The sequence below is a fragment of the Leptolyngbya sp. GB1-A1 genome (assembly GCF_039962475.1).
In the GTDB taxonomy this organism is placed as follows: domain Bacteria; phylum Cyanobacteriota; class Cyanobacteriia; order Elainellales; family Elainellaceae; genus Leptolyngbya_A.
The window spans coordinates 1-50570 of record NZ_JAMPLI010000036.1; the positions used below are offsets into that span (position 1 = coordinate 1).

Consider the following 50570-nt stretch of genomic DNA (forward strand, 5'->3'; position numbering starts at 1 on the left):
CGTTTGACTGCCTCGATTGCTTTAGTGCGGAGGTCGTAGCTGTAGGGGGCGGACATGAGCATTTCCCAACTCTCTTCTAGCCTCTATGTTACTGTCCTATCTCTGTTGCGTAGGGCTATACTTGCGAAGTTCAACCCACTGTGCTGCTCCCAAAATTGCCCCAAAAGCTGTTCTTGAAGGGATCTCTTTCAGTAGATAGTGCGTCTGCGTCTCTACAAGTCCGTCATAAGTATTTCTGTGGTCATATACTCTTTTAAGCAGCAGTTGAAATAGAGGCTTTATCGGCAGGAAGCTTCGCAGAAAACGTTCTACGGAGTCGTTGAATACGACTGAATCGATTACTCGACCAACAATTTCACTGGCTGCCCAGCCTGCTGCAAACCCTACTGCGGTCAAGCAGGTAAAGCCAATTACAAATCTGCGTCGTTCAGAGCGAGGAATTAAAAGTGGTCTACGCTCAGAATCAGAGTATGAGTCCATGCTCTACAGCAGTAGCAGTACGCCCTAGATTGCCCATTTGATGTTGCTGGCGAGCAGCCGTACAAGGATGTATTAGCATAGCGCAAGGCATGGATTCTAGAGTCTAGGAAATAATGCGTTACGGCTTTCGCCTAACGGTATCCTACGAGATCTGAGCATTCATACAGAATTGGCAACGTCTTTCCCGACAAATACAGCGGGTGCTTCGGCTGACCCGATCGATTTACCCCCAAACAATACACACCATAATTTCCAATCAGCTCCAGCACCCTTCGATCGCGTCCTGCCAATGTCCCCCAGTTGCCCCAGGCAATCATTACTCGATCGCTTTCTTGAACTGCGGTCAGGAGATGGCGATCGTTTTCTGCGCCGATCGGATCAGATGCCTGCTGCAAAACCGTAGGATGGGTGGCTTTGAAGCCGAAGAGATTGACGACCTTCAGTGAACCGTAGCCCCAGGTTTGAGCAAACTGAAGGCAGCGGCGAATGGTGGGATCGTTGCGATCGGCATCCGCAGTGCTGGGGTTGAGCATGACAAAGGTGAGGCGGGGGGCATCAATTTGCCAGGTGCGCCAGAGTAAATAGCGATAGTCACCTGTGGAGTCAAAGACTGCGCCGCTGGGCAAGATCGTCTTTTCTAAAGTGGAATGAAGGGAAGTGCAAGGATTTTTCACGGGCTGGGTTTCCCTGCGTACAATACAAATAGGGCTTCTCTCTGCTGAGTGTGGCGATAGGGTTGCTCAGGGGCAAAACCTGGATCACGGTTAGGATAACCCGCAGGAGTTGCTTTTTTAAAACCGAATTTTCGTATCCGAAGAGGAAAGAGAGTCATGGGACTATTTGACCGTGTGAGCCGCGTTGTTCGGGCAAACTTAAACGCTGCCGTCAGTTCGGCTGAAGATCCAGAGAAGATTCTCGATCAGGCAATTATTGATATGCAGGAGGACCTGGTGCAGTTGCGTCAGGCAGTGGCTACGGCAATCGCCAGCCAGAAGCGCACCCAGCAGCAAATGAACCAGGCAAACTCTGAAGCAGACAACTGGCAGCGACGGGCAAAACTTGCCTTGGAAAAAGGCGACGAAAACCTAGCACGGGAAGCACTAAGTCGCAGAAAAACCAACGTTGAAACCGGGACTGCCCTCAAGAACCAGCTCGATCAGCAGGCGGGCACGGTGGACACGCTGAAGCGTAACCTGATCGCCCTGGAAGGCAAAATTTCTGAGGCAAAAACCAAGAAAGATATGCTCAAAGCCAGAGCCAGTGCAGCCAAGGCAAACGAGCAGCTTCAGAAAACCGTGGGTGCTTTGGGAACCGGCAGCGCAATGTCTGCCTTTGAGCGGATGGAAGACAAAGTGCTGCAAATGGAAGCGCGATCGCAGGCAGCGGCAGAACTGGCAGGAGCCGATTTGGAAAGCCAGTTTGCCCAGCTTGAATCGGGCAGCGACGTGGACGATGAGCTAGCCGCGCTCAAGTCTCAGCTTCTCACAGGTTCCACCCCCAGCCAAGCACAGTTACCGGGTACGCAAACGACGGCGCCTGCCTCAGCTCCGGCTGCTCCCCAGGACCCGGCGGTTGACGCAGAGCTAGAAGACCTGAAGCGACAGCTTGATCAGCTCTAAGATTGATTAGCTCTAAGAGCACTGCATTTAGAAAAACAGAACTTTGGGGGTAAGGTATCCTTGCCCCTATTTGTTTATAGTCTGATTAGTGCTCGATCGGCTCTTCCAGCTGCGAGATTTAACCAGCGTTTGGAGTTTATTCGCAGCTCAAATTGAGTAGCTTTAACGATTCAACCCGCCGTTAATTCTGGTAATCCTTATAGGGTTGTTGTGTGAACGTCTTGCCCAGAGCGCGGGCAATCTATTCGTACTACCCCGCAAAATTAGTTGGGGACAAACTCTTCTCTCCATCCCGACTTCTCTCCCCATCCCGACTTCTCTCCCCATCCCGACTTCATCCGAATTATGCCGCGATCGAAAAAAGCTGCATCCCGACTTTCTTCTGCGACTGCTCCGGTGCAAACCAGTCCCTCCCCAGAGGCTGTTGCCCCAGAGGTAAGTGCTGCCGTTTCCGCTAACGAAGGAATTGCAATTGAACCGCAGCACTATCTCAGCCAGGAATTGAGCTGGCTAGAGTTTCACAATCGCGTGCTGCACGAGGCGATCGATCCGCGTACGCCCTTGCTAGAGCGAGTTAAGTTTATGGCAGTCTGCTGCTCAAACCTCGACGAATTTTTTATGGTGCGGATGGCGGCACTCAAACAGCAGATCGAAGCCGGGGTGATGAGGCGATCGCCCGATGGCTGCACCCCGCAAGAACAGATGCAATTAATCGCTCAGCGGCTCCGTCCGATGGTGGTCCAGCAGCAGCAGCATTTTCAGCAGGTCTTACGTCCCCAGCTTTTCGCGCAAGGAATTTATTTGCTGGACTATCAGGATCTGACCCTGGCACAGCAAAGCTATCTAGAGCAATATTTCGACAATCGCATTTTTCCCGTGCTCACGCCGCTGGCCGTCGATCCAGGCCATCCCTTTCCCTACATCTCAAATCTCACCCTTAATCTGGGCGTGATTGTGCAGGATAGCGAAACTAAAACAGAGCGTTTTGCGCGAGTTAAAGTGCCCGATGGGCTGCCGCGTTTTATCCTCTTGCCGTCTGAACTGTGGGATGCGAATCCGCCAACTTGGGCAGGGGTTCCGGTCGAGCAGGTGATCGCTCACAATCTCAGGGCACTGTTTCCGGGAATGGAAATCGTGGCAGCTCATTTGTTTTGTGTGACGCGGGATTCGGATCTAGAACTCGAAGAAGATCAAGCCGATGATTTGCTGGAGGCGATCGAAGAAGAGCTTCGCAAGCGGCGGATTGGCGGTCGGGTGGTTCGCCTGGAAATCGAAGCCAGTGCGCCCAATTACTCCCCCGATCGTTCTGTCGCGGGAGCTGCCTTGCAACGCCTGAAGCAAATGCTGATGGAAGAACTGGAGCTGACCGACCTGGATGTTTACGAACTGGAGGGCTTGCTTTGTTTGCGGGATGTAATGAGCCTGACCACGCTGGCTCTGCCTGAGCTAAAAGAACCTGCCTGGAGTCCGACGATTCCGCCTGTGCTGCGGCATGGGACTGAGCGATCAAAAGCAAGCAAAGAAGGGCAAGACATTTTCTCGATTTTGCGACAGCGAGATATTTTGCTGCATCATCCCTATCACTCGTTTAGCGCATCAGTGCAGCAGTTCATCACCCAGGCGGCAAACGATCCTGAAGTGCTGGCAATCAAGATGACGCTGTATCGCACCACAGACGATTCGCCGATCGTCAACGCCCTGATCATGGCGGCAGAAAAGGGCAAGCAGGTTGCGGTGCTGATTGAGCTAAAAGCCCGGTTTGATGAAGAAAAAAACATTACCTGGGCACGTAAGCTGGAAAAAGCAGGCGTTCATGTGGTGTATGGCTTGCTTGGCTTAAAAACTCACACGAAAATTATCCTGGTCGTGCGGCAAGAAGCGGAGCACATTCGTCGCTATGTTCACATTGGCACAGGCGATTATAATCACCAGACCGCTCGCTTTTATGCCGATCTGGGACTGCTGAGCAGCCGAGAAGACCTGGGCGCAGATTTGACCGACTTGTTTAACTACCTGACCGGCTATTCGCGTCAGCAAACCTATCGCAGGCTGTTGATGGCTCCGGTGAATTTGCGCGATCGGCTAATTGCCCTAATTCGGCGAGAAATGCAGCACTGTCAGCAGGGCGGGTCGGGACGCATCGTTGCCAAGATGAATGCCCTGGTCGACCCGCAAATTATCGCTGCCCTGTACGAAGCTTCGCAAGCCGGAGTTCAAATCGACCTGATTGTACGCGGCATGTGTTGCCTTTGTCCGGGTTTGCCCGGCATGAGCGATCGAATTCGGGTAATCAGCATTATCGGTCGCTATTTGGAACACTCGCGCATTGTCTATTTCCACAATGGCGGACAGGAAGAAGTTTACATCGGCAGTGCGGACTGGATGCCCCGCAACCTCGATCACCGTATCGAAGCAATGACCCCGATCGATGATCCGCTCCTCGTCAAAGATCTTCAGGAGATTTTGGGCATTCTGCTCTCGGACAATCGCCACGCTTGGGAGCTACAACCGAACGGGCAATATGTGCAGCGTCAGTCGCGATCAAAGCAAGACGAACGAGACGCGCAAACCATTTTTATGCAGATGGCAGCCTCGCCTCTTTAGTAGACCTTATCCACCAGTAGACCTTTACAGTAGAGAAATTGCTCATTCTCTTCTGTAGTTTGCCTGCCCCATGTCCGATCAAGCTCAAACCCCGTTACTCGATGCCCTCAACGCTGCCGCCCTGCGCGATCGAGCCGTGTTTCATACCCCCGGACACAAACAGGGACAGGGCTCACCGCACAAATTTTCCCAGCGAGTCGGCTTCGCAATGTTGCAGGCAGACTTGCCCGAACTGCCCGAACTCGATAATTTGTTTGCGCCCGAAGGCGTGATCGAAGCAGCGCAACGCCTGGCAGCAGAGGCATTTAGAGCGGAGGCAACCTATTTCTTGGCAAACGGCTCGACCTGCGGCATCGAAGCGGCAGTGCTGGCAACTTGTCAACCCGGCGATCGTCTTATCTTGCCCCGTAATGCCCATCAGTCAGCGATCGCAGCCCTGATTCTGTCGGGAGCCACACCGGGATGGATTGAGCCTGTTGCTGACCCAGCCTGGGGCATTGCTCATGCGGTGACTCCGGCAGCCGTTCAAGCCGCCATCGATCGCAACCCGGATGCGAAAGCCGTGCTGATCGTTTCGCCCACCTACTACGGGGTTTGTGCTGATCTGGAATCGATCGCCCGCATCGCTCACGCCCACAATTTGCCTTTGCTGGTGGATGAAGCGCACGGAGCGCATTTTAGCTTTCACCCGGATTTGCCGATGTCTGCCCTGCAAGCAGGAGCCGATCTGGCGGTTCAGTCTACCCACAAAACCCTTTCTGCTCTGACCCAGGCGGCAATGCTGCACGTTCAGGGAAACCGGATCGATCGCGATCGGCTTCGGCGTGCCCTCCAGCTTGTACAGTCCACCAGTCCAAACTATCTGCTGCTGGCTTCGCTCGATGCCGCCCGTCAGCAAATGGCAACCCAGGGAAAAGCGTTGCTGAGTGAAACGATCGCCCTTGCCGAGAGAGTGCGTTCCCAGATTTCCTCGATTCCCGATATTCGCCTCCTGGCTCCTGAATCCGTTGCACGGCTGGGTTTTCCTGCCCTTGACCCGACTCGTTTAACGATCGAGGTTTCAGGCTTAGGCTTCAGCGGATTTGCCGCCGACGAAATTTTGCATCAAGCGTTTGGCGTGACTGCCGAGCTGCCGGGAATGACCACCCTCACTTTTATCCTCACCTTTGGCAATCTGATCGAGGATGCTGATCGCCTTGTCCATGCCTTTCAGCGTCTCAGCCACGATTACAGCATGCCGCCTGCATCTCCCTTGCTTTTGCCCGATGCTCCTCTGCCGATGCTGGATGCTTCGCAGTTTCCCGAAGAGATAATCGCTCCAATGTCGCCCCGAGCTGCTTTTTTTGCGCCCAGCCAAACCCTGCCTGTGGCAAAGGCGATCGATCGTGTGAGCGCAGAGCTGGTCTGCCCCTATCCCCCCGGAATTCCGCTACTATTGCCAGGAGAAGTCGTGACCCTCGAAGCGATCGATCGGCTTCAGCAAATCCTGAAAGCAGGTGGGATGATCACAGGCTGCGCCGACTTAACCCTGAAAACGATTCGAGTCGTGATGCATTAACAGCAGTAATGCAACAAGTCATACAACAAAGGGAGTTGTGCCAAACAGCCATCAACGCTGATTAAAAACCCGATCCCAAAAGGTCACGGGATTCGATCGCCAGATCAAATGGCAAACTACCCCCTCCTTTACTCCTCTACTCCCCCACCCCCTGATCCCTCTATCTCCCCCTTCCTTTGCCCATGCCTTCTCCGCTCTGGTCTTATGTGACTCCCGGTATTCCCGATGCCCTCTTCGAGCAACTGCCCGGTATTCCGCTCACCAAACGGGAAGTGCGGGTGCTGCTAATTTCTTCGCTGCGGCTCAAGGCAAATTCAATCCTGTGGGATATTGGTGCGGGTACGGGAACGATTCCGGTTGAGGCAGGGCTGCTCTGCCCACAGGGGCGCATTGTGGCGATCGAGCGAGATGAGGAAGTGGCAAGCCTGATTCGGCGAAACTGCGATCGCTTTGGCGTTAGCAATGTGGAAGTGATCGAAGGCAGTGCGCCCGACTGCTTGCAGAACTTAAGTGACGCGCCTGACTGCGTGTGTCTAGAGGGGGGGCGTCCGATTAAAACCATTTTGCAGGCAGTGTGGCAGCGGCTTTTGCCTCAGGGTCGCATCGTGGCAACGGCAAACAATTTTGAAAGCCTGTATGCCATTTCTGAAGGATTAGCAGAACTGCGTGCCCGCAATATTGAAGTGGTGCAATCGGCGGTCAATCGGCTCGAAACACGCGGAAACCATCAGCTCTTTGCCGCCGTCGATCCCATTTTTGTGCTGAGCGGTGAAAAGGTAGACTAAGAGGAATTGCGGCTGGACCTCGCCCGATCAGGCTCAAATTCCCTTTGCTCAAATCTCTTCTCAGCCTGAATCGATCGCGTTTAGCTGCGTTTTTGTGGATAGCAGGTGTGGGAAGGATGCTACGGTGTTCAATTTTGTTCTCGGTTCGGTCAATTCTCCTGTAGAACTGAAATCTGTGGCAGAGTAGTGCTGAAACTGAACTTTATGCCGTCATTCGTCAAGCTATCTCTTCACTGTTCAGGCCACATTCAGGCAATATTCAGCCAACATTCAGGCCACCATTCAGGCAACTAAGTCTTGAGTCAAACTATGCCCATACCGCTACCGCGTATTCTCAGTGCAATTGTGGCGATCGTCCTGGCGTTGGGGATGACGCTGCTGGGAGGCTGGTACTTTACCCTTGGCTTCGGCATTATCGTCTATTTGGGGCAGCTAGAGTATTTTGAGCTAACCCGCGCCAAAGGCATTGCGCCTGCCGCAAAAACTACGCTCGTCGTCAGTCAAATTCTGCTGGTAACTGCCACCCTTTCCTCGCCGCTTGCTGATGCCGTGATGCCTGTTGCTGGAACGTTTATCTGCTTCTATTTACTGTTTCAGCCCAAATTTGCCACGATCGCTGATATTTCCGCTTCGATTCTAGGCTTGTTCTATGGCGGCTACCTGCCTAGCTATTGGGTGCGATTGCGGGCACTGGGCAGTGCAGAAGTCAGCAACTTACCCTTGAGCGGCTACTGGCCTCCCTTTCCTCTGCCCCACCTGCAAGACCTCCCCGTTGGGCTCACCGCCACGCTGCTCACCTTTCTCTGCATCTGGGCAGCCGATATTGGCGCGTACGTGTTTGGCAAAACCTTCGGTAAAACCCGCCTCACCGACATCAGCCCCAAAAAGACGGTTGAAGGGGCAGTGTTCGGAGTGCTGGCAAGTGTGGCCGTTGCGACGATCGGCGCATGGTATCTCGGCTGGGCAGGTTCACCCCTCAGCGGCATGGCATTAGGATTAATGATCGGCATCGCCAGCTTGCTTGGTGACTTAACCGAATCAATGATGAAACGCGACGCGGGCGTCAAAGATTCAGGGCAGCTTATTCCCGGACATGGCGGAATTCTCGATCGTGCCGATAGCTATGTTTTTACCGCACCGCTGGTCTATTACTTTGTAACGCTGCTGCTGCCGCTGTTGCCGGGCTAGAGGAGTAAGAAGGTAAGGGGATAAGGAGAGGGGTTGGCGATGATCTGGATTGGCGATGAGCTATTTCCGATTTCCTCAGGCGCGATCGGACTTCAACCGATATCCCTCACTCATCCGATCGTTTCGCCCGCAGCTCCGTTTAAGAGACATTGGAGACTCTTTAAACAATCCCTAACAGCAAATAATTCCTTACAGCAACCCCACAAAGTGCAGTGGACCGTGACCGCTAATTAGCTCGATCAGCAGTGCCAAAAAGCCCAGCATGGCAATTCGTCCGTTCCAGACTTCTGCGGTGGTGGTCATGCCCCATTCCCAGCGTTCCTGCGGGTACATCTTCACCCTTTTCTTCATCTGGGTGACTTCTGCCAGCTTTAGACTGGGTGAATTCATCGCAGAAATCACCAGATCTGCCAAGTCGTCAATAAAGACGGGATGGGTATTGAGGGCAGGCACGCGATGGAAGTGCTCGATTCCAGCTTCCTCAGCGACTTCGCGATATTCAATGTCGATTTCTTGCAGAGTTTCAATGTGTTCTGAGACAAAGCTGATGGGTACAACCAGCAAATCCTCAACGCCCTGCTTTGCCAGATCTCCGATCGCCTCTTCGGTATAGGGCTTCAGCCATTCCACCGGACCCACCCGGCTCTGATACGCCAGCGTATGGGGATTCGGGTGATTCAGCGTTCGCATAATTAGCTCAACGCATTCTTCGATTTCCTGCTGGTAGGGATCGCCTGCCTCTTCCACATAGCTCACCGGAACCCCGTGGGCACTGAAGAAAATATGGGCCTGATCCGGGTTTTCAAGCTGGTCTAGCTCTTTAGCGATCAGGTCTGCCATTGCTTTCAGGTAGCCCGATCGCTTATACCAGGACGCAATCACTGTGTAATCGATCCCGTGCAGCGCAGGGTCTTCTTGCCAGAGCTGCTCTAGCAGGCGGAAGCTTGATCCGCTCGTGCTGATCGAAAACTGCGGATACAGAGGCAGAATCACGAGGCGATCGATACCATCGCGCTTAATTCGAGCCACGGCTTCTTCGGTGAAGGGATGCCAGTAGCGCATTCCGATGTAAATCTGAGCGTCTTCCCCTTTCTCTTTCAGGGCATTGCGCAGTGCGTCTGCCTGTTCTTCGGTAATGCGGCGCAGCGGAGAGCCACCCCCGATTTGCTTGTAGTTTTCTTGCGATTTATTCGCACGACTCGAGGAAATCAGCCACGCCAGCGGCTTTTGCAGCCAGGGAAAGGGTAGACGGATGATTTCTGGGTCAGAAAACAAGTTAAACAGAAAGGGCCGGACATCCTCTAGCTGATCCGGTCCGCCCAGATTGAGTAGTAGAACGCCAACACGACCCATAACTGCCACTCGTCCTTCCCTTAATATTTGTTACTGATTTTAACAATAATCTTTTCTAATTTGTGCCGCTCTGCTCAATTCCGATCGAGATTTTGCTTGAATAGAATCGCCAGCGTTGCCTCACTACTCGCCCAATCGGCTCTGCAAGCCATCACCTTGCTATGCCCTTATTCTACTTAACCAGTGTATTGTAAGCTTTCCTTTTATTAAAAATGAGTCACGGTCTATCTGCAACCTAACAAAAGATGTCAGATTCGTCATCGAAGGACACCGATAGTTCGATCGATCCCCGCATCGAGCAGGCAAATCAACGCCTGAAGGCTGCTCGTATGGGACTTCAGATTGAGCGGCGCGGCAGTAAGCTTTGTCTGCGAGGAACCCTGCCCCCCCGTCCGGGAAGCGATCGCCTGCGGGCGCATCAGCAGAGAGTTCCGCTCGATCTCCCGGCAACGCCCAGTGGATTGAAGCAGGCAGAACAGCAGGTGAAAGTCATTGCAGCACAGCTTATCCAGAATACCTTTGACTGGCGGCAACATTTACCGGTCGTCGGAGGAAAGCGGCTGCATCAAATGGATCTGGCAGAAAAGCTGAAGGCATTCGAGCGGCACTTTCTAGAGCATCTGGCAAAAGATAGCAATCCAGGCGCAACCCGCACCACCTGGGAAAAAACCTACGCGCCCTATCTGCGAAAGCTGGAAGCCACCACTCGATCGCATCCCAATTTCACCCTGACCGAAGCAATTTACAGCACGATTCAAGCTATTCCCGCCAATGCCCGGAGTCGGCAAGTTTGCTGTACTGCTCTGAACGCGCTGGCGCAATTTCTGCATTTGGAACTGCCGATCGACCTCAAAACTCTGTGGGGAACCTATAGCCCCAGCAAAACCCAGATGCGCCGCTTGCCGTCAGACGAAGAGATTGTTGCGATTTTCGATACGATTCCCAGCCCGACCTGGCAATTTGTCTATGGCATTATGGCGACCTATGGGCTGCGAAATCACGAGGTTTTCTTTTGCAACTACAGTGCACTGATCCAGGGCAAAGCCGAAGCCGCGATCGAAGTTTTGCCCACCACCAAAACCGGAAGCCATGAAGTGTGGCCCTTTTACCCAGAATGGGTCGATCGCTTTAATCTCCGCGAAGTCCGGCTGCCGCCCCTCAATCTAGATCTGCATCAAACCACGCTTCAACGCATCGGACAGCAGGTTGCCACGCAGTTTCGCCGCTATCAAATTCCCTTTTCGCCCTACGATTTGCGCCACGCTTGGGCAGTTCGCACGATTCATTTCGGGATTCCTGATACAGTGGCTGCCCGCATGATGGGGCACTCTGTCGCGATCCATAACCGCACGTATCATCGCTGGATCACCCGACGAGATCAGCAGCAAGCGGTTCAGGCTGCCCTAGAGCGGCGAATTATTCGTAATCTGTAATTCGGGTTCAGAATTTGGAATGGGAAGGGAGCGGTGAATGATCTGTGGTTCGGAATTGGGGATTGGAAATGAATTGGGAGTCTATACGGGACAATCGGTTTGTTGTACTGACGCTTGCTCCTGGTGTCAAGATTGAGAGGAGGAGTATAAACGCTAATCTCTCAATGACTTAATCAAGCAGTGACTGAGCCAAGCAGTGACTTAATCTCTCAAAGACTGAGTCAAGACTACAGATAGAACCTCCAAACCAACGCGCTGTTCCAGGTTCTGCAATTCCAAATTCCCTACGGATGACTCTATGGCTACGATTCTTCGAGATTTGAGCTATCGCTATCAGTGGCTATACGATGGCATCAGTCGTCTGGCGGCTTTAACGGTGGGCGGAGAGGCACGGTTTCGGCAGTTGGCATTGGAAGGACTGTCGATCGATCCAGAAATGCAGATTCTCGATTTGTGTTGTGGCAGCGGGCAGGCAACTCGGTACCTCGTGCAGCGATTAGCCCAATCGGGCAAGGGCTTCGCATCGAACCCTGTGGTCGGGCTGGATGCTTCACCTCTGTCGATTCAGCGATCGCAGAAAAATGTACCCGAAGCAGCGTTTGTCGAAGGCTGGGCAGAAGCGATGCCGTTTGAGGCGGAACAGTTTGACCTGGTGCATACCAGCGCAGCCCTGCACGAAATGAAGCTTGATCAGCTCCGCCAGATTTTGCGAGAAGTACATCGCGTTCTCAAGCCGGGCGGCGTGTTTACCCTGATTGATTTTCATCAGCCGACCAATCCGATTTTTACGCCGGGGCTTTATGGCTTTTTCTGGCTGTTTGAAACTGAAACGGCGTGGGAGCTTCTAAAAACAAACCTGGTTAGCGAACTTGAAGCGGCAGGATTTGTAAATCCTCAGCAAACTCTACTGGCGGGCGGCAGCTTGCAGCGGATTCAGGCACTTAAAAAGCAAGATGATCAGGAGAAAAACGAATGCAAAACACCGCAGAATATGTCTGTGCCTATTGTGGAGAACCAAGCCTGACGTTTATCGATTTCAGTGCGGGGTCTACTCAGTCCTACGTGGAGGATTGTCAGGTATGCTGTCGTCCGAACATCTTGTATATCACGATCGACGAAGACACGCTGGAGATTGCGATCGATACTGAATACGAGGGGTAGCCGTAATGCCAATTGTTCTGTTAGGAATGGTGCTGATTCTCACTGTTTTCTTTACTGAAAAAGCAGTCTATTTCCCAGTGGAATTTCTGTTTTCGCTGCGTTTACCGTTCTGGTTTAGTGTGGCGATCGGGTTGCTGTTGGCTGCCTGGTTCCTGGAAGATTAGTTAGATTATTCAAACAGAGCAAAACGAGGAAAAGCAAAGCGAACCCTCAACGCTTCCATCTCAGAAATTAATCTCACAAATTCTCCAATCCCGGAGTTCATTAGAAGTGTCATCCCAATTGATTTTGCTGGTAGAAGACAATCTTACAAATCAAAAAATTATCAGCCAACAGCTAAGATCATTGGGCTATATAGTCGAAATTGCGGCAGACGGTCGCTCTGCGGTTCAGAAAACTGCCCAGAAGCAATACGACATGATTTTGATGGACTGTCAACTGCCCGGTATGGATGGATTTGAAGCGACGATCGCCATCCGGCAGCACGAGCAGATTGCTTTATCCAGTCCCCCATTATCGGGTGGTACAGCGTTAACCCATTCTCAGCCAGCAATCATCATCGCCATGACTGCCAGCAATTTGCCGCGTGACCAGGAACGGGCGATCGCCGCAGGCATGAATGACTATCTTCAGAAGCCAATTCAACGTGTGATGCTGGAAGCTGTTCTGAAACAATGGATGCAACAACTTAAATTGCCAGAGCAACCAAGCTCTAACCCATCCACAGAAGTTCCTCAAACGGATCAAAAGGCAGTTTCCCTGTCGCTGGAGGCATATCTTGACCTACACTACCTGCATCAGCTCTCTGATAACTCTCCAGAGTTTGAGCTTGAGTTGCTGCACGTTTTTCTGAAGGACAGTCACGACCATTTAACAATTTTGCGGCAGGCGATCGATCGGCAAAACTATCGTCTGGCAGAGCAAGCCGCTCATCATTTGAACGGGTCGAGTGCTAATATTGGAGCAAAATCAATCCAATCGGCTGCGGCAGAACTAGAGCAACAGGCTGGCCAACAGCAGTTTAAATCGATCGAGTCTTTGTTAGCCGAAATTGAATCTTCGCTGAATCATATTCAGGAGTATCTAGCTCAGTTTAAAAATGCACTAAGTTAAACAGATTTATACTCTCTTTCGTTTCCGAATTCATGTTTAAGATTCTGGTAATTGATGACGATCCGTTAATCTGTTTGACCGTCAAAAAACTGCTACAGCATGATGGGCATGAGGTGATGACTGCCGCCAATGGCCAGGAAGGCATCGAACAGGCAAAACAGTTTCAGCCTGCCCTGATTATTTGCGACTGGAATATGCCAGCGATGGACGGTCTAGAAGTTTGCCGTCAAATCAAGGCAGAACCTCGTTTAACAACAACTTTTTTTATTCTTTTTACCTCAAGAATGGCGATCGAAGATCGAATTCAGGGATTGAATAATGGAGCGGACGATTTTCTGTCAAAGCCAGTTGATTTTGGTGAGCTAAAAGCAAGGGTTGGGGCTGGGCTGCGGCTGTATCAGCTCAATCAGGATTTACAAACCCAAAAACAGCGCCTTGAAGATGAGCTGAGCGAAGCGGCTGCCTATGTTCGATCGCTCCTACCTGCTCCGGTGCAGGGCAAAGTCTCTATTGACGCTCGATTTATTCCTTCCAGTCAGCTTGGTGGCGATTGCTTTGATTACTTCTGGCTGGATGACAACCATCTGGTGCTGTATTTGCTCGATGTGTCGGGACACGGGCTGGGGGCGGCTTTGCCATCGGTGATTCTGCTCAACTTGCTGCGATCGCAGTCTCTACCCGAAGTCGATTTTCGTCATCCCGAAGCCGTTTTGACTGCTCTAAATCAGGCGTTTCAAATGCATAGCCAGAACCAGAAATTTTTCACGATCTGGTACGGCGTTTATCAGCCCAGTTCTCGACAGCTCACTTATGCCAGTGCTGGACATCCACCTGCCGTATTGCTCACGAGTGATGCCCTGTCTACCATGACTCAACTGTTGCGAACACCTAATTTTCCGATCGGTATGATTGAGCAATTTCAAGTCAACTGCAAGGTCACAACAATTCCTGCGAATAGCGTCCTTTATCTCTACAGCGATGGAGCCTATGAGGTGCAGCACGCCAGTAATCAGTGGGGGCTGGAAAGCTTTATTCAGCTATTAATTGATGCTGGACAGCAAACCAATTTGGAGCAGGTTCTCAATCGCCTATTTAAGCAGTTTCAGGGGCGTTCTTTAAGCGATGATCTCGCGCTTGTCCGAGCTGATTTTAGCTAGTAATTTCAGACAGTGATTTTAGCTAATATTTTTAGCTGGAAGGCTCATCTTTAGCCTGAGTCAAAAACTCTTCCTGATCTGCAAAGATGCGAAAAATTCGATCCATGCTTGTGAGTTCGAGCAGCATCTTGACCTGCTGATTGACCGAGCAAAGATAAAGTTTTTTGCCCTGATCGTGAATTAAGCGAACTGCTGTAATCAAAGCTGCTAAACCAGAACTATCCATAAATGTCACATCTTGAAAATCGATCAAAACGCACCTTGCTCCTGTAGTCAGGCATTGGCTTACTTCGTTCCGGAGCTGATCTGCTTGCGTTCCATCCAGAATTCCAGTGAGCTGGATGATCTTAATATTTTGATTAATCATTGAATGGGTTAAATTCCTAATTGCTAAGCTTCTAATGGTTAGGCACGATCGCCAAACCCAAAACACTCCCTTCCAATCATCAATCTACCGCAGAATTCTTTCAGCACAAATCTCAGCCAGACGATCGTCGCTGATAAAAAATTAGACAGCGATCCAAGAAGCTGGAAGGCTGTCTTAATCGATCATGCAGCTTGAACTCTCTCTCGAATCCTGCACCTGAGTTTTTAGCCTAAATTTTGCAATTTTTTTGATTTTTCCGACGGGGCGAACAGCTTCGCGGCATTCTACCACCAGCGTAATTCCAGATGGCTTCGCGTCGGGCGGCTTAATTCTTGTTCGTCCAGCCAATTAACAGCTTTGTACGTGCCGAAAACGTGGTCCCACCAGTCTACTGCCAGTCCAAAGTTGTGATGCCACATGCCGTACTTGTGATGCACATAGTGAACAGGCATTTTCATCCAGAAGCACTTGGTTGGGTCTTCGTGCTGAAGCTGATGCGCGTATGCAGAAAAGACCGCAAACGCAACGCCACCCAGCGTCCAGCCCAACCCCATCTGCCAGGACACCAGGAACATCGGCAGCATCAGAAAAAAGCTGCCCTTCAGATAGTCCAGAAATTCCCAGAACACGCCCTGTCCGTCATTCTTCTTATGGTGATCCAGATGTCGCGCCCCCAGCGTAGATTCCGGGGCAACGTGCATTTTGCGATGAACCCAGTATTCAACCAGGCTTGCCAGCACAAAGGCAACAAAAAAGCAGACGATCGCAGCAATCCACATACCCGTTCAACTCCTGACACTGTTTCTTATCGTAGCCGTGAAGCTAAAAGGAGACAATTGAACCTGAATGAGCCTTGGTTTTATCGTGACAACCCTGGCTGAAGGTTGAGACGTTTTAGCCCCTCCGAAACTCCTCCAAAGTCCTCTTATCCCTATTCTTGTCGCCGATCGTTGAGCTTCAGTTCCCCGTCCTACTCCAATCGCCCAGCTTCTTTAGGCTTCTGGCGATCAAGCTTCAGCACCAGCACTCCCAGCGGAGGGAGGCAGAGGTCGATCGAGTAAGGGCGATTGTGAAATGACCATTCCTCTGCCCACTTACCGCCCAGGTTGCCCATGTTGCTGCCGCCGTACTCGCGAGAATCGCTGTTGAATAGCTCCGTGTAGAAGCCCAGCTCCGGCACGCCGACTCGATAGTGCGAATGGGGCTGCGGCGTGAAGTTACAGACGGTGATGACAAACTCGTCTGGGTCTTTTGCCTGGCGAATAAAGGACACGACGCTATGGCGGTTATCGCTGCAATCGATCCACTCAAAGCCTTCCTGGGTAAAATCAACCTGATACAGAGCGGGTTCGCTGGTGTAAAGCTGATTCAGCCGACTCATGAAGTATTTCAGCTTCTGGTGTGCCTCAAACTGAAGCAGATTCCATTCCAGATCACCCCAGACATTCCACTCGCTCCACTGCCCGAACTCATTGCTCATGAACAGGGTCTTCTTACCTGGATGCGTGAACATATAGGTATAGAGGCAGCGCAGGTTAGCGAATTTTTGCCATTCATCACCCGGCATTTTGCCGATCATTGGGCTTTTACCGTGGACGACCTCGTCGTGAGACAACGCCAGCATAAAGTTTTCGCTAAAAGCGTACCAGATGCTGAAGGTGACGTTGTTCTGGTGGAACTGGCGGAACCAGGGGTCCATGTGGAAATAATCGAGCATGTCGTGCATCCAGCCCATATTCCACTTGAGGTTGAACCCTAACCCGCCGACATAAGTGGGCCAGGACACCATTGGCCATGCCGTAGACTCCTCGGCGATCGTCAATGTCCCCGGAAAGTAGCTAAAGACGAGGTGATTCATCTGCCGCAGAAAGTCCGCCGCTTCGATGTTTTCCCGTCCACCATACTCGTTTGTGACCCATTCGCCTGTCGGACGCTGATAGTCGAGATACAGCATCGATGCCACTGCATCCACCCGCACCCCATCAATGTGGAACTTGTCGAACCAGAATAGGGCATTGGCAACCAGGAAGTTTCTCACTTCGTTGCGGGCATAGTTAAACACCAGCGTGCCCCATTCTTTGTGTTCGCCCTTGCGGGGGTCGGCGTATTCGTACAGGTGCGTGCCGTCGAAGAATGCCAGCCCGTGCCCGTCTTTGGGGAAGTGACCAGGAACCCAGTCCACAATCACGCCAATTCCATTCAGGTGGCACTGATCGACAAAATACATGAAATCTTGAGGTGTGCCATGACGGGAGGTTACCGCATAGTAGCCTGTCACCTGATAGCCCCAGGAACCGTCAAAAGGGTGTTCGGCGATCGGCAATAGCTCGACGTGCGTATAGCCCAGCTCTTTCACATAAGGAATCAGACGATCGGCGAGTTCCCGATAGGTGAGGAACCGTGCGCCTGGCTTCAGGTCTGCCACAATGACGGGCGGAATCACATTGCCGTTTTGATCATGGGCAGGTTCGGCCGCTGAGCCGTGTAACCAGGAGCCCAAATGCACCTCATACACTGAAACAGGGTGCGTCAGGGGATCGGTGTGGCGACGCTGCTCCATCCAGTCGCTATCTTTCCATTCGTAGGAAGAAAGGTCAGTGACGATCGAGGCGGTTTTGGGGCGAACTTCCTGCTGATAGCCGTAGGGGTCGGATTTTTCGTAGATGTGACCCGCGTGATTTTTAATCTCGTATTTATAGCTCGTGCCCGCGCCAATATCGGGAATAAACAGCTCCCAAACGCCATTTCCGCGCACCCGCATCTGGTGTAGCCGCCCATCCCACTGGTTAAAGTCGCCGAGCACTGAGACATTTCTGGCATTCGGTGCCCAGACCGCAAAGTAAACGCCCTTGACGCCGTCAACTTCAGTCGGATGTGCGCCGAGCTTTTCGTAAATGCGGTGATGATTCCCTTCGGAAAACAGGTGAAGATCAAAATCAGTGAGGCTAGGCGATCGAAACGCATAAGGGTCGTAAACTACCCGCTCGTGTTCGCCTTCCTGAATCCGCAACTGATAGTTTTTCAGTTCATCGACATCGAGCACACACTCAAAAAAGTGCGGATCGTGAACCGCGTGCATCGGGTATTCTTTGCGCTCATCCGGGTAAACGACCCAGGCAGCATTGGCACGGGGCAGGTAGGCTCTCACTGCCCAAACGGATTTTCCGTTTTGATGAAGCTGGTGCGGTCCCAAAACTTCAAACGGGTCATGGTGCTGATTCCAAACAATCCGTTCGATTTGCTCTGGTGCAACGGTCATGGACATGAATGTACCTACCTAGACGCAATATAACGAAGATTACAGTGGCAGATTGAACAATTTTGCTGAACTGGGCTGGATAGTCAGGATTAAAGAAATTATGCGATCGCGTTCAGCAGTTCAACTCAACAAAGGAATAAAACAAGGAATAAAACGGTGCAATCGTACCGGTTAGCTTAGAACTGTCCCAAAAATTGAGACAACCGCTCTAAGGTATAGACTGCTGCAAGCCAGGACTTCGATGTGAAGCTGTTTGCAGGGTGTCAACGCCGCCGATTGCCCGATCGATCGCAAGCAGTAAAACGGTCTTTTTTCAAAAGGCTGATCACAAACCTTAACAAAGAGTACCAAATTGCTGATAATCTCTCAAATTTTGTTGTCGAATTGCCCTTGTCGCGTTGACAAAGTGCCCGGTAGGGACAAGGGCGTGGGGCAATGCCGCTTTATACGGAGGGAACCTCTGCGTTCTTTTCAAAGTCTGTGGCTCAAAGTCTATTGCTCAAAGTCTATCGCTCAAAGTCTATTGCTCAAAGTTTATTGCTCAAAGCCTGCTCTCACTGTCCAAGCTGCTTCTCAGGAATTGCTCTGCTAAAGGCGCAAGCTAGGTGCTCCATTCCTTTCCTGCTACTTTAGGATCATCTAAAGTTTTTTCCTGTTTCTGCTCATTTGTTTCTGGCTGTTTATACATCAGCGTTTTGGTGCGATCGACAGGCGACCATCGGGCATTCTATCTACGGTAGCTCCACGCAATACCACCCTTCGCGCAAGGTTTATGAGGCAGTTTCGGAAACAGTTCAATTGGTTGCGTGTGCTTCTCAAAAGAGAGCATCGTCCGCTGTGGAAAGTGAGCCTTGTGATCTCGGCGAGTATTTTGCTGCTGCGCTATTTTGGCTTGCTACAGGCTCCTGAGCTGGCAATGCTCGACCAGATGTTTCGTCTGCGCCCGATCGAGGCAGCCGATCCGCGCATTGTGCTGGTGACGATTAGCGATGCCGATATCCGCCAGATTCAAGCTTGGCCTATTCCTGATCAAGTGCTGGCAAACCTGATCGAACGAGTTCGCACGGCTGAGCCGCGAGCGATCGGGCTAACGCTGTATCGCGATCTGTCAGTCGGTGAGGGTCAAGCTGAGCTAGAAAGAATTTTCGCCACCACACCCAACCTAATTGGCACGGAAAAGCTGCCCGATAACGAGAGTGCCGCAGTCGCCCCACCCACAACCCTCGAGCGTCAGCAGCAGGTGGGCTTTAACAACGTGGTGATTGATGCGGATAACGTGGTGCGTCGATCGCTGCTGTTTCTTCAGCTTCAGCAAGAGCTGCACCGCAGTTTTGCCCTTAAACTTGCTCTGAAATACCTGGAGCCAGAATCAATCGGCTTACGTGCCCGAGGCACTCAGGTCGAAATTGGGTCACTCAAGCTGCTGCCGATCGCCTCCCAGGTTGGGGGTTATATGCGAGCGGATGTGGGCGGCTATCAAATTCTGGCAAATCCGCGCAGTCCCGCCGCCGCATTTGAATCCTTGTCGCTCTCGCAGGTCTTATCAGGCGAATTCGATCCAGAAATCATGCGCGATCGCGTTGTGCTGATTGGCTCCACGTCGGATAGCGTCCGCGACGTTTTTTACACCTCCTACAGCGGAGGATTGGGTGGCAACTCGCTGCCGATTAGCGGAGTCGAGCTACAGGCGCAGTTTGTCAGCCAGCTTTTAAGCGCAGTGCTGGATCAGCGTCCGCTGCTGCACGTTCCGCCAGAAGGGTTTAAGATTCTCTGGCTCTGGCTCTGGTGCTGGGTGGGGGCTGCGCTCTGCTGGTGGGTTCGTCCGCTGGAGCGATCGGCGGTTCGGGTGGGGGTGGCTAGCCTGGGACTCATGCTCATTTGCTATGTCGCTTTTTTGCTGGGATACTGGCTGCCGCTCGTGCCACCGCTAAGTGCTCTGCTGGGTGCAACGATCGCGATGACCGGACGCATTGCTCGCCAGGAAGGAGAACTCAAGAAATCCAAGGAATTTCTCAATTCCATCATTAATACGATTCCTGATCCAGTCTTTGTCAAAAATCAGTCCCATCGCTGGATTGTGCTGAATCGGGCATTTGCCCACTTTATTGGCTACCCGATCGACGTGCTGCTGGAAAAGACAGACTTCGACTTTTTCCCGGCTCAGGAAGCCAACCGCTTTTGGGAACAGGATCAACTCACGTTTCAGCGCGGTACTCAGCAGGAAACCGAAGAAGAATTCACCGATGCTAAAGGCGTGACTTATCTGATTGCCACAAAGCGATCGCTGCACCGAGACGCGGCGGGCAATGTGTTTCTGGTGGGAGTGATTCGCGATATTACCCGACGCAAGCAGGTGGAAGAAGAACTGCGGCGTACGGCGGCTGAGCTGGTGCAGTCCAACGCTGAGCTACAGCAAGCTAAAGAAGACTTAACCCGGCTTGCCTTCTATGATCTGTTGACCGGACTCGCTAACCGCAAACTGCTGCAAGAACGCCTCAGCAGCGCACTCACCTGGGCAAACCCAAATCAAATGGTGGCAGTGCTGTTCCTTGATCTGGATGGGTTTAAGCAAATCAACGACACCTACGGACACCACATCGGCGATCTGCTGCTGCGAACTGTGGCGCAACGGCTGCTCGGCTGTTTGCGAAGTAGTGATACGGTGGCTCGCCTGGGCGGCGATGAATTTGTCGTTGTGCTGCCCGGAATTCCCAGCATCTCGGATGTGATTTGCGTTGCCGATAAGATCTTGCTGACCCTTTCTCAGAAGATCGTCCTGCAAGGAGAACTGCTCTCGATTTCGACCAGTGTGGGCATTAGCCTTTATCCAATTGATAGCATCACGCCCTCAGATTTGCTGAAACAAGCCGATGCTGCTATGTATCGCGCCAAACAGCGCGGCAAAAATTGCTATGAATTTCATCAGACCGGGCTGATGCCTGCGGACTGCGAGGAGCCGTCGCTCGTGCCGTCGTCTGAGCCTGCCGCTGCTTCGGAAACCATTCGGTAGGGGCTTGAGACAAATTCGGGCTGCCAGCGATACTGCCGCAGACTCACTTTTCCCTGTTTGCTGAACACGATGCCTTCTTGCTCCAGGAGCGATCGTTGCAGGTAATCGGTTCCGTGCCGAAAAGGAGACTCGGACACTTTCCCCTTCGCATTAATCACGCGATGCCAGGGAATGTCGTCCAACTGCATATCTACCCGATACAGGGCATAGCCCACCAGCCGCGCCTGCCCCGGAAGGCTTGCCAACTCTGCGACTTGACCATAAGTTGCGACCTTGCCGGAAGGAATCTGCCGGACGATCGCATAAATGGCATCGTAAGTAGACACAGGAGACACCCAAATTTCCTATAGTTTCAAGACGATAGACTGGAGATTAGCCGCTGGAAGCGCTAGACTCTGGACGGTATGCCTCAGACCCTTTCAGGGATTCTTCCCGGTCTGCTGGCTTCAGTCTATTTTCTCTTGTTCATCCCCTTCGTGTGATTTTTCGTTAGTCCTGTGGCACAAGCATCTTCATCCCGTTCCCGATATCCGCTTCGTCAAACCTTTCGGCGTTATGCGCTGCAATGGCTGGAGCGACCCAGCGTTCAGCAAATCGTTCGCTATAGCTCTGCCTCGAAGGGCTGGCTGTTGAGCGGGGCTGCGCTGCTCGTGCTGCTGCTGTGGAACTGGCGACTGGTCATTTCGCTGGGGCTGGGGCTACTGACGCTATCAGCGGGGTATTTGCTGCAACAGGGACAGGGAAGACGGCTGTGGGCAATCTGCCAGCACTGGTGGCAAACCGTCGATCGCCCCTTTATATTGACCCTTGGCAGTAGCATTTTCGTCGTAGGGATGAGCTATCTAACGCTCTCGATCTGGCAGGAAATGCAATCGTCTTGGGTAGCGGTCGGGTTTGTGCTTCAGGGCGCAGCCGTTCTGACTGTTTTAGGTCTGTTGACATGGCAAGTTTGGCGGCAGGCCCAGATCAGCCACGCTCCCCTGAATTCCGCGCTTGATCGAGACTGGTTCATCGATTTGGCAGACTCCGACCCGCTCAAGCGACTGCTGGCAGTGCGGCAACTCACCCACGCCCTCACCCAACCTCACCCGTCTTTATTGCTCACCCCAAAAGAACTAGCAGAAACCTTTCGCCTGATGCTGAACCGCGAAACCGAGCCGATCGTTTGCTGCGCCCTGCTGGAAAGCCTGCAAATCCTCGATGCCCATGTACCTTCGCTGCAAGCCAGTTCTCAACCTGCCGTCCCGGTGACAGCACGAATCAGGGAGCCTGTTGAACGCGACGCAAAATAGCAAAATAATTTTGGCGTTGCTGGATTGAAGGGTGAAGGATTGAGTTTGACTGCGTCAGGTAGCCCCAAAGGGCTCAATTCTGAGGGACTTTGAGTGTTTGAGCGTTCTCCAGCAATGGGGAGCGAACTGATCTCGTGATTTAGCCACGCTAATCATTCGATCGCTTCCCCGATCGCGAATTGTTCCCCCTCAAAAATGCCCTAAGGGCAGGTCTTGCAGTTGATCTGATATATCTCCCACATCTCAAGCAAAACCTGCCCCGCATCTCCTCACTCACTCATCTACCCACTCTCCGCCCCTCTGTCTGCGCGATCGTCAATCTCGTCTTCAGCACCGTATCCGGGTTGAGGCTGATCGAATCAATTCCCTGCTCTACCAGGAAGGCGGCAAATTCAGGGTAATCGCTGGGAGCCTGGCCGCAGATGCCGACCTTGCGCCCTTTTGCCTTAGCACGCTGAATCACCATGCGGATTAGCTCTTTCACGGCTTCGTTGCGCTCGTCGAATAAGTGAGACACCAGGGCGGAGTCGCGATCGAGTCCCAGGGTGAGCTGAGTCAGGTCGTTTGAGCCGATCGAGAAGCCGTCGAAGATTTCGCTGAACTGGTCTGCCAGGATGACATTGCTCGGCAGTTCGCACATCACATAGACCTGCAAGCCGTTTTCGCCCCGAACTAAGCCGTGTTTCGCGAGTTCTGCTAGCACTTTGCGACCTTCTTCGGGAGTGCGACAGAAAGGGATCATCGGAATCACGTTGGTTAAGCCCATTTCGTCTCGCACTCGCTTAAACGCCAGACATTCCAGTGCAAAGGCATCGCGATATTTCGGGTCATAATAGCGAGATGCACCGCGCCAGCCCAACATCGGGTTTTCTTCTTCTGGCTCAAAGGCTCTGCCGCCCAGCAAGTTCGCATACTCATTGCTCTTGAAGTCCGACATTCGCACAATCACTGGGTTCGGGTGAAAGGCGGCTGCCAACATGCCAATTCCCGAAGCTAAGCGGCTGACAAAGTAGTCGGGTTTGTGGGGATAAAGAGCCGTGATCCGAGCAATTTCCTGCTTTACGAATTTGTCTTCGAGGCGATCGAAGTTCATCAGGGCGAGGGGATGCACGCGAATGTGGTTGGCAATAATAAATTCAGTGCGGGCCAGTCCAACGCCGTCGCAGGGCAGGGCAGCCAGTCCAAATGCTTCGTGCGGATTGCCCACATTCATCAGGACTTTGGTGCGGGTGGGAGGCAAATTGTCGAGCGGCAGTTCTTCGACTTCAAAGGGTAGCAGTCCGGCATAAACCTGTCCTTCTTCGCCTGCGGCACAGGAAACCGTCACTTCCTGACCGTGATGCAGCAAACCCGTAGCATCGCCGCTGCCGACGATTGCCGGAATGCCTAACTCTCTGGCAATAATCGCCGCGTGACAGGTCCGCCCACCCTGATTGGTGATTACAGCTCCTGCTTTTTTCATAATCGGTTCCCAGTCGGGGTCAGTGCGCGTCGTCACCAGCACTTCGCCTTCCTGGAACGCTTCAAGCTGATCGAGTTCGGTGATAATTCGCACCTTGCCTTGTCCAATCATGTCGCCCACAGCGCGTCCGGTGAGCAGCACGTTAGCCGGAGCCGGGTCTTTCAGCCGATAAGAGCGCAGCACATTGCCCACCTTCTGGGAGTGAACCGTTTCTGGGCGAGCCTGGACGATAAACAGCTCTCCGGTTGTGCCGTCCTTTGCCCACTCGATATCCATCGGCGTTTTGCTGCCGTGAACCGAGGAATAGTGGTCTTCAATAATGCAAGCCCATTCTGCAAGCTGAAGGATTTCGGCGTCATGGATCGCAAACTGCTGCTGCTCCGACTTGGCAACCGGGACGTTCACTGTGGCTTTGCCGCCGCCAATGTCATAGATCATCTTGATTTCTTTGCTGCCCAACCGCTTTTCCAGAATTGGACGAAAGCCCTTCTTCAGCGTCGGCTTGAACACGATGTATTCATCGGGATTCACCACACCCTGCACCACGTTCTCGCCTAGCCCGTAAGCCGCCGTCACCAGTGCAGCATTCTCAAAGCCAGATTCTGTGTCGATCGAAAACATCACGCCCGAGGCTGCCAGATCCGATCGCACCATTTTCTGCACACCCACTGAGAGCGCGACTTCAAAGTGATCAAAGTTTTTGATTGTCCGATAGGAAATTGCTCGATCGGTAAACAGCGAGGCAAAGCACAGATGGCAGGCTTCCAGCACTCGACTGATGCCGTGAATATTCAAGTAGGTTTCCTGCTGTCCAGCAAAGCTGGCATCAGGCAAATCTTCTGCCGTTGCACTCGATCGCACTGCCACATCCACACCGCTATGCTTGCTCAAGCAGTCTTCCCGCTCTAAGCCGCGCATGCCCTCACAGATATCTAGCGATGCTCCATACCGATCGCAAAGCTGAATGTAGGCATCCACGATCGACCGATCCAGTTCCGGCGGAAAGGGCGTGTCCAGAATCAGCGTCCGTGCCTGTCTACCACACTCCCGAAGCTGCGCCATATCGTTTACGTCCAGATTGGCGAATAGCTGCCTCAGCCTTGGTTCCAACCCTGCCTGCCGCATGAAATAGCGAAATGCATAGGCAGTCGTTGCAAACCCGGTTGGCACATTCACGCCTCTGGGTGTAAGCTGCTGAATCATTTCTCCCAGCGAGGCATTTTTACCGCCCACGACCGGTACATCGTGAATGCCGACCTGCTCAAACCACAGCACAAATGCCTGCTCTTTTTGCGCCTGATCGAGGACGGGAAGATTTTGAAACCGATTTGCAAGAGTCATGAAGTGCGGCTCCTAATCACGAAAGCTTTTTAACGAAAACGAGGAAAGATGGCAGCGATCGAATGGGGGCAATCGACGATCACAAAACTGCCAGGCAGAAAAACTGGAGAGAAACAGAAGAAAATTGGGGCAGTTGACCTGACCTTTTTGAGGGGATGTTTGACAGGTCGTGTCAGTTCTGCGCTGCTTCCTGAATCCCCATTAATGGAGACTTTGAACGTTAGAGAAGGCTCAGTTCCCTTCAGGATTAGAGGGCTGGGGGAACAATTCGGAGAACAGTCAGGACTGTTCAAACATTTTTCTAAGAAACAAAACTCGACCTGTGAGCCAGTGCAGAAGGGAAGCAGTTTCTCTGAAGATCGATCGTCTTGAGCAACGCAAAAACGCAAAGGGCACGATCGCCGAATCTACCGGACGATCGAAGGAATTGTAGAGATATCAGTTAAATTACGGTAAAGAAAGCGAGTCTGGCTTCCTCCCTCTGGGTTAACTGGTCAGGGGAACGGAAGTCACTCGTAGCTTCATTTTATGAATAAGACTCTGAAGACGGCGATATTCTGCAAAAAATAGTATCAATTGATACTGTTTTATCGATTGCGCTTGGGACATCGTTCAAAAAAGTAGGAGGAATCGTAACGAGTGAACGCAGCAGAACAGGCGATCGGGCTAGAGCTAGCGACCAAAATTGCCGCCGTCGTGAATTTGTTTAAGGCACAGTTTCCCGATGCGCGGGCAGATCTGAAGCCCTGGGCAAACGACCCGGATACCCGTGATCTGGTTGACCCTGACTCGATCGACATCGGGTTTCACTTTCCGGGCTGGAGTCGCCGCCTGCAAAGCCGCAGTGTCCTGGTGCAAATTCGCTTTTACCAAGACCTGGGGACGAAGAAGAATCGGGCGATCGGCATCGAAGCCGCAGGGTTTACCCATCTCGGCGAACAGTGGCGGATGTCTACGATCGAGAACTGGCAATTTGTCGGAAAGACTGAGCCGATCGAGGAGATGAAAGGGCAAATTCGGGAGTTTTGTCGGCAGAGTTTTGAGTTATTTAATGGGGAAGTCGGGAGTGGGGAGTGGGGAGTCGGTGAGGAGATGGGAGATGGCGGGTAAGTGAGTTCATCGATTACATCAGATTTGCAAATACGGCTTTTCCGTCAAATGCAGTGAGAGCAAGCCAGGTGTAGGTCGATACCCATTTAAAGAGTGTTGCTGTTTCTTGGGGAACCCAGGTTTTAGTAAACATGATGATCACAAAAAGATTGCCAGAAGGAAGTAAACCGCCAAAGCCTAAAACAGACTTCACCTGATAAGGAACCACAAAATCTTTTTGAGCAGGAATATATTGGCTACCTAACGCGGTCGGAACATGAAAGATAAAGGTGCTATGAATTTTCCGCTCTGAGTGAATTAAAAGGTCGGGCATGGGTTCTAAAACCGTGTCAATTTCTAACCCAAATTGCTGAATTAGTCGCGAGATCATCGGAATCTTGCTAACAAAATCGACGCTTAATAAGGGAATCGCTTTGTGCCCCGATGAGCCGTCTCTTGTGTTCCAGTGCGGTTCGTCTCCTGCCGTTGCCATCAAGGTTAAGCACTTCGTTTCGTCGGCGATCGAATCAACTTTCAAAAGATCAAGAGCAGCAATCTGAAGCTCGATCGGCAAGTTTTTGTAAGGATGAGTTTTGAACAGGCGGACTAACGCACAGGCAGATTCTCCGGTTTGTGGATCTACACAATTGTTGTAAAGATAGCGAACGATTCGTTCTGCGACTTCTTCCATATTGTCTGCGTCTGCATAAGTGCTGCGAAGGTCGATCGCACACCGATACATATCTTCCTGCGTGAAATTAATCAGATTGTACATAGTCTGAAGCTTCTCGAAGTCTCTGTAATGGACTAAATCCTCGAAGTAGCCGAGCGAGCTAATTGCAGTTTCTTGTCTATTCGATGGATTTATCAAGCTTCAGGACGATCAAGTTTAAGCTCCTGTGTGGATGTCGTTTGCTTCGTTAAAACCCTTCGTTAAAACCCTTCATTAGAATAAAAAAGGGATGCCAGAAACCTCTCCCGATTCAGGGACAGAATTCTGCATCCCAGTGTGCGCTGCGTGGCGACAGCGACTAAAAGGAAGCCTGATTCAATTGATGGTTTGCGCTAGGCAGGATTCACGCGACGGGCGATCGAGTGCCTTCAGATTTACGGCTAAATACGGATAAAGCACTCTGGGGTAAATGTGCCGTGCAGTCCGTAGGGAACATGATGCTTGAGGTGTAGGCGGGCAAGGGGCTGAGCGAGGTTCTGAGCATCCAGGATCACGATTTGCGATCGCTCTCGCTTGGCATCAAAGACCAGGGTGAGCAGCCAGCCATCATCCTCACTGAGCGAATTAGGACGCGGCACAAAGACGGGTTCTCCCACAAATCCGGTCGGGGCAGCACTCCAGAGCTGACGTTCTCCCGTCGTGAGGTCGATTTTGAGAATTGCCTGCAACGGAGCGTTTCCGGTCGGGTTATGGGCGGCTCCTATGTAGGCATAGCGGTATGGACGAGCTGTGCGATCGGGGTGGAGCGAGGGAAACTCACAGCAGCGGCTTTCGATAAGCTGGCGTGTGACGCTGTTGCTTTGCAAATTGAACTGGAACCGCCAGAGCTGACCCGGTGCGAGTTCAGCAAACTTGACCTGGCGATAGTCTTCATCCGGTTCGATGCTGGGCAGCGCGTCGTAGCAGATTGAATCGACAAACAAATCGCCGTCCTGTTCAAAGGCGTTGGCATGGTGGAACACAAAGCCTGCCTGAATCGGAATGGTTCGAATCGGGGCAGACCCTTGACGGGGAATAATGAGAGCCTGCGTCGGACGATCGCCCTTAAACTCCAGACACTGACCTGCGCCGCGCAATCCCATCACAAACGGAATCGGGTTAAAGTCCACCGGGTTCTGGAAGAAAATGCAGTAGTTTGGTGTGAGGGCAAAATCGTGAATAAAGGCAAAGCCGGGAACCGATCGCATTTGCTTTCGCAGCAGTTTGCCGGTTGGATCAAGTTCGTAAAGGGTGATCGTGGTCGAGAGTCCCTTAGGCTTGATCGAGAAATTCACCAGGCAGGGCGCGCCCTGGTCAAACTGGCAGGCCGGATCAACGATCGGGTGTGCCCCAAACGCTTCTCCCGGTTCCAGGATGCCGTCGAGATAGTCTAAGCCGATCGTTTCTAGCGTGGCAGGGTCGAGCCGATAGGGTTCTGCCGCTTCCCAAAGTGCCAGCAGTTTGCCGCCCCAGTAAATTACCTGCGTATTGGCAATATTCTTCAGCCGCAAATCCATAAAATTCGCCAGCCAGCCACCCGGCTTTTGGGTGCCAAACACGCCACGATAAAGGATTTTGCCTACCTGCTGCTCTTCTAAAAATGCCTGCGTGCGGACAAACCGATTGCGATAGTGGGCCTGTCCATTCTGAAACGTAATCGCGCTAATCATGCCGTCGCCGTCGAACGGATGATGAATTTGCTGTCCGTTGATGTCGAGCAGTCCGGGTCCGTTGCGAAACAGGGTTCCCTCTAGCTCAGACGGAATTTGTCCTTCGATTTCGTTGATCACATAGTCGTATTCTTGTTTGAGCGATCGATAGCCTTTCTGCCACTGATCCAAGTCGTAGGACAGAGACGCATTTTTTGAAGACGGGTTGGTTTCGAGTTGCATAGCAAGCGGTAGGCGGTGAAGGGTAGGGAGCGGAGCTGCAAAATCCTGAAGGCAATTCGGCGGTTTTAAGGAAATTTACTGGCGCAGTTCGGTGACCAGTTCGGGATTCGTTGCGCCCAAATTTTCGATCGGTTCCGCCGAGGCTTCTGGCAGAATCACAGTCTGAGGCATCTGGCTTTCTTCCGCATTGGGCAACCAGCCCAGAAACGGCAGCGGCAGCAGTGTACTCAGGTTTGTAAGCAGCACCAGCAGCCAGAGGCGATCGAAGTTGCTTTCGGTAACGCCAAGCCAGTGCATCATGAGTGCCCCAAATTCATAGGACAGCAAGCCTGCCAGGTTCACTACCGACATCAGCAGCGCAAACAGGGTTGCCTCCACCCCTGCCGGACAAAGCCGCGCCGCCAGCACTAAAATCGGCATATAGGCAATTTGGCTCATCACCGTCAAAATCAGGCTATCACCCAGGCTAAACCAATGGTCGTCAATGCCGATCGCCCGATTTGCATGGGTAACGAGCAGCAGCATTGTCATACCAAGCAGGGTCGAGATGACGGTCGTCCAGCCAAAGATTACCCGGAACGGCACTGCCTTAAAAAATCGTTGGAACATCCAGACCCCCAGTAGCGAAGCCAGACTGGTGATCAGCCGAACTCGCCCCAGAAATTCTGGCTGGAAGCCCAGCTCGTTGGTAGTAAAGAAAAAGAAAGCAGCATCGGCAGTGGGCGTTGCCTGAAGCACAAACAGAAACGCCGTCGGCAGCCAGATCGCTCGCTGGCTCACTGCTTTTCGCAACTGGCTGATTTGTTCTCGAATCGCTGCCCAGTCTGTGGCGTGGTCGATCGGCTCTTCGGTAATCAGCCATGCCACCAGCGACACGATCAGCGGAAACGTTGCCGTAATGCCAAACACCGTCTGGTTGCTAAAACGCTCCAGCAAAATGCCGCTCAGGTAAGCCGTGAGGAACCCGCCCAGTGCAGCCGTTCCCCAAGTGAGGGACTGCAGCGATCCGGCATCCTGCACTGACTCGGTCCTCGCCCGCTCGACCACTAGCGAATCGACGATCACATCGCTAAACGCCACCGAAAGCGAACCCAGCGCGATCGCTGCTGTTGCCGACCAGACATCGTGAACGATCGTCGCAAGAGCCACCCATGCCGTCGTGCCCAGTAGACCAGACAAAATCAGGTAAGGACGACGACGATAGCCAAAGAGTGGCAGCCCATCGGAAACAAAGCCAAACAGCGGCTTGATCATCCAGGGCAGCGCAGCCACCCCTAGCAGAGCCGACACCTGCGCCGGACTCATGCCCAGGTCATCTTTCAGAAAGAAACTGACCGCCAGCCGCGCCAGCCCCAAAATGCCCTGCACAAAGTACACCAGCAAAATTGCCGCCAGCTCTGGACTGGGTTCGTTTCCGAACAGAACCTTTTCCTTCAGCAGCGTTGTAACCTTGACCCTTAAGCCAGGGGAGGAAGCTATCATTCAGTTTCGATTTGTTAAGAAACATCAACACTGCCTATTATGATAACTCCCTCGCTGAGACTGTCCAGGAATCGCAGGGGGGATTGGCGATCGGCATTTGATCCGCATTCGGACGGCATTGAATCACCCGCAGGTTAGATGCTGAAGCTTTCTGTCGTAAGGTTGACTCCCTGTAGAAAGGCAATTGGGTGACCGTTTACCTCGATCGCAGTGTTTCTGCCCTGCGGGAGAAAAACGAGGTCATCTAGCTGCAGATTGCCCTTGAGGATCAATTGGTCTTTCCCTGGCTGAAAGTCAAGAATGGTCTTGATGCCTAGACCTTTACCAATCACAAATCGATCGCCTCCCGCTTTGCCAAGCCATTGCGCTTTGCCGAACCCTTGATCGTTGCCTTTGCTGCTGTTGAGCAGATCATCCTCTACGGTTCCCACAATTAAATCTGCCTTAGGAGCCGATCGCGCTGCCCGCAGTTGCCGGGGTCGGCTAGGAGTCGTTGGCGGGGAGCCATCGTTACCGCCATTATTGTTGCCGCCATTATTACCGCCGTTGCCGCCGCTATTTTGAGGAACGGTGAAGCGTCTTGCCAGAATGTCTGTGCCGCGATCGTCGCCCTCATCACTCTGCCACGCGACAACAAAATTGCCATTGGGACGAACTGCAATCTGGGGCAGGGTCTGGTCATTATCGGTCGTTTTGTTGACTTGGAATTCACCGGCGATGCGGCTGCCATTCGAGCCAAACTGCTGTCCCAGCACATTGAAATTATCATCGCTATCGCTGGCCCAAACGATCGTAAAGTTGCCTTGCCTATCTGAGCCGATCGACGGAGTTTGCTGATCGCCGTTTGTGGTGGAATTGACGCGGAGATTCTCTGCACCGACCGCATTTCCTCTGGCGTTGTAGCGACGGGCATAAATACCTGAACCGTCCCCGTCCTGCTCTTGGTCCTGCCAGACCACGACAAAATTACCAGCCGGACCAACCGTGACATCAGGATTAATCTGATCGCCTCTGACCCGTGGATTCACCTGAAACTGATTGTTGATCGGATTACCGAAGCGATCAAATCGTTGGGCAAAAATGTCATACCCGTTGTTCCGGGTGCGGCTCTGCCAGACCACGACAAAATTGCCCGCCGAGTCCGCTGCAACCGCCGGATTGATCTGAGCGCGATCGGTCGTTGTGTTCACCAAAAAAGCTCTGCCCTGACGCGCTCCAGAACTGTTGTAGCGTTGAGCAAAGATGCCGAATCCACTCTCATCGCGCCCGATCACTTCGTTCGTTGTGCGTCCTTCGTTTTGCCAGACCACGACAAAGTTACGCGCTTCCCGGTTTTCTTCATCGGTTCCGAGCGGTTCAAACGCAACGTCCGGATTTTGCTGCCGTCCCTCAGTGGTCGTGTTAATGCGAAACTCAGAGCCATTCTCCCGGAAATCATCTCCGCTGAACTCATATTGCTGGGCAAAGATGCCGCTGCCTGCATCGCCTTGATTTTCAGCCTGCCAAACCGCGATCGTATTGCCAGTTCCATCGATTCCGAGAGCGGGGCGTTCCTGGTCTCCCTCTCGTAGCGAGTTCACCAAAAACTCTGGGGCAAAAGCCGTGCCGCCGGGGAGAAAGAAGCGGGCGAGAACTTCTTCTTCGTCTTCCTCACTGTCGCTCTGCCACGCGATTACAAAATTGCCGCGCTCGTCGATCGCGATCGAGGGATTTTGCTGATCGTCTGCCGTCGAGGAATTGACACGGAGAACGTTTCCTTTGGGGGTTGCTTGCATAAGCTTGTCCGGGGGCTTGTTCAAAGGAACCTGCTGAGCCTGGGGAGCAGCACTCACTAGGGTACGGCATAAAAGGCTAGATAGAGCAATTTTATTGATTTTCAGGGAAAACTGGCTCTATCTATAGCGTTGACTCTGCACCTGTAGGAGCCACGATCGCTGCCCCCTACCTTATATTTAACCTTGATTCAACGTTCTGATTCAGGCGCAGCGGCTTTAGCCTGCCCACGTAATTTTCTGTAACATGGAAACCGTGTGAGCTGAATTGCACTCCTTCGCAAAACCGTCAGACTTCGATTTGAGGAGATAGCCTGTGGCAGTCGAAACGATTCAAGAGCGTTCTACATCAACCGTCCGTAAACCTGCTCCCCGCTATAAGGTGCTGCTGCACAACGACGACTTTAATTCAATGGAGCATGTGGTTAAGTCACTGATGGAAACTGTCAGTGGCCTGACGATGCCGCAAGCCGTCAGCATTATGATGGAAGCGCACGTCAATGGCATTGCCCTGGTGATTACTTGCGCCCAGGAACACGCCGAATTTTACTGCGAAGGTTTAAAGAGCCGGGGGTTAACCAGCACGATCGAGCCTGATGAATAAACGGTTCTGTCCTGACGATTTCCTGAACGAACGGGGCAATGGAGACCCTCGGCGCCTCTTCAAATCTCCTGATAAACCCCTTCCCGATCGTTTTGCCTCCCTAAAACCTGCTTGAAACCCATCCTGACTCGCCTCGCTCTTTATCCTGCCCCAGTCCGAATCATCGCGTTTCTTCTGCTGGTGGTGGGAGTCTGGCTGCCCTTTGCTGCGCCGATCGCCCTCCTCGTGCGCGATGCCAATCAAGTCACGATCTTCACCATGTCTCTGCTGTTTGTCGCGTTTCTGCTGCTGATTCGCGTCTGGGGTAAAAGGGTACAGGGCGATCGGCGAATTTTTCAGACCTATGGGCTGGTGTTCAGCAAACAAAATGGGCGGGAGCTATTGTTGGGGCTGGCGATCGGTTTGCTTAGCCTGTTTTTTCTGTTTGGTGTGCAGAGCAGTCTGGGCTGGGTTGAGTGGCAAGCGTTCGCCCCATCTCTGCGAATTGGGCTGGAAGGTGGCGTGATGGCGTTGGGCATCGGCTTTGCCGAGGAGCTTGTCTTTCGCGGCTGGATTTATGACGAACTGCGGCGCGACTATTCCCCCAAAACGGTGCTTTGGGCAGATAGCCTGATTTTTGCCTGCCTCCACTTTATTAAATCCCCCGCAGAAATTATTCGCACTTTTCCTCAGTTTCCAGGACTGGTGCTGCTGGGGCTGGCATTGGTTTGGGCAAAGCGATCGACTGCCGTTCCCCGTCCTGTGGCTGATCCGCGCTGTCCTCAAGGCAGGCTCGGGCTTGCGATCGGGCTGCATGCCGGACTGGTCTGGGGCTATTACATGGTGAATGTGGGCAATTTGATTCGCTACTCTAGTCGCGTTCCCATGCTGCTGACGGGAATTGATCGCAATCCGCTATCTGGGGCGATCGGGCTGCTGTTTTTGGGCGGTTTGGCAAGCTTGATGGCATGGCAATCGAGACGGGGCAGTTTTTTCTTCGATCGCTAACTCAAGTTGGGAATCGCTCGATCTACACTGAGAGAATCTTCCTTGAGTGCGGGATATGGCAAATCGATCGAGTTCTGTGTCTGTCTCTCCAGCGATCCGGCGCGTTGCTTTATCGCTGCGAATTCTGGGCTGGGTGAGTTTCTGGTCACAGGTGATTTTGGGAGTCGTTGCAGGAATCGTGCTGATTTTTGCCGGGGGAAATCTCCGTGCCCCTGCGCCGAATCCGGGGAATCCTACCACTCCGGTCGCTGCTAATCCGGGAACTGGGGCAGGGCTTTTCTTTGCTTTTATTGGGCTAGTTGCGCTGGCTGCCAGCATTTATTGGGCGTTTCGCTATACTCGCCTGGCCCGCAAGCTCACCGCTGCTAACAGTGCCGAGCGTCCCAAGCGTGGCGATACAGTTCGGATTCTGGAAATCGGGCTGCTGATCAATCTGGCAGGGTTGCTGGTGACAGTTTTAGGAGCGCAGGCGATCGCGGGGGCACTGCTGCTGAAGTCTTTTGAACAGGGCTTTGTTATCTTTTCGGGCAATCCGCTCCGGTTTATCACGCCGCTCGATCTGCTGGTCGTGCAGTCCAACACCAATGCCATTCTGGCGCACTTTATCGGGCTGGCATCAACGCTGTGGCTACTGCGATCGATTAACCGTCCGTAGTCCCCGTTATGGCTGTTCTGTCGCGATCGCCAACCGTACCCCATCGATCGCCCTCAGCCGATCCATGACCTGTACAACATTACCGTGGCTGACTACTGTATCTGCGTTGATTACCACGAGCGGCTGCTGACCTGTGGCAGCTTCGGCTTTGATTTGTGCCTCGATCTTGTCTAGCGGCATCGCGGCTCGGTTGAGAGCAAGGTTTCCGGCAGGGTCGATCGTGATGACAAACTGTTCCTGGGACTGATTCTCGGTGGTTCCAGCTTTGGGCAGGTTGACGGGTAAGCCCTGCGATCGAGTCAGAAACAGGGTGGACATAATGAAAAAAGTGAGAATCGCAAAGATCACATCGATCATCGGCACGATGTTGATTTGAAACTGAGATTCCGGCTCATCAGGCAGACGCATTGGGCAGTCCTCCACGTTCGTAGCGACGACGATGAATCAGTTCAAGCTGTCCGCCATATTCCTGAATCAGCGCAATTTGACGCAGATACAGTCCGCGAAACATATTGGCAAACAGCAGGGTAAAAATAGCAACGACTAAGCCAGCCGCAGTCGAAATCAGGGCTTCGCTGATGCCCGCGGTGACGTTTGCAGTTGCCTGTCCGCCCAACTCGCCGATCCGCAGCGAGGCAAATGATGTAATCAGTCCCAGAATTGTCCCCAGCAGTCCCAGCAGGGGGGAAACGCTGATCACGGTTTCAAACACGGTGTTAAATCGCTTCAGGAGGGGAATTTCTGCCTGCGCTGCACTCTCCAACGCTAAGCGAAACTCGTCGGGGGTTGATTGCTCTAGCTCCAGGGCGGCTAAAAAAATGCGGGCGATCGGCAAGTTCACGTTTTGTTCGAGCTTCTGGAAGGCAGCTTTGGGACTGCGACGATAAAGTGCCAGGACATCGCGCACAATGGCATCCTGTTTTCGCCCGACCTGAAACCAGAAAATGAGCCGCTCTAGAATCAGAGCCATCGCCAGAATCGACAGCCCCAACAGGGGATACATGACGACTCCGCCCAGGGCGAATATTCGAGCGATCGACATGAGAAGTCCTCTTTAGTCTGCAAGGTTCGACTGCGTTAATAGCATACTCCCATGTGGGGAGTTCAAGCTTGATGCTTTAAGTAGTCGCTTAGCCGATTACAGCAGGCGAAAAATAAACGGATAGCGGTAGGGCAGATCGGGGCGATCAAGGACTTTGACGATCGCAATAATCGGCAGCACGAGTGTAGCAACCCCTAGCAAAACCAGGAGTGGGATTCCAATCAACACCACCGTCAGCACACCGAAAATAATGCCATAGAGAAAAACGTTGATGTGAAAGTTGAGGGATTCGATCGCATTGGCTTTCACAACCGGGTCTTCGTTTACCAACAGGATAATAATTGGAATGGCAACAGAAACGATCGTGGAACTGAGCAAAATTGCGCCGTGGCAGAGGGCAGAGAGGAGTTTGCGTTGACTGGTTTCGGTTTGCATAAGAATCAAGGTTAAAGGAGCCGGAAGATCAGGGGATAGCGATACGGAACCTCAGGGCGTTTGGCAACTCGGACGATCGCAGCGAGCGGCAAAATCAAGCTGGCAAGCCAGAGCAGGACAAATAGCAGCACAGCCCCCACCATAATCATTAGCGAAATCTCGAAGAGAAACGAATAAAGAACGGACGGCAGGTTTAGCGTAATCAAGGAGTCGTCCATAACAAAGGGAATGAAAAGACTTAAGCCAAAAAATCCGACAATGAACGCGGCGATCGCATAGATATACAGACTGATGTGAAAATTGATTGATTCTCTTGCATTTGCTTTTACGATTGGATTTTCGTTGGTGGCAAGAATGACGATCGGAATGACAATGGAAATGATCGCGGAACTGAGAAACACCGAAGCATGACACACAATCGAGAGTGCTTTTTGTTGATCTAAATCACGCATTGCTGATCTCGCTGAACTTTTCAGACCTTTTGGTCAGACCTTTTGGTAGGAATTCCCTGGCTGAATTTGGGATAAACCCTAAAAAAGCAGTTGCGCGGCGAAGTGAAACCAAACGTAAAACCAAACGTAAAACCAATTGCCCAAATTCTAGCTACCGCAGTTCAACCGATCGTTCCTGAAATCTTGTCGATTTATTAAGAAGAATTTAGGGTAGAAGAGAGATGTCTCAGGAGAGGTTGCTGGGTATGGTGCAATTTATCGCAGGTTCCGAAACAAACCAGATGCAAGCTGAGATTGAAAGTGTCGTGCGGCGACAGCGTGCCTATTTTCGGACAGGCGACACGCGATCGATCGAGTTTCGGACTACTCAGCTCAAGCGGCTGCGGCAGGCAATCCTCGATCGGGAAGCAGCCATTATGCAGGCAGTGCAGGCAGATCTGCGAAAGCCTGACTTTGAAGCCTTTGCGACTGAAGTTGGCGTGATTCAGGAAATTGACTACGCAATCAAGCATCTACGCAGCTGGATGAAGCCCAAAAGCATTGGTGCGCCGCCCGAACAGTTTCCGGCGAAAGCCCAAATTATTCCTGAACCGCTGGGCGTGGTGCTGATTATTGGACCCTGGAACTATCCGTTTCAGCTCATGATTTCGCCCCTGGTGGGGTCGATCGCCGCCGGAAACTGCGCTTTGCTCAAACCCTCGGAAATTGCGCCCCACACCTCTCGCGTCGTGGCCGATTTGATCGAGGCAACCTTTGACCCCCAATATATTGCGATCGTCGAAGGCGGGGTCGAAGTCAGTCAGGCAGTGCTTAACGAAAAGTTTGACCATATTTTCTTCACGGGTGGAACGGCGATCGGCAAAATTATCATGGCAGCCGCCGCCAAACATCTCACCTCGGTCACGCTGGAACTGGGTGGCAAAAGTCCCTGCATTGTCGATGCTGATATTGACCTGAAAACCGCCGCCAAACGCATTGTCTGGGGCAAATTTATCAACGCCGGACAAACCTGCATCGCGCCCGATTATCTGCTGGTCGATCGCCGCATCAAACCCCAACTCATCGAAGCCATCACCGCAGCCCTGCGCGAATTTTATGGCGACGACCCGGCAACCAGCCCTGACTACGGACGCATTGTGAGCGATCGACACTTCGAGCGACTGGCTCATCTGATGCAGAACGGTCAGCCGATTGTCGGCGGTCAACTAAATGAAAGCGATCGCTACATCGCCCCCACCCTTCTCGATTCCGTGGATCTGGATGCACCCCTTATGCAGGAAGAAATCTTTGGTCCGCTCCTGCCTGTGATTGAATACAGCGATATTGAAGAGGCGATCGACCTGATCCTGTCCAAGCCCAAACCGCTTGCCCTCTACCTCTTCACCCGCAACAAACCACTCCAGCAGCGCATCCTCCAAGAAACGTCATCCGGCGGAGTCTGCCTCAATGAAACGATCATGCACGTCGGCGTAGCGCAACTTCCCTTTGGCGGCGTGGGCGAAAGCGGCATCGGCAAATACCACGGCAAAGCCAGCTTCGACACCTTCTCGCACTACAAAAGCATCCTCGCTAAGCCCTTCTGGCTTGATATGCCCTGGCGGTACGCGCCGTATCAGGGAAAGCTGGAGCAGATTAAAAAATTGCTTTTGAAGTGAAGTAGGTTAAAAAGTTGCTTTTGAAGTGAAGCGGTGGAGTTTATCCAGGCATCCAAGGCGATCGCAAAACTTCTCCAGTCGATCCTCGCCCCTTCACTCCTTCATCACCCCCTTACCCTTCTACTTAATCCACCCCTTCACCCCTCAACCCATGCCAAACCTCCTCAACTTCCTCCTAAAACGCCCTTCTGAGAAAATCAGGGCAAACGTCGAAGTCTACACCTGGCAAACCTGCCCCTACTGCATTCGGGCAAAAGTGCTGCTGCGCTGGAAAGGCGTTCCTTTCACGGAATACAGAATTGACGGAGACGGAGCGGCACGAGTCAAAATGGCAGAACGCGCCAACGGTCGGCGCACTGTTCCGCAAATTTTTATCAACAATCAACATATTGGCGGCTGTGATGATCTCTATACGATCGATCGGGAAGGCAAGCTCGATGCACTTCTAATGCAGCCTGAATAATCAGACCTTCCAGCCATCACTGCATCACAACTGCATTACAACAGTCCCAGGGGCAATCCTTAAAAAACTTCCCCTCACTCCCTTCTCCCTTCCACCCTAATGCCCCTTCCTCCACCCCCGATCGATCATCCCGATTACCTCATCCACTATCACTGGATGACCCAGGCGATCAAGCTGGCACAGGCGGCAGGAGAAGCAGGAGAAATTCCAGTGGGAGCGGTGATTGTTCAGGGAAATCGGGAGATTGCCACGGGGGAAAATCGGCGAGAGCGAGATCGCGATCCAACGGCTCACGCAGAAATTCTGGCACTGCGGCAGGCGGGTCACCAATTGGGTTCCTGGCATTTGGAGTCCTGTACGCTGTATGTGACGCTGGAGCCTTGCCCGATGTGTGCTGGGGCGATCGTGCAGGCGCGGCTGGGGCTGTTGGTGTATGGGGCAGATGACCCGAAGACAGGGGCGGTACGGACGGTCGCCAATTTGCCCGATAGTGCCTGCTCCTTTCATCGGCTTCCCGTAGTAGGCGGCATCCTGGAACTTGCCTGCCGTCAGCAGTTGCAAGACTGGTTTAGGCAGCGTCGGCAAACTCATGAACAGCACCGCCCCGCAAATCAGCCAATAGACGGCGAGGGAACTGTCCCCTGAAAGAGGGAGAGATGAACACGAGCAACTAATGTGGGTATAAGGTATGCCCCAATGGTGATGGGCTTTATTGAACTGCTTAGCTATGGTTTTGCTTCACTCTTCTCACGATCGCTCCGCTGAACCTGAAGTGATTCAACCCGCTTCCACCCCGCAAATGCCTGAGCCACCGGAACCCTCATCCAAAGCTCCAGTGACGACCATTCGATCGCGAATTTCTCCCTGGCTCACACCCCTGGTTTACCCTTTGGGCTGCTGGTTCGTTTTGCCCAACTACTTTCGGATTGATATCACGGGACAGGAAAACTTGCCCCTGGAGGGTCCGGTAATTCTTGCCCCAACTCATCGATCGCGCTGGGATGCGCTGCTGATTCCCTATGCGGCAGGTCGATTTGTTACAGGGCGCGACATCCGATTTATGGTGACTGCCGATGAAGTGAAAGGGCTTCAGGGTTGGATGATTCAGCGACTGGGTGGGTTTCCGGTGAATCCACGACAGCCTGCGATCGCCAGTCTTCGATTCGGCGTTGAAGTGCTGCACAACCGCGAAATGATGGTGATCTTTCCAGAGGGGGGAATCTTTCGCGACCATCAGGTTCACCCGCTGAAGCCCGGACTCGCAAGACTCGCGCTGCAAGCCGAAGGAAATCAGCCTGGATTGGGCGTTAAAATTGTGCCGATTCATCTGGAGTATGGGCAGGAGTTTCCCACCTGGGGCTGTCCGGTTAAGATTGCGATCGGCAAACCGCTTGAGGTGAATCAATATGGGCAGGGTAACGTGAAACAGCGTGCCCAAAACCTTACCCAGGATTTAGAAAATTCCCTGCGGCAGCTTGGCGGCGAACTCTCGGAAGGCTCTGCCGATTGCGTTTCGGTTTCTGCCTCGTAGGGTCTGAGTTTCAGCGATGATCAAACAAAAATCAGGCGATCGGCACTTCCAATCGATCGCCCGGTTTCGGCTCGATCACCTGTGCTGAGAGCTTTGCTGCTGCCAGGCGTGATTGTAGTTCCGCCGCACTGCCTTCTGCCTTAAGTAGACCGGGAAGAATACCGCTCATCTCAATATCGCCCCCAGCTGCAGTGGGCAGAATTACTTTAGGATTCAGGACTTTTGCCAGTTCAACCGTCGCACTTCTGCCGCGAATCACTGCCCCCACGATCGGAAGCTGCAAATCGACGATCGGCGCAATCACCACATCGATCGGCGCAAGTGCTTTCAGCATCGGGGCGTGGTTGCCGTGCGGTTCATAATAAAGCGAAGTACCTTGCTGAAGATCGGTTAGCACATAGCCATTCTCAACCAGCGTTGGTCCGACCAAAGAACCGGGTACTGCCTGAATCTTGAGCGCGTTTGCCAGCGTGAAGCTTTCACCGTGTGCCAGAGCCGTTACCTGCGCGTAGCCCAACCGATTCACCACTTTCGCCGCATTCGGAGAAGCAACTACAGGAATCTGGCGATCGAGCTGCTCTAGCGTAGGCGGATGGGCATGGTCTTCAAGTCCCTGGGAGAGCAAAATCAGATCAATTGCATCAGGAATGGCACGCTGGGAGCGACGATCGCTCTTAAACAGCCAGGACATCTTGCCAAACATCAGCGACCCTACAAGCCAGGGATCGAGCAGGATTTTTTGTCCCGCCATTTCAATCAGCCAGGAATTAGTGTCGAGCCAAGTCAAATACATCGCACATTTTTTGAGAGACTTTCCTTCATTATTGTCGCAGTTCCATTACGTTGAGAGGGAATTGGGGCGATGTGAAATGGTTTTTATTTAGAGGCGATATTTAGAGGCGATCGGTGAGGTTAAGTAAAACAACGCTAGAATCCTTTATCCGTTTGCTGCTCTGCTTGTTTCAAGGCCTCTCTAAATATCTTTTTCCCTGAGGGGCAGAAAGATTACAAAAGGCTTCTAGAATCTGCCTGAATTTTGAACTTTGCTGAATCCAATTTTTTTGGACAGCCGCTTTAGTAAAATCTATTCTTTCAATCATCTTTTCAACCGCAGGTGCAAGAATAGGCTGTTTAGTTTTTCATCTAATGTGCGTTAGCAATTTGTGTTAAAAATTCTTAGCTTCTAAAGCGGCTAATTTTCAAAGGCAACACTAAAACACAGTCATACAACAGTGATATAGATGAGCAATGCGGATTATAGAATCTGCTTGCCAAAGGCAGAACTCCCCGTCACAATGGCTTTCAAACTCAGGCAGAATCAATGGTGAAAGCGATGACGCAAGACTGGCAGCGGCTCCTTGATTCAGCAGCAGTGCGCTTTGTGCGGATTGTCTGGTGTGATAATGCGAACGTGATTCGGGCGAAGGCATTTCATACGGCATTTTTGGAAGAACATCAGGATTGGGGCATTGGGATTTCGATCGCCCAACAAGCCGTTCCCGTGATGGCTGATGCGCCTGCGCCAGAGAGTGGTTTGGGTCCGGTGGGAGAAGCCTGGCTAGTGCCGGATTGGTCCACGCTTGCGCTATTGCCCTATGCCCCCGGTCATGCCCGTGTGATGGGAAAGATGATGCGTGAGGGGCAACCCTGGGCACTTTGTCCGCGCAGTTTTTTGCAGCGCATGATCGCTCAGGCACAGGCAATCGGCTTAGAGGTGAAAGCAGCGTTTGAGAACGAGTTTTATCTGCTGTCCCGCAGCAGCGAGGGAATTGTGCCCGTCGATCGCACGCTGTTTGCTGCGTCGTTGAGTATGGATCAAAATCGAGCTGTGATTGATGACATCGCGGCTGCCCTGATCGCTCAGGAAATTGCAGTCGAGCGGTATTATCCAGAGTCCGGTCACGGTCAGCATGAAATTTCGATTCGCTATACTGGGGCACTCGCAGCCGCCGATCAGCAGATTGCGTTTCGCGAAACCGTTCATGGTGTTGCCCTCCAACATGGGCAGATTGCTTCGTTTTTGCCCAAGATCTTTGCAAACCAGGCAGGCAGCGGCTGTCATCTGCATCTAAGTTTGTGGCGGCAGGGGGCAAATCTCATGCCCGACCCGCAGCAGCCGGGGGAACTGAGTCCGATCGCCCTGGCTTTTGTTGCCGGAATCCTCGATCATTTGCCTGCGCTGATGGCAATCACGACACCCAGCGTCAATTCCTACCGTCGGTTGCAGCCTCACTTCTGGAGCGGCGCGTTTTGCTGCTGGGGCAAAGACAACCGGGAAGCAGCCGTTCGGATTCCAAGCAGTCCCGTTCCACCGAGTCCGACCCATCTGGAACTAAAAACCGTGGATGCGTCTGCCAATCCCTATTTGGCTCTGGGAGCCACGATCGCTGCTGGGCTGGATGGTATCCGACGCGCCCTCACGCCGGGTGAAGAAGTGACGATCGATCCCGGTAATTTCTCAAAAGCAGAACGGCAGCAGCGCAAGATCGATCGCTTACCTTCAACGCTGGGTGAGGCGATCGAGCATCTGAAGCAGGATGAGCATCTTTTGAACGCGCTGGGAACCCCGCTGACACAGGCATTTCTGGCAGTACGGCAAGCAGAATGGGCAGCGATGCAGGAAATGCCGCTGGAGGAGGAGGTGGGGATGTTGCTGGAGCGGTACTAGGAGGTGGAGAGGTGAGAGGTGAGAGTAAGGGGATGAGGAGATAAGAAGTGAGGTTTAAGGTTGTGCGGGTTCTTCCTGGGGCTGATCAGTGGGCTTGGCAGGGGGGAGATGGTCGATCGCAATAATCGACTCCATGACGGATTTGACGATCGGTGCAGTGACAGTTGAACCATAAGCATCATCGCCCTGCGGCTCATCGACTACTGCCAGCACCACATAACGGGGAGCCTCAACCGGGAAAATGCCAACAAAGCTGGTGATGCGTGCGCCGTCGATATAGCCTCCGTCGGGGCTTGCTTTCTGAGCGGTTCCCGTCTTTCCAGCGATGCGGTAGCCAGGAATCTGAGCAGCCTTTCCGGTTCCTTCCTCAACAACGTGTTCCATCATGTTCAGTACGGCGTTTGCCGTTTTGGGTGAGAAGACTGCTTCGGGCGTAGGCAGGTCCGGCTTCCAGACCAGGCTTTCATGGGGGTCAACCAAGCCTCTCACCACATGGGGCGTAACTCGCTTACCACCGTTTGCCAGCATGGCGTGAAGCTGAAGCAGTTTGATCGGCGTGAGCGAAAAGCCTTGTCCAAATGCGGTGGTCGCGGGTTCAATCACGGATTCGGTAAACTGCGTGTAGTCCTTAAGCTGCCCGGTCGCTTCCGAGGGCAGATCAATTTCTGTTGGCTGATTGATCTTCAGCTTTTCGAGCCAGCCATAGTACACACCGGGCTGTAGCGTTTCCATCAAATGCACCATGCCCACGTTGCTGGAATGCTGCAAGATTTCAGTGAGGGAAAGCTGTCCGCGTCCGCCTGCGTAGCTAAAGTCTGCGTTTTGAATGGGCCAACCGTCTACTTCGATCGCCCCTTCGTCGTAGAAAGAAGCATCGGAACCCACAGCTCCAGATTCCAGCGCGATCGCCACGTTAACGGGCTTAAAGGTTGACCCCGGCTCATATAGGTCGGTCAAAATCCAGTTTTTCAGCTGCTCGATTTTTGCTTCATAAAACTTGTTGAGATCAAAGGCAGGGGCGGAGACCAGCGATCGAATTGAGCCGTCCTGCACATCCATAACCACCACAGCTCCCCGCTTGGCGTTGTACTTCTGCATTTGCCCATCCAACGCAGAACGAGCCGCCCGCTGAAGCCGACTGTCTACTGTAAGCTGAAGCCGCAAGTCGTCTTTCTGATGCTGAAGAAAATGCTCGGGCAGGTTAATGGGCACAATTCCCCCATCACCCGATCGTCTGAGCGTCATTGACGCGATCGACTGCTCAATCTGAGGTTCTAGAGAAGCTTCAACGCCGGACTGACCCTGGCGATCGGCATTCACAAATCCCACAATTTCCGGAAAAAGAGCCTGCTGCGGATAAATCCTTTCCTGCTCAGGAACCAACTCTAAGCCGTCGAACCCCAGAGTTGCAATTCGCTCCTGGGTATCTTCTGAAATATCATCCCGAACTCGAATACCGCTTTCCTGAGCTTTAAATTTGTCCATTAACTGCTGCACCGACTGTCCCACGATCGGCGCCAAGTCTGCGGCAACCTTCTCTTTAGCTTCGTTAAACAGAAAAGGATGGGCAAATAGCGTATAAACGGGCTGATCGATCGCCAGCACATTTCCGGATCGATCCACAATCGGACGACGGGGCATGACCGGGCGCAGATCGAGCACCTGCTGTTCTTTTGCTCGTTCTTGCAGCATCCCTGCCTGGAATACTTGAATTTTCAGCAAATTGAGCAGCAAAAGCAGCATTGCACCCAGCATAATCAGCCAGACAATCAGCAATCGCTGCCGCTGCACCTTTGGCGAAATCCCAAAAGAACCGGAACCAGAACCCGAAACTTTTCGATTGCGCTGGACTCGATCGCGTCGAATGGGGTTTTTCGATCGAGAACGCGCTACAGAAACCGAGCTAAAGCGGTTTTCCCGGCGGGACGATCGCTGCTGCGGAATTGGAGTTCCTGAGGCACGACGGCGACTTCGGGCAGAGGCACGGCGCGAAAATTGGGCAGCAGATTGAGCAGAAAACGGGAAAGGAGGAGTAGCCATCGACCAACTCGAAACAGGGAGTGATGCCAGAACGATAATCTGAACAGAAAAATTCTGCTCAACATTAAATGTCAAAAAATGTTAAACAGAAAATGCCGAATTAATAGCCCAAAGGACGGGCAGGAATTGGAGTATCCGGCATAGGGGTTACTTCAGGGGCAGTCGCAGGACGCAGGGGGGCAGGACTGAGGAAAATTGTGCTGTTGGGGTCGGGTGGCACTAAACCTGTTCCCGGCTTTTCTGCCTGCTCTGCCATCTGATTTTTAAGAACTTCGTTAGTCGTGAGAAACTGCCGTTCCCGCTTCTGCAATCGCTCGAGCTGCCGATAAGCGTCGCTCCATCGCTGCTGGGTGTAAACCGTCCAGCCATAAACGCCCAGTCCTGCAATCACCAGCAAGAGCGTAATCAGCGTTGATCCCTGCTGTAAGGCAAACAGTCCCCGCAGCCAGAGGGGAAGCGGCTGGGGCTGGGGCAGGCTTCGCACTGACGATCGCTTTGCAGCCGAACGGGTTGTGGCTTTCCCTAAGGAAGATTGCTCCAGATGGCGCAAGTTGGCTTCTGGGGCGATCGATCGCAGTTTTCCTGCCGAAATCGTCAGGTCTGAAGCAGGATCTGAGACAGGATTGGTTTGCCGCAGCGGAACCACTTTCGCTCTACCTTGCTTCGCCTCTCCCCGAGTCGATTGCTTCGCAGTTCCTCGAAGTGAAGATCGCGTTGCCGAATTTTTCCGACGGGGTGCTGTTGAGGAGCGGGACGATTTCCGCCGAGCAGCACTGGGATCAAGCACAGCCGTCATAGCCTTTCACCTTTTAGAATGACCCTTCAGAATTTAATCTCTACTGCTATAGCACGATCCCATTAATTCAGCACGACTAACGCTAGATAAAGGAGTTTTCCACCACAGCCAAGTGCATGAATCTGACCGTTCCAAAAGTATAAGGGGGACTCGTGCGATCGTCACTTTTTTTGCGGAAGGATTCCTGACTGAATTGGCAAGCTTAGCTGCGGTAGTCTTCCCGCGTACCTCGTGTCCGCAGAGCTTGTCCCAGGCGATCGAGGGCATGAACATAGGCGGCGGTTCGCATTGAGCAGGAAAGCTCTTTTGCCGTTACCCAAATCCGCTCGGTTTCCTCGGTCATTTTTTCATTGAGGCGGCGGTTCACTTCTTCCAGGCTCCAGTAAAGCCCGCTGCGGTTTTGCACCCACTCAAAGTAGCTAACTGTGACGCCGCCCGCATTGACCAAAATATCGGGAAACACCTGAATTCCCTTGCTTTCCAAAATTGCGTCGGCTGCCGATGTAATGGGTCCGTTTGCCACCTCGAAAATGTATCTCGCCTGAATGCGATCGGCGTTCTCAGCAGTGATCTGGTTTTCGAGCGCAGCCGGGATCAAGATATCAACATCCAGTTCGAGCAGTTGCCCATTGGTGATGACTTCATGGTCAATCTGGCTGCACACGCTGCCCCTGCAATAAACTGCTTTGATGCCGCGTGTTGCGTCTTTGATTTGGCGGACGCTGGGGATATCCAGTCCTTGTGCTGCATAAACGCCGCCCTGCGAATCACTGACCGCCACGACTTTGTAGCCTGCCCGGTAGAGCAATTCTGCCAAAACTGCTCCAGCATTGCCAAATCCCTGGACAGCTACCGTCGTTTCGCTAGGTTTGCGATCGAGCTTCGGCATCAGTGTTTGGATCGAGAAGAAAGCCCCCATTGCGGTTGCAGTTTCACGTCCGAGGCTGCCGCCCATGGTGATCGGTTTGCCCGTCACAACTCCAGGGGTAATTTGCCTGCGGATCGTGCTGTACTGATCCATCATCCAGCCCATGATCATGGCATTCGTGTAGACATCGGGGGCGGGAATATCCACATCGGGTCCAATAAAGTCGGCGATCGCGTCAATGTAGCCTCGGCTCAGGCTTTCTAGCTCAAATTTAGACAGCTCCTTAGGATTCACGGTCACGCCACCCTTTGCGCCGCCAAACGGCAGATTCAGCACGGCACATTTAAAGGTCATCCAAAATGCTAAAGATTCAACTTCGTCGAGCGTCACGCCCGGATGAAAGCGAATCCCACCTTTTGTTGGACCCCGGCTGTCGTCATAGCGGACGCGATAGCCCTGAAAAACACGTAGCGAACCGTCATCCATTCGCACTGGAATCGAGACGGTAAGGCTAGCTTTGGGTGCTCTGAGCCGTTCGATCGCATCTTCGCCGATCGTCACGTAGCGCAAAGCTTTTTCAAGTCGAGTATTTGCGTCAGATAAAAGAGAACCGGACACTTGATGAGCGATCGTGCCGGAGTTTGGGTTAGACATTCGATGCCTCCTCATTGCGGAAATTCTCAATGACTTCTCAATGGCTGAGCAGGAGACGACTGAAGCGATGGTTTGAAGTGATGATTTGAAGCGATGGTCTGTCCTGCTATCTCTATCTTTCCCGAAAAACTGTAGCAAAAACTACAATTTATTATTTATTGAGTAAAAGATACAAAACTAAATATTAAAGGAGTGCGGATTGCTCCTATTCTCTGGCGCTTATTATGCAGGAATAGGTTGTGCCCCAAACAATTTACTTCTCCAGGTTTTACGTTTTATCTTTTTTTAATAGTTATCCTTAGAAGAGAATATTGTTAAATTGCTAGCCGCAAAATAATAGCGGAGCTTATCCTGATCGCAATAGGATGGGTCTGATGAGTCTTTTTCATAACGACTAGCCCTTCTTATTCCCAGACCTTCAAAATTTCCTGTGAGCTGATTCATGACTACCGATGTTCCGTCTTCTCAAACTCCACTCTGGTACACACTGGAAGCTGATAAAGCGGTCCAAATTCTTCAGGGCGATCGACAAGCAGGATTATCCCCAGAACAAATCGCCGAACGGCAGCGGCAATATGGTCTCAACGAGCTAGAAGAGACAAGCGGGCGCAGCTCTTGGGAAATTTTGCTTGATCAGTTTAAGAACATTATGCTGATCATGCTGATTGCGGTTGCCCTTATTTCCGGCGTGCTGGACTTAATCGATCTCCGGGCAGGCACTGCTTCGCCAGATGAAATTCCCTTTAAAGACACGATTGCAATTCTGGCGATCGTCATTCTCAACGGCATTTTGGGTTACGTGCAGGAAAGCCGCGCCGAAAAAGCTCTGGCTGCGCTGAAGAATTTAGCTTCGCCCCGTGTGCGGGTGCTGCGCGACGGCAGAATCAGCGAAATTGATGCAAAGGATGTGGTTCCGGGCGATGTGATGATGGTGGAAGCCGGAGTGCAAATTGCCGCCGATGGTCGTTTGCTGGAAGCGGCGAACCTGCAAGTTCGGGAAGCTGCCCTGACGGGAGAAGCCCACGCCGTCGTCAAGCAGGCAAACGCCCAACTACCCCAGGATGCTTCGCTGGGCGATCGGGTCAATATGGTGTTTCAGGGAACCGAAGTTGTAAATGGGCGCGGCAATGTCCTGGTGACGGGAACGGGAATGCGAACCGAGCTGGGCAAAATTGCCACTCTGCTTCAGGGCGTTCAATCTGAGCCGACTCCGCTCCAGCAGCGGATGGACCAGCTCAGCAAGGTTCTGGTTTCAGGTGCCCTGGCACTGGTGGCGATCGTCGTCATTGGCGGGGTTTTGGCGACCGGAATTGGACAGCTCCGCGACTTCCTGGAAGTGTCGCTCAGTATGGCGGTTGCGGTCGTTCCCGAAGGTCTGCCTGCAGTCATTACCGTCACCCTGGCACTGGGAACGCAGCGAATGGTGCGCCGTCAGGCTCTCATCCGTAAACTGCCTGCGGTAGAAACCCTGGGTTCGGTGACAACGATTTGTTCGGACAAGACCGGAACGCTGACCCAAAACAAAATGGTGGTGCAGTCGGTGCATCCGCTCTCTGGGTCGCTTCAGGTGACGGGCGAAGGCTACGTTCCTGAAGGGCAGTTTTTCCATCCGGGCGAAACGAAACCGATCGAGGCTCCCGATAAAGCCGATCTTCAAGCTCTTCTGCTGGCTTGTGTTTTGTGTAACGATGCGGCTCTGCAAACTGAAAAGGGTCAATGGGCGATCATCGGCGACCCAACCGAGGGCGCATTGCTGGTTGTCGGCGGCAAAGCCAGATTGATGAAAGAGCCACTGAATAATCAGCTTCCCCGGGTGGGCGAGTTTCCCTTTTCTTCAGAACGCAAACGGATGAGCGTTGTCGTCAAAGATGCGACCGGAGAAATGCACCAGCAATTCCCGACGTTGTTGTCTCCCAATTCGCCGCTGGTGATGTTCTGTAAAGGATCGCCTGAACTGGTGCTGGAGCGGTGTCAACAGGTGATGGTGGGCGATCGCGTTGAGACCCTGACCGAGGCGCAGCGTCAGCAGATTCTAGAACAAAACAACCAGCTTGCCGGACGCGGACTGCGGGTTTTGGGCTTTGCTGCCAGACCGCTGACCCAGATGCTTCCTGAAGGCAATGAGGACAATGCAGAACAGGATATGGTCTGGCTGGGGCTGGTGGATATGCTTGATGCGCCCCGACCCGAAGTGCGCGATGCCGTAGCCCGCTGTCGGACGGCAGGCATTCGTCCGGTGATGATTACCGGAGATCACCAGCTTACTGCACAGGCAATTGCAGAAGATTTGGGCATTTCTTATCCAGGTGATGCAGTGCTGACTGGGCGGGAACTGGAGCGGTTTAGCCAGCAGGAACTAGAGCAGCAGGTCGATCGCGTTGGCATCTACGCTCGCGTTGCACCCGAACACAAGCTGCGAATCGTGCAGGCGCTCCAGAATCGAGGCAAAATTGCCGCCATGACCGGAGACGGGGTGAACGACGCACCTGCCCTGAAGCAAGCCGATATCGGGATCGCGATGGGCATTACCGGAACCGATGTGAGCAAAGAAGCCAGCGATATGGTGCTGCTGGACGATAACTTTGCCACGATCGTTTCTGCGGTCGAAGAAGGACGGGTTGTTTATACGAATATCCGCCGCTTTATTAAGTACATTCTGGGATCGAACATTGGAGAAGTGCTGACGATCGCCGCTTCCCCGCTTCTGGGTGCGGGTGGTGTTCCTCTGACTCCCCTACAAATCCTTTGGATGAACCTGGTTACGGATGGTTTACCTGCACTTGCCTTAGCGGTTGAACCTGCGGAACCGAACGTGATGAACCGTCCGCCCCACGACCCGAAAGAGAGCATCTTTGCGCGGGGACTGGGCTCATACATGGTGCGAATTGGAATCGTGCTGGCAATTATCGCGATCTCGCTGATGGTCTGGGCATATGGCTACACCGAGCAGGTGCAAACAGAACTGCTGGTGCGCGATCGCTGGAAAACGATGGTCTTCACCACGCTTTGTCTGGCACAAATGGGGCACGCATTGGCAATTCGCTCGAATTCTCGCTTGACGATCGAACTTAACCCGTTCACCAATCCGTTCCTGCTGCTCGCAGTGGGCTTAACCAGCCTTCTACAGCTTGCGCTGGTGTATGTGCCGCCTCTCCAAGACTTTTTTGGAACTCACTATCTCAGCCCATTTGAGCTGCTAATTTGTATTGGTTTCAGCTCGTTGATGTTCGTTTGGGTCGAACTCGAAAAATTGTTCTTCCGGTTCTACTTCAAGAATCGTGAGGCAAAAGTGCGAGCGTAGTGGGATTGGTCGATCGATCTGAATTTTAAAGTTGAGAAGACAGAAGCCTGCTGATGCGGGCTTTTTTATTGGGATTTTAAGCGTTGCTGAATAGAAATATGAAGAACCCAACTAAGCTCCTGCATCTCCCCCTAAATCCCCCAATGCTGGGGGCTTGGAGGATTAGTTCCCCCAAAGCTAGTAGTTCACCAAATAAACTTTGCCTAGTTAGCATGCTTTAATTTAGGATAGAGATGCCCTAACCGAATGCGCGCACCTGCACTGGAAAATCTCCAATTGACCCTGGCTTT

Annotated in this window: 43 protein-coding genes; 24 read left to right on the top strand and 19 right to left on the bottom strand. The window is 52.6% G+C overall.

All coding sequences use genetic code 11. The annotated features are described in order from the left end of the window. Positions 1–319 precede the first annotated feature (319 nt). Positions 320–508, top strand: a complete 189-nt coding sequence (locus NDI45_RS23140) for a hypothetical protein (RefSeq protein WP_348249048.1) — start codon at positions 320–322, stop codon at positions 506–508. A 103-nt stretch (positions 509–611) separates the two neighbouring features. Here NDI45_RS23140 and NDI45_RS23145 read toward each other — a convergent pair whose 3' ends face one another. Further along, positions 612–1154, bottom strand: a complete 543-nt coding sequence (locus NDI45_RS23145) for a DUF1643 domain-containing protein (RefSeq protein ID WP_348249050.1) — start codon at positions 1152–1154, stop codon at positions 612–614. A 156-nt stretch (positions 1155–1310) separates the two neighbouring features. On the opposite strand from NDI45_RS23145, the gene NDI45_RS23150 reads away from it, so the two are divergent. From NDI45_RS23150 to NDI45_RS23170, 5 genes are all read left to right on the top strand, one after another. Then, positions 1311–2099, top strand: coding sequence for a PspA/IM30 family protein (locus NDI45_RS23150; RefSeq protein WP_190791125.1), 789 nt, complete (start codon positions 1311–1313; stop codon positions 2097–2099). Between the two features lie 267 nt (positions 2100–2366). Beyond that, positions 2367–4703, top strand: a complete 2337-nt coding sequence (gene ppk1 / locus NDI45_RS23155) for a polyphosphate kinase 1 (protein WP_348249052.1) — start codon at positions 2367–2369, stop codon at positions 4701–4703. Positions 4704–4773: 70 nt separating this feature from the next. After that, the gene (locus NDI45_RS23160; RefSeq protein ID WP_348249054.1) at positions 4774–6261 is read left to right on the top strand and encodes an aminotransferase class I/II-fold pyridoxal phosphate-dependent enzyme; all 1488 of its coding nucleotides are present in this window, start codon (positions 4774–4776) and stop codon (positions 6259–6261) included. A 182-nt stretch (positions 6262–6443) separates the two neighbouring features. Beyond that, on the top strand, positions 6444–7046 hold the full coding sequence (gene cbiT, locus NDI45_RS23165; RefSeq protein WP_190792654.1) for a precorrin-6Y C5,15-methyltransferase subunit CbiT: 603 nt from the start codon (positions 6444–6446) through the stop codon (positions 7044–7046). A gap of 315 nt (positions 7047–7361) precedes the next feature. After that, the gene (locus tag NDI45_RS23170) at positions 7362–8234 is read left to right on the top strand and encodes a phosphatidate cytidylyltransferase (protein WP_190792657.1); all 873 of its coding nucleotides are present in this window, start codon (positions 7362–7364) and stop codon (positions 8232–8234) included. 189 nt (positions 8235–8423) lie between these two features. Here NDI45_RS23170 and hemH read toward each other — a convergent pair whose 3' ends face one another. After that, positions 8424–9587 carry a ferrochelatase gene (hemH, locus tag NDI45_RS23175; protein WP_348249093.1) on the bottom strand — a complete coding sequence of 388 codons (1164 nt, stop codon included), beginning with the start codon at positions 9585–9587 and terminating at the stop codon, positions 8424–8426. A gap of 245 nt (positions 9588–9832) precedes the next feature. Here hemH and NDI45_RS23180 point away from each other — a divergent pair, with 245 nt between their 5' ends. From NDI45_RS23180 to NDI45_RS23205, 6 genes are all read left to right on the top strand, one after another. Further along, entirely contained in the window at positions 9833–11020 is a 1188-nt protein-coding gene (locus tag NDI45_RS23180) for a site-specific integrase (RefSeq protein WP_348249056.1), read from the top strand. Positions 11021–11318: 298 nt separating this feature from the next. Continuing rightward, the gene (locus NDI45_RS23185) at positions 11319–12044 is read left to right on the top strand and encodes a class I SAM-dependent methyltransferase (protein WP_348249058.1); all 726 of its coding nucleotides are present in this window, start codon (positions 11319–11321) and stop codon (positions 12042–12044) included. Then, positions 11993–12181 carry a CPXCG motif-containing cysteine-rich protein gene (locus tag NDI45_RS23190; protein ID WP_190792650.1) on the top strand — a complete coding sequence of 63 codons (189 nt, stop codon included), beginning with the start codon at positions 11993–11995 and terminating at the stop codon, positions 12179–12181. The genes NDI45_RS23185 and NDI45_RS23190 overlap by 52 nt, the downstream gene beginning before the upstream one ends. A 5-nt stretch (positions 12182–12186) precedes the next feature. Continuing rightward, positions 12187–12345, top strand: coding sequence for a hypothetical protein (locus NDI45_RS23195; RefSeq protein WP_190792649.1), 159 nt, complete (start codon positions 12187–12189; stop codon positions 12343–12345). A 106-nt stretch (positions 12346–12451) separates the two neighbouring features. Continuing rightward, the gene (locus NDI45_RS23200; protein WP_348249061.1) at positions 12452–13294 is read left to right on the top strand and encodes a response regulator; all 843 of its coding nucleotides are present in this window, start codon (positions 12452–12454) and stop codon (positions 13292–13294) included. Between the two features lie 32 nt (positions 13295–13326). Beyond that, entirely contained in the window at positions 13327–14451 is a 1125-nt protein-coding gene (locus NDI45_RS23205) for a SpoIIE family protein phosphatase (protein ID WP_348249063.1), read from the top strand. Positions 14452–14482: 31 nt separating this feature from the next. On the opposite strand, the gene NDI45_RS23210 is transcribed toward NDI45_RS23205, so the two are convergent. From NDI45_RS23210 to glgB, 3 genes are all read right to left on the bottom strand, one after another. Further along, on the bottom strand, positions 14483–14818 hold the full coding sequence (locus tag NDI45_RS23210; RefSeq protein ID WP_199296298.1) for an STAS domain-containing protein: 336 nt from the start codon (positions 14816–14818) through the stop codon (positions 14483–14485). 284 nt (positions 14819–15102) lie between these two features. Beyond that, positions 15103–15597, bottom strand: coding sequence for a sterol desaturase family protein (locus NDI45_RS23215; protein ID WP_190789783.1), 495 nt, complete (start codon positions 15595–15597; stop codon positions 15103–15105). 191 nt (positions 15598–15788) lie between these two features. Then, entirely contained in the window at positions 15789–18083 is a 2295-nt protein-coding gene (gene glgB / locus NDI45_RS23220) for a 1,4-alpha-glucan branching enzyme (RefSeq protein ID WP_190789782.1), read from the bottom strand. A gap of 838 nt (positions 18084–18921) precedes the next feature. On the opposite strand from glgB, the gene NDI45_RS23225 reads away from it, so the two are divergent. Next, positions 18922–21087 carry a CHASE2 domain-containing protein gene (locus NDI45_RS23225; RefSeq protein WP_348249066.1) on the top strand — a complete coding sequence of 722 codons (2166 nt, stop codon included), beginning with the start codon at positions 18922–18924 and terminating at the stop codon, positions 21085–21087. On the opposite strand, the gene NDI45_RS23230 is transcribed toward NDI45_RS23225, so the two are convergent. Next, entirely contained in the window at positions 21000–21413 is a 414-nt protein-coding gene (locus tag NDI45_RS23230; RefSeq protein WP_190789780.1) for an MGMT family protein, read from the bottom strand. The two genes, NDI45_RS23225 and NDI45_RS23230, sit on opposite strands and share 88 nt — an antisense overlap. Positions 21414–21584: 171 nt before the next feature. Here NDI45_RS23230 and NDI45_RS23235 point away from each other — a divergent pair, with 171 nt between their 5' ends. Next, the gene (locus tag NDI45_RS23235; protein ID WP_348249068.1) at positions 21585–22379 is read left to right on the top strand and encodes a hypothetical protein; all 795 of its coding nucleotides are present in this window, start codon (positions 21585–21587) and stop codon (positions 22377–22379) included. Positions 22380–22656: 277 nt separating this feature from the next. On the opposite strand, the gene ppsA is transcribed toward NDI45_RS23235, so the two are convergent. Next, on the bottom strand, positions 22657–25182 hold the full coding sequence (gene ppsA, locus NDI45_RS23240) for a phosphoenolpyruvate synthase (protein WP_190789778.1): 2526 nt from the start codon (positions 25180–25182) through the stop codon (positions 22657–22659). A gap of 639 nt (positions 25183–25821) precedes the next feature. On the opposite strand from ppsA, the gene NDI45_RS23245 reads away from it, so the two are divergent. Further along, entirely contained in the window at positions 25822–26292 is a 471-nt protein-coding gene (locus tag NDI45_RS23245; RefSeq protein WP_190789777.1) for a hypothetical protein, read from the top strand. A gap of 13 nt (positions 26293–26305) precedes the next feature. Here NDI45_RS23245 and NDI45_RS23250 read toward each other — a convergent pair whose 3' ends face one another. The 4 genes from NDI45_RS23250 to NDI45_RS23265 form a co-directional block, all read right to left on the bottom strand. Beyond that, positions 26306–27046, bottom strand: coding sequence for a hypothetical protein (locus NDI45_RS23250; RefSeq protein WP_348249071.1), 741 nt, complete (start codon positions 27044–27046; stop codon positions 26306–26308). 338 nt (positions 27047–27384) lie between these two features. Then, a complete protein-coding gene (locus tag NDI45_RS23255; RefSeq protein WP_348249073.1) occupies positions 27385–28875 on the bottom strand; it encodes a carotenoid oxygenase family protein in 1491 nt (496 codons plus the stop codon). Between the two features lie 75 nt (positions 28876–28950). After that, positions 28951–30357: a folate/biopterin family MFS transporter gene (locus NDI45_RS23260; protein WP_348249075.1), complete on the bottom strand. Its 1407-nt coding sequence runs from the start codon at positions 30355–30357 to the stop codon at positions 28951–28953. 134 nt (positions 30358–30491) lie between these two features. Then, on the bottom strand, positions 30492–32132 hold the full coding sequence (locus tag NDI45_RS23265) for a hypothetical protein (protein ID WP_348249077.1): 1641 nt from the start codon (positions 32130–32132) through the stop codon (positions 30492–30494). Positions 32133–32445: 313 nt separating this feature from the next. Here NDI45_RS23265 and clpS point away from each other — a divergent pair, with 313 nt between their 5' ends. The 3 genes from clpS (at position 32446) to NDI45_RS23280 (ending at position 34375) form a co-directional block, all read left to right on the top strand. After that, on the top strand, positions 32446–32733 hold the full coding sequence (gene clpS / locus NDI45_RS23270; RefSeq protein ID WP_190791978.1) for an ATP-dependent Clp protease adapter ClpS: 288 nt from the start codon (positions 32446–32448) through the stop codon (positions 32731–32733). 111 nt (positions 32734–32844) lie between these two features. Beyond that, positions 32845–33720: a type II CAAX endopeptidase family protein gene (locus tag NDI45_RS23275; protein ID WP_190791979.1), complete on the top strand. Its 876-nt coding sequence runs from the start codon at positions 32845–32847 to the stop codon at positions 33718–33720. 55 nt (positions 33721–33775) lie between these two features. Then, positions 33776–34375 carry a DUF3611 family protein gene (locus NDI45_RS23280; protein ID WP_190791980.1) on the top strand — a complete coding sequence of 200 codons (600 nt, stop codon included), beginning with the start codon at positions 33776–33778 and terminating at the stop codon, positions 34373–34375. Positions 34376–34381: 6 nt separating this feature from the next. Here NDI45_RS23280 and NDI45_RS23285 read toward each other — a convergent pair whose 3' ends face one another. The 4 genes from NDI45_RS23285 to NDI45_RS23300 form a co-directional block, all read right to left on the bottom strand. Further along, entirely contained in the window at positions 34382–34783 is a 402-nt protein-coding gene (locus NDI45_RS23285; protein ID WP_348249079.1) for a biopolymer transporter ExbD, read from the bottom strand. Then, positions 34770–35417, bottom strand: a complete 648-nt coding sequence (locus NDI45_RS23290; protein ID WP_190791982.1) for a MotA/TolQ/ExbB proton channel family protein — start codon at positions 35415–35417, stop codon at positions 34770–34772. Before NDI45_RS23290 ends, NDI45_RS23285 begins: the two co-directional genes overlap by 14 nt. A 96-nt stretch (positions 35418–35513) precedes the next feature. Further along, positions 35514–35852 carry a DUF4870 domain-containing protein gene (locus tag NDI45_RS23295; protein WP_190791983.1) on the bottom strand — a complete coding sequence of 113 codons (339 nt, stop codon included), beginning with the start codon at positions 35850–35852 and terminating at the stop codon, positions 35514–35516. Between the two features lie 11 nt (positions 35853–35863). After that, positions 35864–36304 carry a DUF4870 domain-containing protein gene (locus NDI45_RS23300; RefSeq protein WP_348249082.1) on the bottom strand — a complete coding sequence of 147 codons (441 nt, stop codon included), beginning with the start codon at positions 36302–36304 and terminating at the stop codon, positions 35864–35866. 245 nt (positions 36305–36549) lie between these two features. On the opposite strand from NDI45_RS23300, the gene NDI45_RS23305 reads away from it, so the two are divergent. The 4 genes from NDI45_RS23305 to NDI45_RS23320 all read left to right on the top strand — a co-directional run bounded on the left by NDI45_RS23305 (position 36550) and on the right by NDI45_RS23320 (position 39953). After that, positions 36550–37959 carry an aldehyde dehydrogenase gene (locus NDI45_RS23305; RefSeq protein ID WP_348249084.1) on the top strand — a complete coding sequence of 470 codons (1410 nt, stop codon included), beginning with the start codon at positions 36550–36552 and terminating at the stop codon, positions 37957–37959. A 151-nt stretch (positions 37960–38110) separates the two neighbouring features. Continuing rightward, the gene (gene grxC / locus NDI45_RS23310) at positions 38111–38422 is read left to right on the top strand and encodes a glutaredoxin 3 (RefSeq protein WP_190791985.1); all 312 of its coding nucleotides are present in this window, start codon (positions 38111–38113) and stop codon (positions 38420–38422) included. A 99-nt stretch (positions 38423–38521) separates the two neighbouring features. Continuing rightward, positions 38522–39067, top strand: a complete 546-nt coding sequence (gene tadA / locus NDI45_RS23315; protein ID WP_348249086.1) for a tRNA adenosine(34) deaminase TadA — start codon at positions 38522–38524, stop codon at positions 39065–39067. 154 nt (positions 39068–39221) lie between these two features. Continuing rightward, positions 39222–39953 (top strand): lysophospholipid acyltransferase family protein, encoded by a 732-nt coding sequence (locus NDI45_RS23320; RefSeq protein WP_348249094.1) that lies wholly within the window; start codon positions 39222–39224, stop codon positions 39951–39953. 31 nt (positions 39954–39984) lie between these two features. Here the strand turns inward: NDI45_RS23320 and NDI45_RS23325 are convergent, their stop codons facing one another. Beyond that, the gene (locus NDI45_RS23325; RefSeq protein ID WP_190791987.1) at positions 39985–40746 is read right to left on the bottom strand and encodes an MBL fold metallo-hydrolase; all 762 of its coding nucleotides are present in this window, start codon (positions 40744–40746) and stop codon (positions 39985–39987) included. Positions 40747–41274: 528 nt separating this feature from the next. Between NDI45_RS23325 and NDI45_RS23330 the strand changes: the two genes are divergently transcribed. Then, positions 41275–42621 carry a glutamine synthetase family protein gene (locus tag NDI45_RS23330; protein ID WP_348249088.1) on the top strand — a complete coding sequence of 449 codons (1347 nt, stop codon included), beginning with the start codon at positions 41275–41277 and terminating at the stop codon, positions 42619–42621. A 54-nt stretch (positions 42622–42675) separates the two neighbouring features. Here NDI45_RS23330 and NDI45_RS23335 read toward each other — a convergent pair whose 3' ends face one another. The 3 genes from NDI45_RS23335 to NDI45_RS23345 form a co-directional block, all read right to left on the bottom strand. Next, entirely contained in the window at positions 42676–44661 is a 1986-nt protein-coding gene (locus tag NDI45_RS23335; protein WP_348249090.1) for a penicillin-binding protein 2, read from the bottom strand. 100 nt (positions 44662–44761) lie between these two features. After that, positions 44762–45457 (bottom strand): hypothetical protein, encoded by a 696-nt coding sequence (locus tag NDI45_RS23340; protein ID WP_199296545.1) that lies wholly within the window; start codon positions 45455–45457, stop codon positions 44762–44764. A 202-nt stretch (positions 45458–45659) separates the two neighbouring features. Further along, positions 45660–46943, bottom strand: a complete 1284-nt coding sequence (locus tag NDI45_RS23345; RefSeq protein ID WP_190791994.1) for a Glu/Leu/Phe/Val dehydrogenase — start codon at positions 46941–46943, stop codon at positions 45660–45662. Positions 46944–47421: 478 nt separating this feature from the next. Between NDI45_RS23345 and NDI45_RS23350 the strand changes: the two genes are divergently transcribed. Then, positions 47422–50280, top strand: coding sequence for a cation-translocating P-type ATPase (locus tag NDI45_RS23350; RefSeq protein ID WP_190791989.1), 2859 nt, complete (start codon positions 47422–47424; stop codon positions 50278–50280). Positions 50281–50570 lie beyond the last annotated feature (290 nt).

Bases quoted from the DNA above. Each gene is read 5' to 3' on its own strand.
- tadA (WP_348249086.1), top strand. From the start codon at position 38,522: ATGCCCCTTCCTCCACCCCCGATCGATCATCCCGATTACCTCATCCAC.
- NDI45_RS23320 (WP_348249094.1), top strand. From the start codon at position 39,222: ATGCCTGAGCCACCGGAACCCTCATCCAAAGCTCCAGTGACGACCATT.
- glgB (WP_190789782.1), bottom strand. From the start codon at position 18,083: ATGTCCATGACCGTTGCACCAGAGCAAATCGAACGGATTGTTTGGAAT.
- NDI45_RS23330 (WP_348249088.1), top strand. From the start codon at position 41,275: ATGGTGAAAGCGATGACGCAAGACTGGCAGCGGCTCCTTGATTCAGCA.
- NDI45_RS23290 (WP_190791982.1), bottom strand. From the start codon at position 35,417: ATGTCGATCGCTCGAATATTCGCCCTGGGCGGAGTCGTCATGTATCCC.
- NDI45_RS23215 (WP_190789783.1), bottom strand. From the start codon at position 15,597: ATGTGGATTGCTGCGATCGTCTGCTTTTTTGTTGCCTTTGTGCTGGCA.
- NDI45_RS23205 (WP_348249063.1), top strand. From the start codon at position 13,327: ATGTTTAAGATTCTGGTAATTGATGACGATCCGTTAATCTGTTTGACC.
- ppsA (WP_190789778.1), bottom strand. From the start codon at position 25,182: ATGACTCTTGCAAATCGGTTTCAAAATCTTCCCGTCCTCGATCAGGCG.
- NDI45_RS23325 (WP_190791987.1), bottom strand. From the start codon at position 40,746: ATGTATTTGACTTGGCTCGACACTAATTCCTGGCTGATTGAAATGGCG.
- NDI45_RS23195 (WP_190792649.1), top strand. From the start codon at position 12,187: ATGCCAATTGTTCTGTTAGGAATGGTGCTGATTCTCACTGTTTTCTTT.
- NDI45_RS23335 (WP_348249090.1), bottom strand. From the start codon at position 44,661: ATGGCTACTCCTCCTTTCCCGTTTTCTGCTCAATCTGCTGCCCAATTT.
- NDI45_RS23160 (WP_348249054.1), top strand. From the start codon at position 4,774: ATGTCCGATCAAGCTCAAACCCCGTTACTCGATGCCCTCAACGCTGCC.
- NDI45_RS23305 (WP_348249084.1), top strand. From the start codon at position 36,550: ATGGTGCAATTTATCGCAGGTTCCGAAACAAACCAGATGCAAGCTGAG.
- grxC (WP_190791985.1), top strand. From the start codon at position 38,111: ATGCCAAACCTCCTCAACTTCCTCCTAAAACGCCCTTCTGAGAAAATC.
- NDI45_RS23350 (WP_190791989.1), top strand. From the start codon at position 47,422: ATGACTACCGATGTTCCGTCTTCTCAAACTCCACTCTGGTACACACTG.
- NDI45_RS23265 (WP_348249077.1), bottom strand. From the start codon at position 32,132: ATGCAAGCAACCCCCAAAGGAAACGTTCTCCGTGTCAATTCCTCGACG.
- NDI45_RS23280 (WP_190791980.1), top strand. From the start codon at position 33,776: ATGGCAAATCGATCGAGTTCTGTGTCTGTCTCTCCAGCGATCCGGCGC.
- NDI45_RS23340 (WP_199296545.1), bottom strand. From the start codon at position 45,457: ATGACGGCTGTGCTTGATCCCAGTGCTGCTCGGCGGAAATCGTCCCGC.
- NDI45_RS23255 (WP_348249073.1), bottom strand. From the start codon at position 28,875: ATGCAACTCGAAACCAACCCGTCTTCAAAAAATGCGTCTCTGTCCTAC.
- NDI45_RS23260 (WP_348249075.1), bottom strand. From the start codon at position 30,357: ATGATAGCTTCCTCCCCTGGCTTAAGGGTCAAGGTTACAACGCTGCTG.
- NDI45_RS23285 (WP_348249079.1), bottom strand. From the start codon at position 34,783: ATGCGTCTGCCTGATGAGCCGGAATCTCAGTTTCAAATCAACATCGTG.
- cbiT (WP_190792654.1), top strand. From the start codon at position 6,444: ATGCCTTCTCCGCTCTGGTCTTATGTGACTCCCGGTATTCCCGATGCC.
- NDI45_RS23295 (WP_190791983.1), bottom strand. From the start codon at position 35,852: ATGCAAACCGAAACCAGTCAACGCAAACTCCTCTCTGCCCTCTGCCAC.
- NDI45_RS23185 (WP_348249058.1), top strand. From the start codon at position 11,319: ATGGCTACGATTCTTCGAGATTTGAGCTATCGCTATCAGTGGCTATAC.
- NDI45_RS23300 (WP_348249082.1), bottom strand. From the start codon at position 36,304: ATGCGTGATTTAGATCAACAAAAAGCACTCTCGATTGTGTGTCATGCT.
- NDI45_RS23180 (WP_348249056.1), top strand. From the start codon at position 9,833: ATGTCAGATTCGTCATCGAAGGACACCGATAGTTCGATCGATCCCCGC.
- NDI45_RS23150 (WP_190791125.1), top strand. From the start codon at position 1,311: ATGGGACTATTTGACCGTGTGAGCCGCGTTGTTCGGGCAAACTTAAAC.
- NDI45_RS23250 (WP_348249071.1), bottom strand. From the start codon at position 27,046: ATGTACAATCTGATTAATTTCACGCAGGAAGATATGTATCGGTGTGCG.
- NDI45_RS23210 (WP_199296298.1), bottom strand. From the start codon at position 14,818: ATGATTAATCAAAATATTAAGATCATCCAGCTCACTGGAATTCTGGAT.
- hemH (WP_348249093.1), bottom strand. From the start codon at position 9,587: ATGGGTCGTGTTGGCGTTCTACTACTCAATCTGGGCGGACCGGATCAG.
- NDI45_RS23190 (WP_190792650.1), top strand. From the start codon at position 11,993: ATGCAAAACACCGCAGAATATGTCTGTGCCTATTGTGGAGAACCAAGC.